The 50,537-nt window shown below is 66.5% G+C and carries 53 protein-coding genes and 1 tRNA gene (1 of these 54 only partly in view); 26 read left to right on the top strand and 28 right to left on the bottom strand.

Annotation, left to right across the window (positions count from 1 at the left end):
- Nucleotides 1-205: 205 nt before the first annotated feature.
- Complete coding sequence (locus tag LC092_RS17575; RefSeq protein WP_224808667.1) at nt 206-1,024, bottom strand: tetratricopeptide repeat protein; 819 nt, start codon at nt 1,022-1,024, stop codon at nt 206-208.
- Between the two features lie 179 nt (nt 1,025-1,203).
- On the opposite strand from LC092_RS17575, the gene LC092_RS17570 reads away from it, so the two are divergent.
- From LC092_RS17570 to LC092_RS17555, 4 genes are all read left to right on the top strand, one after another.
- Nucleotides 1,204-2,610, top strand: coding sequence for a leucyl aminopeptidase family protein (locus LC092_RS17570; protein WP_224808666.1), 1,407 nt, complete (start codon nt 1,204-1,206; stop codon nt 2,608-2,610).
- A 103-nt stretch (nt 2,611-2,713) separates the two neighbouring features.
- Nucleotides 2,714-3,064: a MarR family transcriptional regulator gene (locus LC092_RS17565; protein WP_224808665.1), complete on the top strand. Its 351-nt coding sequence runs from the start codon at nt 2,714-2,716 to the stop codon at nt 3,062-3,064.
- A gap of 23 nt (nt 3,065-3,087) precedes the next feature.
- Nucleotides 3,088-3,975 carry a C40 family peptidase gene (locus LC092_RS17560; protein ID WP_224808664.1) on the top strand — a complete coding sequence of 296 codons (888 nt, stop codon included), beginning with the start codon at nt 3,088-3,090 and terminating at the stop codon, nt 3,973-3,975.
- Between the two features lie 122 nt (nt 3,976-4,097).
- Nucleotides 4,098-4,556 carry a DUF1284 domain-containing protein gene (locus tag LC092_RS17555; protein WP_224808663.1) on the top strand — a complete coding sequence of 153 codons (459 nt, stop codon included), beginning with the start codon at nt 4,098-4,100 and terminating at the stop codon, nt 4,554-4,556.
- On the opposite strand, the gene LC092_RS17550 is transcribed toward LC092_RS17555, so the two are convergent.
- Genes LC092_RS17550 through LC092_RS17540 form a run of 3 tightly spaced genes read right to left on the bottom strand, consistent with a single transcriptional unit; the run spans nt 4,535 to nt 6,372 of the window.
- Nucleotides 4,535-5,128 carry an energy-coupling factor transporter transmembrane component T family protein gene (locus LC092_RS17550; protein WP_224808662.1) on the bottom strand — a complete coding sequence of 198 codons (594 nt, stop codon included), beginning with the start codon at nt 5,126-5,128 and terminating at the stop codon, nt 4,535-4,537. The genes LC092_RS17555 and LC092_RS17550 overlap by 22 nt on opposite strands.
- The gene (locus LC092_RS17545) at nt 5,122-5,790 is read right to left on the bottom strand and encodes an energy-coupling factor ABC transporter ATP-binding protein (RefSeq protein ID WP_224808660.1); all 669 of its coding nucleotides are present in this window, start codon (nt 5,788-5,790) and stop codon (nt 5,122-5,124) included. Before LC092_RS17545 ends, LC092_RS17550 begins: the two co-directional genes overlap by 7 nt.
- Before the next feature lie 15 nt (nt 5,791-5,805).
- Complete coding sequence (locus LC092_RS17540) at nt 5,806-6,372, bottom strand: biotin transporter BioY (RefSeq protein ID WP_224808658.1); 567 nt, start codon at nt 6,370-6,372, stop codon at nt 5,806-5,808.
- Between the two features lie 705 nt (nt 6,373-7,077).
- On the opposite strand from LC092_RS17540, the gene LC092_RS17535 reads away from it, so the two are divergent.
- Nucleotides 7,078-7,503: a hypothetical protein gene (locus tag LC092_RS17535; RefSeq protein ID WP_224808656.1), complete on the top strand. Its 426-nt coding sequence runs from the start codon at nt 7,078-7,080 to the stop codon at nt 7,501-7,503.
- Nucleotides 7,504-7,516: 13 nt separating this feature from the next.
- Here the strand turns inward: LC092_RS17535 and LC092_RS17530 are convergent, their stop codons facing one another.
- Both LC092_RS17530 and LC092_RS17525 read right to left on the bottom strand, forming a co-directional pair.
- Nucleotides 7,517-8,461: a 2-hydroxyacid dehydrogenase gene (locus LC092_RS17530; protein WP_224808654.1), complete on the bottom strand. Its 945-nt coding sequence runs from the start codon at nt 8,459-8,461 to the stop codon at nt 7,517-7,519.
- 51 nt (nt 8,462-8,512) lie between these two features.
- Entirely contained in the window at nt 8,513-9,745 is a 1,233-nt protein-coding gene (locus LC092_RS17525; protein ID WP_224808652.1) for a DNA recombination protein RmuC, read from the bottom strand.
- A gap of 105 nt (nt 9,746-9,850) precedes the next feature.
- On the opposite strand from LC092_RS17525, the gene def reads away from it, so the two are divergent.
- The 5 genes from def to truA are packed head-to-tail and all read left to right on the top strand — an operon-like array spanning nt 9,851 to nt 13,430.
- Entirely contained in the window at nt 9,851-10,369 is a 519-nt protein-coding gene (gene def / locus LC092_RS17520) for a peptide deformylase (RefSeq protein WP_224808650.1), read from the top strand.
- Nucleotides 10,370-10,418: 49 nt separating this feature from the next.
- Complete coding sequence (locus LC092_RS17515; protein WP_224808648.1) at nt 10,419-11,054, top strand: MarC family protein; 636 nt, start codon at nt 10,419-10,421, stop codon at nt 11,052-11,054.
- A 39-nt stretch (nt 11,055-11,093) separates the two neighbouring features.
- Nucleotides 11,094-12,035 carry a methionyl-tRNA formyltransferase gene (gene fmt / locus LC092_RS17510; RefSeq protein ID WP_224808669.1) on the top strand — a complete coding sequence of 314 codons (942 nt, stop codon included), beginning with the start codon at nt 11,094-11,096 and terminating at the stop codon, nt 12,033-12,035.
- A 33-nt stretch (nt 12,036-12,068) separates the two neighbouring features.
- Nucleotides 12,069-12,599 carry a GNAT family N-acetyltransferase gene (locus LC092_RS17505; protein ID WP_224808646.1) on the top strand — a complete coding sequence of 177 codons (531 nt, stop codon included), beginning with the start codon at nt 12,069-12,071 and terminating at the stop codon, nt 12,597-12,599.
- Between the two features lie 18 nt (nt 12,600-12,617).
- Nucleotides 12,618-13,430 (top strand): tRNA pseudouridine(38-40) synthase TruA, encoded by an 813-nt coding sequence (gene truA / locus LC092_RS17500; protein WP_224808644.1) that lies wholly within the window; start codon nt 12,618-12,620, stop codon nt 13,428-13,430.
- On the opposite strand, the gene LC092_RS17495 is transcribed toward truA, so the two are convergent.
- From LC092_RS17495 to LC092_RS17465, 7 genes are all read right to left on the bottom strand, one after another.
- Nucleotides 13,427-14,260: a DUF2189 domain-containing protein gene (locus LC092_RS17495; RefSeq protein ID WP_224808642.1), complete on the bottom strand. Its 834-nt coding sequence runs from the start codon at nt 14,258-14,260 to the stop codon at nt 13,427-13,429. The two genes, truA and LC092_RS17495, sit on opposite strands and share 4 nt — an antisense overlap.
- A gap of 92 nt (nt 14,261-14,352) precedes the next feature.
- Nucleotides 14,353-14,949: a hypothetical protein gene (locus tag LC092_RS17490; protein WP_224808640.1), complete on the bottom strand. Its 597-nt coding sequence runs from the start codon at nt 14,947-14,949 to the stop codon at nt 14,353-14,355.
- A 33-nt stretch (nt 14,950-14,982) separates the two neighbouring features.
- Nucleotides 14,983-16,155: a succinyl-diaminopimelate desuccinylase gene (gene dapE / locus LC092_RS17485; protein ID WP_224808638.1), complete on the bottom strand. Its 1,173-nt coding sequence runs from the start codon at nt 16,153-16,155 to the stop codon at nt 14,983-14,985.
- A 37-nt stretch (nt 16,156-16,192) separates the two neighbouring features.
- Nucleotides 16,193-16,621, bottom strand: coding sequence for a DUF805 domain-containing protein (locus LC092_RS17480; RefSeq protein WP_224808636.1), 429 nt, complete (start codon nt 16,619-16,621; stop codon nt 16,193-16,195).
- Nucleotides 16,622-16,740: 119 nt separating this feature from the next.
- The gene (gene dapD, locus LC092_RS17475) at nt 16,741-17,598 is read right to left on the bottom strand and encodes a 2,3,4,5-tetrahydropyridine-2,6-dicarboxylate N-succinyltransferase (RefSeq protein ID WP_224808635.1); all 858 of its coding nucleotides are present in this window, start codon (nt 17,596-17,598) and stop codon (nt 16,741-16,743) included.
- 146 nt (nt 17,599-17,744) lie between these two features.
- Nucleotides 17,745-18,302 (bottom strand): TetR/AcrR family transcriptional regulator, encoded by a 558-nt coding sequence (locus LC092_RS17470; protein WP_224808634.1) that lies wholly within the window; start codon nt 18,300-18,302, stop codon nt 17,745-17,747.
- A gap of 1 nt (nt 18,303) precedes the next feature.
- A complete protein-coding gene (locus LC092_RS17465) occupies nt 18,304-18,648 on the bottom strand; it encodes a DMT family transporter (protein WP_224808633.1) in 345 nt (114 codons plus the stop codon).
- A gap of 190 nt (nt 18,649-18,838) precedes the next feature.
- Between LC092_RS17465 and LC092_RS17460 the strand changes: the two genes are divergently transcribed.
- Nucleotides 18,839-19,744: a DMT family transporter gene (locus tag LC092_RS17460; RefSeq protein ID WP_224808632.1), complete on the top strand. Its 906-nt coding sequence runs from the start codon at nt 18,839-18,841 to the stop codon at nt 19,742-19,744.
- A 13-nt stretch (nt 19,745-19,757) separates the two neighbouring features.
- Here LC092_RS17460 and LC092_RS17455 read toward each other — a convergent pair whose 3' ends face one another.
- From LC092_RS17455 to rpmH, 10 genes are all read right to left on the bottom strand, one after another.
- A complete protein-coding gene (locus LC092_RS17455; protein ID WP_224808631.1) occupies nt 19,758-20,285 on the bottom strand; it encodes an alkylphosphonate utilization protein in 528 nt (175 codons plus the stop codon).
- Nucleotides 20,286-20,426: 141 nt separating this feature from the next.
- Complete coding sequence (locus tag LC092_RS17450; protein WP_224808630.1) at nt 20,427-21,308, bottom strand: DUF817 domain-containing protein; 882 nt, start codon at nt 21,306-21,308, stop codon at nt 20,427-20,429.
- Between the two features lie 24 nt (nt 21,309-21,332).
- Entirely contained in the window at nt 21,333-22,088 is a 756-nt protein-coding gene (locus LC092_RS17445; protein ID WP_224808629.1) for a pyrimidine 5'-nucleotidase, read from the bottom strand.
- Nucleotides 22,085-22,972, bottom strand: coding sequence for an acetylglutamate kinase (gene argB / locus LC092_RS17440; RefSeq protein WP_224808628.1), 888 nt, complete (start codon nt 22,970-22,972; stop codon nt 22,085-22,087). The genes LC092_RS17445 and argB overlap by 4 nt, the downstream gene beginning before the upstream one ends.
- 145 nt (nt 22,973-23,117) lie before the next feature.
- On the bottom strand, nt 23,118-25,361 hold the full coding sequence (locus LC092_RS17435) for a putative bifunctional diguanylate cyclase/phosphodiesterase (RefSeq protein WP_224808626.1): 2,244 nt from the start codon (nt 25,359-25,361) through the stop codon (nt 23,118-23,120).
- A 176-nt stretch (nt 25,362-25,537) separates the two neighbouring features.
- The gene (yihA, locus tag LC092_RS17430) at nt 25,538-26,218 is read right to left on the bottom strand and encodes a ribosome biogenesis GTP-binding protein YihA/YsxC (protein WP_224808624.1); all 681 of its coding nucleotides are present in this window, start codon (nt 26,216-26,218) and stop codon (nt 25,538-25,540) included.
- Nucleotides 26,219-26,282: 64 nt separating this feature from the next.
- Nucleotides 26,283-26,921: a CatB-related O-acetyltransferase gene (locus tag LC092_RS17425; RefSeq protein WP_224808622.1), complete on the bottom strand. Its 639-nt coding sequence runs from the start codon at nt 26,919-26,921 to the stop codon at nt 26,283-26,285.
- A 220-nt stretch (nt 26,922-27,141) separates the two neighbouring features.
- Complete coding sequence (yidC, locus tag LC092_RS17420; RefSeq protein WP_224808620.1) at nt 27,142-28,962, bottom strand: membrane protein insertase YidC; 1,821 nt, start codon at nt 28,960-28,962, stop codon at nt 27,142-27,144.
- Nucleotides 28,963-28,971: 9 nt separating this feature from the next.
- Nucleotides 28,972-29,388: a ribonuclease P protein component gene (gene rnpA, locus LC092_RS17415; protein WP_224808619.1), complete on the bottom strand. Its 417-nt coding sequence runs from the start codon at nt 29,386-29,388 to the stop codon at nt 28,972-28,974.
- A 36-nt stretch (nt 29,389-29,424) separates the two neighbouring features.
- Nucleotides 29,425-29,559, bottom strand: a complete 135-nt coding sequence (gene rpmH, locus LC092_RS17410; protein WP_029058372.1) for a 50S ribosomal protein L34 — start codon at nt 29,557-29,559, stop codon at nt 29,425-29,427.
- A gap of 374 nt (nt 29,560-29,933) precedes the next feature.
- On the opposite strand from rpmH, the gene LC092_RS17405 reads away from it, so the two are divergent.
- The 5 genes from LC092_RS17405 to LC092_RS17385 all read left to right on the top strand — a co-directional run bounded on the left by LC092_RS17405 (nt 29,934) and on the right by LC092_RS17385 (nt 35,012).
- Nucleotides 29,934-30,764: a DUF547 domain-containing protein gene (locus LC092_RS17405; RefSeq protein WP_224808617.1), complete on the top strand. Its 831-nt coding sequence runs from the start codon at nt 29,934-29,936 to the stop codon at nt 30,762-30,764.
- Between the two features lie 49 nt (nt 30,765-30,813).
- On the top strand, nt 30,814-31,608 hold the full coding sequence (locus tag LC092_RS17400; protein WP_224808616.1) for a TVP38/TMEM64 family protein: 795 nt from the start codon (nt 30,814-30,816) through the stop codon (nt 31,606-31,608).
- A gap of 52 nt (nt 31,609-31,660) precedes the next feature.
- Complete coding sequence (locus LC092_RS17395) at nt 31,661-33,091, top strand: dihydrolipoyl dehydrogenase family protein (protein ID WP_224808615.1); 1,431 nt, start codon at nt 31,661-31,663, stop codon at nt 33,089-33,091.
- Nucleotides 33,092-33,176: 85 nt separating this feature from the next.
- Nucleotides 33,177-34,727, top strand: a complete 1,551-nt coding sequence (locus LC092_RS21305) for a sensor histidine kinase (RefSeq protein ID WP_224808614.1) — start codon at nt 33,177-33,179, stop codon at nt 34,725-34,727.
- Nucleotides 34,728-34,935: 208 nt separating this feature from the next.
- Nucleotides 34,936-35,012: transfer RNA gene (locus LC092_RS17385), tRNA-Arg, on the top strand.
- Nucleotides 35,013-35,326: 314 nt separating this feature from the next.
- Here LC092_RS17385 and LC092_RS17380 read toward each other — a convergent pair.
- Nucleotides 35,327-35,644: a hypothetical protein gene (locus LC092_RS17380; protein WP_224808613.1), complete on the bottom strand. Its 318-nt coding sequence runs from the start codon at nt 35,642-35,644 to the stop codon at nt 35,327-35,329.
- A gap of 55 nt (nt 35,645-35,699) precedes the next feature.
- The gene (locus tag LC092_RS17375; protein WP_224808612.1) at nt 35,700-36,470 is read right to left on the bottom strand and encodes a DNA cytosine methyltransferase; all 771 of its coding nucleotides are present in this window, start codon (nt 36,468-36,470) and stop codon (nt 35,700-35,702) included.
- 135 nt (nt 36,471-36,605) lie between these two features.
- Here LC092_RS17375 and LC092_RS17370 point away from each other — a divergent pair, with 135 nt between their 5' ends.
- Nucleotides 36,606-37,064, top strand: coding sequence for an RNA polymerase sigma factor (locus LC092_RS17370; RefSeq protein ID WP_318245933.1), 459 nt, complete (start codon nt 36,606-36,608; stop codon nt 37,062-37,064).
- 194 nt (nt 37,065-37,258) lie between these two features.
- Here the strand turns inward: LC092_RS17370 and LC092_RS17365 are convergent, their stop codons facing one another.
- Nucleotides 37,259-38,314, bottom strand: coding sequence for a helix-turn-helix transcriptional regulator (locus tag LC092_RS17365; RefSeq protein ID WP_224808611.1), 1,056 nt, complete (start codon nt 38,312-38,314; stop codon nt 37,259-37,261).
- Between the two features lie 243 nt (nt 38,315-38,557).
- Between LC092_RS17365 and LC092_RS17360 the strand changes: the two genes are divergently transcribed.
- From LC092_RS17360 to LC092_RS17320, 9 genes are all read left to right on the top strand, one after another.
- Nucleotides 38,558-39,763, top strand: coding sequence for an acetyl-CoA C-acyltransferase (locus LC092_RS17360; RefSeq protein ID WP_224808610.1), 1,206 nt, complete (start codon nt 38,558-38,560; stop codon nt 39,761-39,763).
- Nucleotides 39,764-39,866: 103 nt separating this feature from the next.
- Nucleotides 39,867-40,607: a TetR/AcrR family transcriptional regulator gene (locus tag LC092_RS17355; protein ID WP_224808609.1), complete on the top strand. Its 741-nt coding sequence runs from the start codon at nt 39,867-39,869 to the stop codon at nt 40,605-40,607.
- 291 nt (nt 40,608-40,898) lie between these two features.
- On the top strand, nt 40,899-41,780 hold the full coding sequence (locus tag LC092_RS17350) for a branched-chain amino acid ABC transporter permease (RefSeq protein WP_224808608.1): 882 nt from the start codon (nt 40,899-40,901) through the stop codon (nt 41,778-41,780).
- Nucleotides 41,781-41,784: 4 nt separating this feature from the next.
- The gene (locus tag LC092_RS17345) at nt 41,785-43,599 is read left to right on the top strand and encodes an ABC transporter permease subunit (RefSeq protein ID WP_224808606.1); all 1,815 of its coding nucleotides are present in this window, start codon (nt 41,785-41,787) and stop codon (nt 43,597-43,599) included.
- A gap of 37 nt (nt 43,600-43,636) precedes the next feature.
- Complete coding sequence (locus LC092_RS17340) at nt 43,637-44,314, top strand: ABC transporter ATP-binding protein (RefSeq protein WP_224808604.1); 678 nt, start codon at nt 43,637-43,639, stop codon at nt 44,312-44,314.
- 101 nt (nt 44,315-44,415) lie between these two features.
- The gene (locus LC092_RS17335) at nt 44,416-45,300 is read left to right on the top strand and encodes an enoyl-CoA hydratase (RefSeq protein ID WP_224808602.1); all 885 of its coding nucleotides are present in this window, start codon (nt 44,416-44,418) and stop codon (nt 45,298-45,300) included.
- Between the two features lie 2 nt (nt 45,301-45,302).
- Nucleotides 45,303-46,466 carry an acyl-CoA dehydrogenase family protein gene (locus LC092_RS17330; protein ID WP_224808600.1) on the top strand — a complete coding sequence of 388 codons (1,164 nt, stop codon included), beginning with the start codon at nt 45,303-45,305 and terminating at the stop codon, nt 46,464-46,466.
- Between the two features lie 25 nt (nt 46,467-46,491).
- The gene (locus LC092_RS17325; RefSeq protein WP_224808598.1) at nt 46,492-47,598 is read left to right on the top strand and encodes an acyl-CoA dehydrogenase family protein; all 1,107 of its coding nucleotides are present in this window, start codon (nt 46,492-46,494) and stop codon (nt 47,596-47,598) included.
- Complete coding sequence (locus LC092_RS17320; protein ID WP_224808597.1) at nt 47,595-48,506, top strand: SDR family oxidoreductase; 912 nt, start codon at nt 47,595-47,597, stop codon at nt 48,504-48,506. The genes LC092_RS17325 and LC092_RS17320 overlap by 4 nt, the downstream gene beginning before the upstream one ends.
- A 296-nt stretch (nt 48,507-48,802) precedes the next feature.
- Here the strand turns inward: LC092_RS17320 and LC092_RS17315 are convergent, their stop codons facing one another.
- A complete protein-coding gene (locus LC092_RS17315) occupies nt 48,803-49,603 on the bottom strand; it encodes an SDR family oxidoreductase (RefSeq protein WP_224808596.1) in 801 nt (266 codons plus the stop codon).
- A 44-nt stretch (nt 49,604-49,647) separates the two neighbouring features.
- On the bottom strand, nt 49,648-50,537 hold the 3' portion of the coding sequence (locus tag LC092_RS17310) for an acetyl-CoA C-acetyltransferase (protein ID WP_224808595.1). Its footprint extends 262 nt past the window's final position; 890 of the gene's 1,152 nt are visible here — the last part of the coding sequence; its start codon lies beyond the right edge, outside the window; the stop codon is at nt 49,648-49,650.

Raw genomic sequence — 50,537 nt, 5'->3', positions numbered from 1 at the left:
GAACAAGCTGCTCAAGCGTCACCATCTCGAGCGCTGTCTGATCCGGGCCGGGCTTCTTCAACATAAAAACAATGAATCAAAAACCCCCGGCCAAAGCCAGGGGTTTGTCAGCAGTCTGAGGCCTCCGGGACGATCCCGGAGGCCTTTTTGATGTCTGCACTGCCGACCCGTGCCGGAGGGGGAAGAGAAGGGTGCCCCGGCGGGATCAGCCGCCACGCTTCTTCTTGTCGGCGGCGGAGATCTCCGCCCAGGAATTGCGCTGCGCCAGCATCGATTTCAGATAGGCGATATTCTGGTTGGCCTGTGCCGGGTCGATTTCCGAGCGCGCCACGCTTTCGGCCTCCTGGAAGCGTCCCTGCAATCCGATCGACAGGGCGAGGTTCTGCCGGATGCGGCTGTCGGCCTTGGGGCTCGCGGCGGCCTTCTGGAGGATTTCCTCGGCCTGTTTCACCTCTCCCGCCAGCAGATAGGACATGGCGAGATTGTTGAGCAGGCTCGGCTCGTCGGGCGCGATCTTCAGCGCCTGGCCGTAAAGCGAGCGGGCCTTGTTGGTGTTGCCCATCTGGTCCTCGATCGCCGCTTCCGCGGAGAGAAGACGCCAGTCCGGCCGTGTGGGGGTCTGGGCGCCCTTGATCACCTGAAGCGCTTCCGGCAGCTTTCCGCTCATTGCCAGCACCTTGCCATAGGCGGCGGCGATGTCGCGGTCGCTCTGCTTGTTGATCACCGCCTTGCGCAAGACGGCCTCGGCCTGCGGGATCTGGCCGTTGCGCCGGAGCGCGGCGGCGTAATTCAGGATGTTCTCGCGGTTGTCGGGCGACTTCTCGTAGGCCTGCCCCCAGTAGCCAACGGCCTGGCGCGCGGTGTCGGAGCCGGGCGCGGCGTAGCTTTGGGTGGCGCTCGCATGGGTGCCGACCGCCCGTTTGGACGAGGCGCATCCGCTTGCGGCGAGCGCTGCGGCCAGCGACAGGGCAAGGACGATATGGCTGGGGACGGAGCGTCCCCGGGAACGGCGCGTGGATGGCATGGTGCCAGGCTCCTCAACGCGAAAGACGGGTTTGCAAATTGCGCTCCCCCATCAATACGTCGTTAACCCTAATGCTTCGTTAAACGTCGCGGCCGCCTGCGTCCGCTCGTGCCGCCGTCGTGCGGATTGCGGCCCGGTGGGCCTTCATGCTTTAACGTCGGTTCCGTCCTGTTTCCAACATGAGGCTCAAGACCTTGCGCCAGTCCCTGCGTGCCTTCGATCCCGCCCTGAAGCCCGTTCCCCTTCACCTCGTCGACAAGGCCGGATGCACCGAGACGTTGCAGCGGCTGGGCCCGGGCGCCGGCGAATGGGCCGCCGCCAACGGGTTCGAGGGGGCGGCGGGTCAGCTTCTGCTGGTTCCGGGCGAGGGCGGCGCGGCGGCGGCTGCGCTTTATGGCGTGGCCGACCCGAAGGACCCGGGGTTCGCCGCGGGCGATCTCGCGCGCAAGCTTCCCGGCGGCGACTACGCGCTCAAGCTTGAGGGCAAGGCGCGTCGCGAAACGCTGCTTGCCTTCGCGCTCTCCTCCTACCGGTTCGACCGCTATCGCAAGCCGTCGAGCCAGCGCGCGCCGGTCATCGTCCTCGACGACAGCGACGACGCCGAGGCTCTGGGGATCGTGCTCGATGGCGTCGGGCTTGCCCGCGACCTGATCAACACCCCGGCGAACGACCTCGGTCCGGCGGAACTGGCGGCGGCCGCGCGCGAACTCTTCGCCCTGCACGGCGGTTCGACGCGGGTGGTCGAGGGCGAGACGCTGGTCGCCGACGGCTTCCCGATGATCCATGCGGTGGGACGGGCAAGCAGCCGCGCGCCGCGCCTGGTCGATGCGGTCTGGGGCGCGGAGGACGCGCCCAGGGTGACGCTGGTCGGCAAGGGCGTCGTCTTCGACACCGGCGGTCTCGACATCAAGCCGGCGAGCGGCATGGCCCTGATGAAGAAGGACATGGGCGGCGCGGCCAATGTTCTGGGCCTTGCCTCCATGATCATGGCGGCGAAACTGCCGGTGCGCCTGCGCGTTCTGATCCCGGCGGTGGAAAACGCCATTTCCGGATCCGCCTTCCGCCCCGGCGACATTCTCGACAGCCGCAAGGGGCTCCGGGTCGAAATCGGCAACACGGATGCGGAAGGCCGGCTTGTGCTCGGCGATGCGCTCACCCTTGCCGACGAGGAAAAGCCCGAGATCCTGATCGACATGGCGACGCTGACCGGGGCGGCCCGCGTCGCGCTCGGCCCCGAGCTGCCGCCGTATTTCACCGATGACGAGAGCTTTGCCGGCGACCTCGCCGCGAAGGCGGAGGAAACCCGCGATCCGCTGTGGCGCCTGCCGCTGTGGCGTCCCTACGAGAGCTATCTGGAAAGCCGCGTCGCGGACATCAACCACATCAACACGACCGGTGCCGGTTTCGCCGGCTCGATCACGGCGGCCCTGTTTCTCTCCCGTTTTGTCGAAAACGCCGCGACCTGGGTGCATCTCGACATCTACGGCTGGTCGCCGTCCGACCGTCCGGGGCGTCCCGCCGGCGGCGAGGTGCAGGGCATTCGCGCCCTCTTCGCGCTGCTCACGGAGCGCTTTTCGCGCGGGTAGGGGCGAAGCCTCCTCCATCGGCAGCGCATAACGGAACCGAAACGATTTCGCGCCATGATGCCTGAACCGTGCTGATCGGCACGGGCAAGCGGATGGGGACGAAATGGGTGTCGAGATACGGCCCTCGCAGGCGTTGCGCCTGTGGCACGACGTCACGATGGAGCTTGTCACCGACGGGGACAAGGACCTGACGGCGCGCCAGATGGCGATCCTGCTGACGGTCTATCTGGAGCCGCCGCCGCATACGGTGCGCGGCCTGGCGGCCCGGCTGAACGTGACGAAACCGGTGATCACCCGCGCGCTCGACACGCTGGGCGGCATGAAACTCCTGTCGCGCAAGCGCGACGAGGCCGACCGCCGCAACGTCGTGATCACGCGAACGGTTGCCGGCGCGCTCTATCTGGAAGAGATTGCCGATACGATTGTCGCCAAGGCGGCGACGATGCCCCGCTGACCGATCCGACGGACGCCGCCACCATGTCAGATGCTTCTCCCGCCTCCCTTGACCGCCGCCTGCATCCGGTGCGCCCGGATCTGGCCGCCGAGAGCTATCGCGGGCGGGTCGAGGCCGATGCCTTTGCACCCGGCGTCGCCATGCAGGTCGCGGCCGACAGCGTGGCCCTGCGCCCCGTGCCCGACCTTGCGCGCTCCATCGACACCGAGGCGCTGCACGGCGAGATCGTCACCGTCTACGAGACGCGCGGCGACGGCTGGGCCTGGGGGCAGCTGGAGACCGACGGCTACGTCGGTTATCTCCCGGCCGAGGCGCTTGGCGCTGTCGGCGAGGCGCCGACCCATCGCGTCGCGATCTTGCGCAGCTACCGCTATCCGGATGCGGAACTGAGATCCCCGCCGCTCGGTCTCCTGTCCATGGGCGCGCGGGTCCGCGTCATCGGCCATGCGACAACGCGCGGGCTGGAGTTCGCCCTGCTCGACGACGGCTCGGCCATGGTCGCGCGTCATCTCGTTCCGCTTAATCACCGCGAGGCGGACTGGGTCGGCGTTGCGGAAACCTTTCTCGGCACGCCCTATCTGTGGGGCGGACGCACGTCGCTCGGGCTCGACTGCTCGGCCATCGTCCAGCTTGCCGCCGCTGCCGCGGGTCTGGCTCTGCCGCGCGACACCGACATGCAGGAACGCGCGGCCGGCGAACCGCTCGACATCGCCGCCGGGCTGCCCGCGCTCATGCGCGGTGACCTCGTGTTCTGGAAGGGCCACGTCGGGATCATGCGCGACGGCGAGACGCTCTTGCACGCCAATGGCCACAGCATGTCGGTGGCGAGCGAACCGCTGGCGCCGGCGGTCGCACGCATTGCCCGCAACGAATGGGGCGCCGTGACGTCTGTGCGACGGATCGCGTGGTGACGCGTCGTCCGACGCTGGCGCCTTGTGCCGCTCCCAAGCGAATGAGGCATCAAATCCGGCCATTCGGTCCGCGCGCCGCGTGCGACAGGCCGTGCCTGACCCATGACGCCCGATGAAGACCCATGACGATTGAACTCCGCCCCCACCATCTCTTGTGCAGTCTCACCTATGCGGGAAAGGGCTATTCGGACGCCTTCACGCGCAGCTACGACCGGATTGTCGCGCGGTTGAATGCCGGTGAGACGGTCAGGATCGTCGAAGGCCCTGATGCCCTCTGCGCTCCGGTGGTCGCAGCCGAAGCCGAGCCGCATTGCTTTGGCGACAGCGTGACGCGGCGCGACAGGGATGCCTTGGAAAGCCTGGAGGGTCTGCTGCGCCGACGCATCGCCGTTGGAGACGACCTCGCGTTCGATGTCGCCACGACCGCCCGGCTGCGCGAGGCCTTCGCGAGCGGTGCCATTCGGCAGGCCTGCGACGGTTGCCAGTGGTCGCATCTGTGTTCGTCGATCGCCCGGCGCGGCTTCGTCGGCACCGCGCTGGTGGGGCAGGCGGTGCCCGGTCAGTCGAACGACCGGGCGTAGATTGCCTGGGACACCTCGTCGGCGGTCTTCAGGATGCGCACCACCAGCGGCACCAGGATCGCCTTGATGTTCCGGTCAAGCCCTCTGGCGCGCTGCGCCTCGCGAACGTCGTCAAGCGCCGTTCGGACGAGGGGCACGAACCGCAGGAACAGCGAGACCGCCAGGGCGATCTGTGCCTTCGGCACCCAAGCGGGCGCGAAGCGCAGCGCGGAGAGGATCCCGTCGACGAACTCGCTCGTTCTGGTCGTGAGCGTAACGAGAGCCGCCGCCAGGATGAGGACGACGAAGCGGGCGACGATGAACCCGGCGAAGACGACATCGGTCATATAGAGCTGGACCGCGAAGATCGCGGCGAGAATCCACAAGGCGGGGCGCACGGAGACGATGGCATGGCGCGGGCCAAGGCCGGCGAGTGCGAACCCCGTGAACACCAGAACCCCGGCAACCGTGACGGCGGTCCAGCCCTCGCAGACGAAGAGGCTCGTACACAGGACAACGAGCGCTGCGATCTTCACGACGGGGCGGGCGCGGTGAACGGGACTGTCCGCGAAGACGTAAAGGTCGGTCAGCATCGTGTGCTCGCGACATAGCCCGCCACCACCGTTGCGGGGTCGCCGTCGGCGACGATTGTCCCGTCCTCGATGTGAAGAACCCGGTCGAAATCCGCAAGCAGGTCGAGATCATGCGACACCAGCACGACATGCTCGTCCAACGCGTCGATGGCGGCCATGAACTTGCGCTTATTCCACAGATCGAGCAGCGTGGTCGGCTCGTCCATCACGATCATCCGCGGACGCATCACCAGAACGCCGGCAAGCGCGATCATCTGCTTTTCGCCGCCGCTCAGCTGGTGGGTGAAGCGGTCGCGCAGATGAGTCAGACCGAAGCGCTCCAGAACCGCCTCGATCCGCGCCTGTGTCTCGCGCGCCGACAATTTCAGGTTCTTGAGGCCGAAGGCCAGATCCTCCGAGACGATCGGATAGACGATCTGGTTGTCCGGATTCTGGAACACGAAGCCGACATGGCGCCGCAGCGCCTCGCGTTCGTGGGGGGCATCGAGCGCGACCCGTCCGCTCGTCGGTTTCTCGATGCCGTTGAACAGGCGCGCGAAGGTGCTCTTGCCGGAGCCGTTGCGGCCGATGATGCCGACACGCCTCTCCCTGAGGTGCAAGGTGATGCCGCCAAGGATGGCGACCCCGTTTTTCTCGACGGAAACATCGGTGAACGCAATCACGGCGGGTTTGGTCCGTCAGGTTTGTTTTTGGGCCCGGGCGCGGGGCGTGATGATCGGATAGGACCGTTTCACCGTCACGATGACGCCAGCCGCGACGAGGGCCTTGACGATGTCGCCGGGGATGAACGGCAGCGACCCGGTGAGCGCCATGCCGACCGGGATCTTGGCAACGGCGGCAATCCAGGGGACGCCGATCGCGTAGAGCAGGACCACGCCGCCGGCAACGCAGATCGCAAATGCGACGATGTAGTTCAGGCGGTTCCAGAAGAGCTCGGTCAGGAAACCGATGGCGAAGGCCGCCGCGATCCAGCCGACCAGGAATCCGCCGGAGGGGCCAAGAAAGACGCCGAAGCCGCCGCGCCCACCGGCGAGCAGCGGCAATCCGAGCGCGACCAGGGCAAGAAACAGGACAAGGGCAAGTCCGCCGCGCGCGGCGCCGAGAACGCCGCCGGCCAGCATGACGCCGAGCGATTGCGCCGTCACCGGAACCCCGACCACCGGGAGCGTGATCGGCGGAAAGACAGCCAGCGCCGCGACAATGGCGGCAAAGAGAGCGATAAAGACGACATCACGAGTGTCCATGGTGGTCCTCAAATCGGTGCGGCGGCGGCGCGCCGGAGCAGCCGGCGGTCGCGATCCCTGAAATCGCTGCCGCGCGAAAGTCTGGCGCCGTCCGGGGCGCCGATGTCGATGTGCGAGCGCGTGAAGGCCCTGTATCCAGATTTCCGGCCCGTGACGCGAGCCTCCGCGCCCCTTGCGGATCCTGGCAGGAACCCGCGTCGACGAACCGCATAGCGAATGCAGCGCGTTTCGGCAACGTTCCTTCGCCCGGCGTGACGCTTCGCTGAACCAGATAGTCGGTGTCGGGCGCGCGGCTGACGTGATGTTTCCCAAGCGACAGGGCCCGTTTCTGTCTCAGAGGAAGGCGTACCATGCAGTACGAGGATGCGCCTCTTGTCTTGGTGCGCGCAAGCAAGATGCAAGAAGGTGGGTTTGCGAGAAACATTCGATTGAAACTGATCTTGCGAATGATGGTTAGTTCCAGTTCGACGGTGAAATCTGATATGCGCCAAACGCATTTGTCATCAACGATGACATGGGGTACGCCTTGCGCATCTTCGGTGCCGCAAGGGGCGCTGCGCCGGGGATGACACGCGCACCGTGCCCTTGGCGTCGAGCCAAGCCGCGGTCCGCATCTTTTCGAGACAGGCACATTGCGGTCGTTCGGGTCTTGCGGGACACGGACGCATCCTTGCGTTTGCGCTTTGGACGGGACGATACCCACACATGATGCATGCGATACCCCATGCAGTCTTTCTGCACGTGGAAGCCGATTCACGCGATGCCGGCATCCTGAGCGATGCGCTGGCGCGGGTGACCCGCAACATCCGGATCCGCCGGGTGAGCGCGGCGGAAACGGCACTGGAGCTGATCTCCGAGAGCGGGGAGGGCGGACCGCCGTTCGACTGCGTGGTGACCTCGCTGTGCCTGCCCGGTCTCGACGGCGCGGGGCTTGCCCGCCGCCTGCGCCAGCGTTTCGATGCGGCGACGCTTCCCGTCTTCGGACTGACGCGCGACACCCCGGCCGCGACCCCCGAGAGCGACTGGTTCGATGCCGTGTTCCAGAAGGCCGGCGACGTGCGCGGGATCCTTCCCGCCGCCTCGGCCATCGTCGACCTGTGGTTTACCCAGGCACGCCGCTTCCACTGCTGAGGAAGACTGCCGCTCAGTAGCCGCGCGCCGGATCCACCCGGTTTTCAAGGGTGCCGTCGGCCTCGAAGCGCCGGATCTGCTCCGAGACATAATCGGAAATCGCCTCCGGGTCGCTGTCGGCGGCCACATGCGGCGTCAGGATGGCGTTTTCGCAGTCCCACAGCGGGCTGTCGGCTGCAAGCGGCTCCGTCTCGAAGACATCGAGGCTTGCCGCCTTGAGGGTTCCGTCCCGCAGGGCGACGACGAGATCCGCCTCCACATGGCTGCCGCCGCGCCCGGCGTTGATGAAGACCGGCCCGCCGAGCACGCCGTCGCGGGCGAGCCTTTCCAGCACGCTCCTGTTCACCAGGCCGCGCGTCTCCGCCGTCAGCGGTAAGAGGTTCACCAGCACGTCGGTGCGCGCCAGGAAGGCGTCGAACTCGGCGTCGCCCGCATAGCAGTCGATGCCGGAAAGCGCCTTTTTCGAGCGCGACCAGCCGGCCACATTGAAGCCCAGCCGTTTCAGCACATCCGCAGCATCCGCGCCGAGCACGCCGAGGCCGAGGATCCCGACCCTGAGATCGCGGGCGCTCGGCTGGGTCAGCTCGCGCCAGACCTTTTCCCGTTGCTGGGCGGCATAGGCGAGATGCTGGCGGTGGTGCAACAGCACCTGAAGCGCGATCCACTCGCTCATGCGCGCGGTCAGGTCCGGATCGACGACGCGCACGATGGGAACCTGCGGCAGGTTTTTCTGACCCAGCAGATGATCGACGCCGGCGCCGAGCGAAAACACGACCTCCAGGTTCGCACAGGCGTTGAGAGCCTCCGCCGGCGCCTTCCACGCCAGCGCATAGCGGATGTTGGCGGGATCGCCGACGGCGTCCGGCCAGCTGCGGATGTCGCGGTCGGGGAAGCGCGCCTTCAGCCGGGCGACCCAGGGCCCCGTGTCCCATCCGTTTACCGCGACAAGCAGCGCCATGTCCGACCTCCCGAAATTGCGTGACAAAACCCGTTTGCGATCAAGTCGCTGTCATAGCCCGTCGGGACGACCGGCGAAAGGGGAGGCAGTCCGCGCGCCGTTTTCCGGCGCGGTGGAGGGCGCGCCGGATGCGGCCGCGCCATTGGCGCGGGCCGGGGTTTCGGGCGCGAGGTCAAGCGCGCCGATCCCGCGCCCGCGCTTGCCGATCTTGTCGGTGGAAATCAGGATCTGGCCGATGTCGTCGTTTGCCTGCGAGAAGTGCTTCTGCAGTTTCTGGACGCGTTCTTCCAGCCGGTCGATGTCCTTGACCAGATGGCCGACCTCCGCCTGGATCAGATGGGCTTCCTCGCGCATGCGGGCGTCGCGCAGGAGCGACTGCACCACCTGCACGCAGAGCATCAAGAGCGACGGCGAGACGATGACGACGCGCAGCCGGTGCGCGCGCTGCACCAGATCGTCGAACTTTTCGTGGATCTCGGCGAAGACGCTTTCCGACGGCACGAACATGAAGGCGGTGTCCTGCGTCTCCCCCGGGATCAGGTAGCGCTCCTTGATGTCGGAAAGATGCTTGCCGATGTCGCGGCGAAAGCGGGCCCGCGCCTGCTTGAGCTGTTCGGCATCTTCGGCTCGGCGGATGTCGCTGTGGGCTTCCAGCGGAAACTTGGCGTCGATCACGAGCGGCGGCGCGCCGCCCGGCAGATGGATCAGGCAGTCGGGGCGCACGCCGCTCGCCAGCGTCGCCTGAAAGCTGTAGCTGCCCGGCGGCAGCGCGTCCTGGATCAGGGCTTCCATGCGACCCTGGCCGAAAGCGCCGCGGGTCTGCTTGTTGGACAAGACCGATTGCAGTGCGCCGACCTGGCCGCTCAGTTCGCGGATGGTGGTCTGTGCCCGGTCGATCACCGCGAGTCGCTCGTGCAGGTGACGCAATCCGTCGTGGGTCCGCTTGGTGCCGTCGGCCATCGACTGGCCGAGCTTGTGGCTCATGCCGTCGAGCCGCTCGTTCACCGCGCGCATCAGGTCACCCTGGCGGGTGCCGAACACCTCGGCCATGGTCTGCATCCGGCCGGTCATTTCCGATTGCACCTTGAGCAACTCGGAGATCCGCGCTTCCAGTTCGCGGGCCTGGTCCTCCGCCCGCCACTCCGCGTGGCGGCGCGCCCGCGACAGATGCATCAGCGCGAACAGCGCCAGCACCAGCAGCACGGCCACGCCGACGGCTGCAGCCGTCAGGGCTTCGACCACGGTGACGGGCCTTGCGCCCAGGGAAAACAGAATCGCATCCATGGAAACAAATATAGAACATCCGTGCGTCGCGGAAAACGCCCGCGTTCGAGCCCGTCAGGGCATCCGCGCGTTGACGCCGGCGCGCGCATCTCATATTTGAGCGGCATGACAAAGCGAGACATTCTCATCCTGCCGGAGGCGAAGCTGCGCCTCGTCAGCGATCCCGTGGAGCGGGTCGACGGTGCCGTGCGCCAGCTTGCCGACGACATGCTGGAAACCATGTATGCCGCACCCGGCATCGGGCTGGCCGCGATCCAGATCGGCGAGCCGACGCGCATGCTGGTGATGGATGTGGCGCGCGAGGACGAGGATCCCGACCCGATGGTGGTGATCAACCCCGAGATCGTGTGGGAATCCCCGGAGCTCTCCGTCTATCAGGAAGGCTGCCTGTCCATTCCCGAGTATTACGCCGACGTCGAGCGCCCGGCGCGCATCGGCCTGCGCTTTCTCGACCGCGAGGGCGCGGAGCGCGAGCTGGAGGCCGACGGGCTGCTCGCCACCTGCCTGCAGCATGAGATCGATCACCTGAACGGCGTGCTGTTCATCGATCATATCTCCAAGCTCAAGCGCGACCGGGTGATGAAGAAATTCCAGAAGCAGGCGCGACTGGCGGAGAAGTCTTGAGGATTGCGCCGGCCATGGGCCGGGCGGTGACGCGCGCGGGGGCGAGGTGATGGAAACAGCCTATTTCCTCAAGGTGTTCGCCGCGCTCTTCGCGATCATGAGCCCGATCGCCAACCTGCCGGTGTTCCTGTCGCTGACGGCCGACCGGACGCCGGGCGAGGCCCGCAAGGTGGCGGTCACCGTGATCGCCGGTCTGGTCGTCGGCGCGGCGCTGATTCTTTTGACCGGCGACCGGCTGCTCGGTGTCTTCGGCATCGGGCTGAACGATTTCCGCCTTGCCGGCGGCTTGCTCATCCTGCTGATCGCGCTCTCCATGCTGCATGGCGGGGAGAGTGCGGCCCATGCGGGCACGGCGCGCGAGAAGGATCATCACAAGGCGGTCGAGAATCCGGGCATCTATCCGCTGACGGTGCCGATCCTGCTCGGTCCGGGAACCATCTCGACGATCATCGTCTTCAAGCAGCAGGCAAATGGCGCGGCAGAACAGACGGCGGTGGTTGCCGCGATTGCGGCAAGCGTGACCCTCATCGGGGTGACCTTTCTGGCGGGTCCCGCGCTCGGGCGGCTGCTCGGACAGACGGCCATCAGCATCATGAGCCGGATCATGGGCATGATCCTGGCCGCGATCGCGATGGAAATGATGGTCTCGAGCCTCAGGGCGTTGTGGCCGGGCCTTGCCGGCTGACGGCGCACAGACGAGCGAAAGAAGGAAACGCGCATGAGCTTGCGGATCGTCTTCATGGGAACGCCGGAGTTTTCCGTGCCCACGCTGATGGAGATCGTCGGCCAAGGGCACGATGTCGTCGCCTGCTACACCCAGCCGCCGCGCAAGGCCGGGCGTGGTATGGAGGAGCGCAAGTCCGCCGTGCATCAGGCGGCCGAAACGCTCGGCATCGAGGTGCGCACGCCGGCCTCGCTGAAATCCGCCGAGGAACAGGCGCGTTTCGCCGAGCTCAACGCCGATGTCGCGGTGGTCGTCGCCTATGGGCTGCTGTTGCCGCAGGCCGTTCTCGACGCGCCGAAAAACGGCTGCCTCAATCTTCACGCCTCGCTGCTGCCGCGCTGGCGCGGGGCCGCGCCTATCAACCGCGCGATCATGGCCGGCGACCGGGAAACCGGCGTCGAGGTGATGCGCATGGAAGTCGGGCTCGACACCGGGCCGGTGTGCATGGCCGAACGCGTCGCCATCGACGACGCCATGATGGCGGGCGAGTTGCACGACCGGCTCTCCACGCTCGGCGGCGACCTGATGGTCCGGGCGCTGGCGGCGCTCGCCCGCGGCGGTCTGACCGAAACGCCGCAGGCGGAAGAGGGCGTTACCTACGCCCGCAAGCTCGCCAAGTCGGAGACCCGCATCGACTGGACGCAGGCAGCGCGTGCCGTGCACGATCACATTCGCGGCCTGTCGCCCTTTCCCGGCGCCTGGTGCGAGATGGAGATTGGCGGCGCGCGCGAGCGCGTGAAGATCCTGCGCAGCGCCCTCGCCGACGATACGCCGACCACGGGTCCCGGAACGCTGCTCGACGCGGAGGGCGACCGGCTGGTCGTTGCCTGCGGCGAGGGCGCGGTGCGCCTGCTCCAGCTACAGCGCGCCGGACGCAAGCCGATGGCGGCCGACGCCTTCCTGCGCGGCGCGCAGCTTCGCGTCGGCGACGAGATCGCCTAGGATCGGAAACGACGCCTCAACCGGACCCTGATCATGACCCGCCATCCCGTCCCAGAACCTGTCCTTCGCCCCGTTGCGGAGTCCGATTACGCGGACATCGCGATGCTGCTCGCCGCCGCCTTCGGCCAGGATGCGGAAGCGCGTCTGGTGACGGAACTCAGGGCCTGCGGCGCGCTGATTCTCGAGCGGGTCTCCGTCGATCCGGATGGCACGCTTGAGGGCTATGTCGCCTTTTCCCGGGTCACCGGCGCGGGTGCGGCGCACCGTCTCGCCATCTCCTGTCTGGCGCCGGTCGCGGTGCGGCCCGACCGGCAGCGCAGCGGCGTCGGCACGCAACTGATCGCGGCGGCACTTGAGGAATTGCGCAGCCAGGGCGAGGACCTCGTGCTGGTTCTCGGACCGCCGTCCTACTATCCGCGCTTCGGCTTCGATGCCGGGCTGGCGGCGAAGGTCGCCGCCCCCTTTGCCGGCACGGCCTTTCAGGCGCTCGCCCTGAGCGAGGACGCGCCCGCCGCCATGCCCATCGAGGTCGATTTCGCCACGCCCTTCCAGGCCTTCGACTGACCAGCGCACCGGGAAGCCATGCCCCGCTACAAGATTACGGTCGATTATGACGGCCGCCCCTTCGTCGGCTGGCAGCGCCAGGACAATGGCCCCTCGGTCCAGGCGGTCATCGAGCGCGCCATCCGCGCCTTTTCCGGCGAGACGGTCACCATCGGCGGTGCGGGACGCACCGATTCCGGCGTGCATGCGCTCGGCCAGGTGGCGCATCTCGATCTGGAAAAGGACTGGCCGGCGGCGACCGTGCTCGGCGCGCTGAACTTCCACTGCCAGCCCGACCCGGTGGCGCTGCTCGATTGCGAGAAGATGCATGACGGTTTCGACGCGCGGTTTTCCGCGATCCGCCGGCATTACCGCTACCGGATCGCCAACCGCGTGGCACCGCTCACCCACGACCGCGGGCTCGCCTGGCACGTGAAGAAGCCGCTCGACACCGACGCCATGCATGAGGCGGCGCAGGTCTTCGTCGGCCATCACGACTTCACCACCTTCCGCCACACCCGCTGTCAGGCGAAGAGCCCGTGGAAGACGCTGGAGGCGTTTCGCGTCTGGCGCGAGGGCGAGACGGTGATCGCGGAATGCAGCTCGCGCTCCTTCCTGCACAACCAGGTGCGCTCTATGGTCGGAACGCTCAGACTGGTCGGCGACGGCCGCTGGACGACCGAGGACGTGGCCGCGGCACTTGAGGCGCGCGACCGCGAGGCCTGCGGGCCGGTCGCACCGCCCGACGGGCTCTATCTCACCCGCGTCGACTATCGCTCGGCGGAAGAAGACCGCGCATCGCGCGCGGCCTGGCTGGCGGAGGCGGAGGCCGCGGAGACGTCTGGAGGCTAAGCCTCCGGTGCCGCCCCGCCCGGCTGCGGTTCGGGCACCAGCTTGCGATAGAGATGCCAAGTGGTGTGGCCGAGCACCGGCAGCGTGACGAGCAGGCCGGCGAAGACCGGCAGCATCGACAGGAGCATGGTCACGGTGATGATGAGCGCCCAGCCGATCATCGGCGCCGGGCTGGTGACGACCGCGCGCACGCTGGTGATCATCGCCGTGATGAAATCGACCTCCCGGTCGAGCAGCATCGGAAAGGAGACCACCGTCAGCGAGAACAGCACGATGGAGAGCGCCGCACCGACGATGTTGCCGATCAACAGGAACATCAGACCTTCCGGCGTGGTCACCACCACCTCGACGAAGGCGGAAAAGCTGGCGAAGGACTGGAAGCCCAGGAACAACGCCAGCAGCAGCCGCACCTGATACATCCACATGATCTGGACGAAGAGCACGACGAAGGCCATCCACGCCAGTTCGCGCCGGCGCTGCGCCCAGATCACGGCAAGCACGCCGTACCAGTCGAGCGGTTCGTCCTTTTCCAGCCGGCGGCTGACCTCATACAGGCCGACGGCCACAAACGGGCCGATCAGGCCGAAGGCGATGGCGAGCGGATAGCTCAGGTAGCTCATGTGGAAGGCCGAGGCGGTCAGAAGCACGAAGATGCCGCCAAGAGCATAGACGCCGCCGAAGAACAGGCCGAAGCGCGGCGCCTTGCGGAAATCGCGCATGCCTTCGCCAAGTGCATCGACGATGGCGTCGAAGCCGATGGCATTGACCCGTGTCGGGTCGGGTCGGCGTTCGAATGTGTCGTCCTGGGCCGCGCCGTCGCTGCTCGTCATGGGGTGTCCTCCGCAAACTGTTCTTGTGTCTGGCACTACAATGCCACCGCCGGGCGGCGCCGAACAGTCGGAGAGTTTCGGATGCGCTGTCGTCAGACCCCGATGCCGTAGAGCCGCGCGATGGCTTCGCCGATCACCATGCCGAGCACAAACTCCAGGGCCACGAGGCTCGCGGCCAGGCCGAAGGAGCACTCGAGTGCGGCCCGCGTGACGATGTAGCGATAGCGCAGGAAGACGAAGACGATCGTGAGAAGCCCGAGAAGGTGCAGGGACGAGCCGATCAGGCCGAAGTAGAACGCGGCGAAGAGCGGTGTCACGATCAGCGCCATCAGGAACTGCGACCAGTTGCGCAGAACGACGAAGGTCACATATCTGTCGGCGATGCCGAGCATCCCGGCGAAGGGCATCAGCACCAGCGGAAACAGGAACCAGTCGACGACAAGCGCGAGGTAGCCGGCGGTTGCGAAATCGGCGAACTCCGGAAGGGCTTGATGCGTCAGCTCGACCCTGGTGAGCTCATAGTCGGAAAACGTGACGATGACATAGAAAAGCATGATCGGCACGATCAGTTGGAAGGACCGCCAGAAGCCGGAGATCGAGACATCAAAGAAGGTGAGATCGAGCGGACGGTTGAGAAACAGATCCCAGGCGCCTTTCGATGAAAGGCGGATTTCTGCAAGGCTGAGCATGATGTCGTCCTGAAGGTGGCCTTGAGAAAAATCTCAGGCCGCTGAAAAATAGCTGTCCAGAAACCGGCGATAGATTGCGGACAGACGGTCGAGGTCGGCCGTGGCCACCCGTTCGTCGATCTTGTGCATGGTCTGTCCGACGAGACCGAACTCGACGACAGGGCAATAATTCTTGATGAAACGCGCGTCGGAGGTGCCGCCGCCGGTCGACAATTCCGGGCGGCGTCCGGTCTCCGCTTCCACCGCCTCGCTCAGCGCCTCGATCAGCGCCGCGTCATGGGTCAGGAAGCTGTCGCTGGAATCGGGGGCGAAGTCGAGGCTCCAGTCGCAGGAAAGCCCCGGCACATCCGACAGCGCCTGCCGCAGCTTGGCGCGCAGGCTCTCGACCGACCAAATGTCGTTGAAACGCACGTTGAAGCGCGCTTGCGCCTGGCGCGGGATCACATTGGTCGCCGAGTTGCCGATGTCGATGGTGGTGATTTCCAGGTTCGACGGCTGGAAGCGCTCGTTGCCTTCATCGAGCGTAAGGGCCTGAAGCGCACCGAGCAGGGAGAGCAGGTCCGGCACCGGGTTTTTCGCCAGATGCGGATAGGCGACATGGCCCTGCACGCCGGTGACCGTCACGGTGCCGGTGAGCGATCCGCGCCGGCCGACCTTGATGGCGTCGCCGAGCGCGTCCGGATTGGTCGGTTCGCCGACGATACAGGCATCGAAGACATGCCCCTGCGCCTTTGCCCAGTCGAGCAGTTTCACCGTGCCGTTGATCGCCGGGCCTTCCTCGTCGCCCGTTATCAGGAAGGAAAGCGTGCCGGGGATCCTGCCGTCATGAGCGGCGACGAAATCGAGCGCCGCAGCCGCAAAGGCTGCGATCCCGCCCTTCATGTCGACCGCGCCGCGCCCGTAGAGCACGCCGTCGACGATCTCGCCGGAAAACGGCGGATGCGCCCAGGCGTCCTGATCGCCGGCCGGCACGACGTCGGTGTGGCCGGCGAAGACGAAATGCGGTGCGCCGGAGCCGATGGTGGCGAAGAGGTTTTCCACGTCCGGCGTGTTGTTGTCGCGAAACACCATGCGCTCGACCGCGAAGCCGGCCGCCTCCAGACGCGCCTCCAGCAGCGCCAGCGCGCCGCCTTCCGCCGGTGTCACCGAGGGGCAGCGCAACAGGTCGCGGGCGAGGCTGACGGCGGGCGAAGGCGACTGGGTCATGGGCGGTCGGTCCGGATGCGGGGCGCGAGGGACGGGGTCAGGTCGGGCGTTTCCAGCGGCTGTTCGGTCCCGGCCCGTAGGCATTGGGTCCGTCCTGTCCGGGGATCAGGCCAAGGCCGACGATGAAGGCCAGATTGATGCCCGGCACGAAGACGAAGATGGCGAGAAATCCGGTCAGGCCGCGATCCTGCAGCCGCTTGATCACCAGCGCCAGTTCCACCCACTGAAAGACGATCAGCATGATCGGCATCAGCGGATTGGCTTCGATAAAGGAGGTCATCGCCTCCGGCAGCGGCGTGTCCGCCGTGATCTGCGCATCGCGCAGCCAGACGGTGATCGCGATGGCGAAAAACGTCCAGACCAGCGCGAAGGAGAGCCAGTAGGGCTCGCGCGAGATGCGGCCGATCGGATTGAAGAACAGCCAGACCAGGCTTTGAGGTCCGGGATGGGGAACGGGTGCGGACATGGGGTCCCTTGCGCAAGCGGGCGGATTGCCGGGGCGGGCGGCGGCCTTCCGGTCACCCCATCAGGTAGGCCGTCCACCGCCGGCAATCAAGCCGGCGGCGGAGATGGCGGATCAGCGCGTCAGGCGCGCAGCAGCTCGTTGATCGAGGTCTTGGAGCGGGTCTTCTCGTCGACGCGCTTGACGATCACGGCGCAGTAGAGGTTCGGGCCCGGCTCGCCGTTCGGCATCGGCTTGCCCGGCATGGTGCCGGCGACGACGACCGAATAGGGCGGTACTTCGCCGTAGAAGACCTCGCCGGTGGCGCGGTCGACGATCTTGGTCGACTGGCCGATGTAGACGCCCATGCCGAGCACGGAACCCTCGCGCACGATGCAGCCCTCGACGACTTCGGAGCGCGCGCCGATGAAGCAATTGTCCTCGATGATCACCGGGCCGGCCTGCAGCGGCTCCAGCACGCCGCCGATGCCGACGCCGCCCGACAGATGCACGCCCTTGCCGATCTGCGCGCAGGAGCCGACGGTCGCCCATGTGTCGACCATCGTGCCCTCGTCGACGAAGGCGCCGAGGTTGACGAAGGAGGGCATCAGCACGACGTCGCGGCCGATATGGGCGGAGCGGCGCACGATGCAGCCGGGAACCGCGCGGAAGCCGGCGGTCTCGAAGTCGACGCCACGCCAGCCGTCGAACTTCGACGGCACCTTGTCCCACCAGGTCGCGTCGCCCGGTCCGCCCTTGATCACTTCCATCGGGTTGAGTCGGAAGGAGAGCAGCACCGCTTTCTTCAGCCACTGGTTCACGACCCAGTCGCCGTCGCGCTTTTCGGCGACGCGCGCCTGACCGCGGTCGAGCAGGTCGAGCGCCGTGTTGACGGCATCGCGGATCTCGCCTGTCGTATGCGCGTCGATCTTGGCGCGATCCTCGAAGGCGGCATCGATGATGGCGGCCAGTTTCGACTGGTCGGTATGGGCTGTGTTCATGCGCGCGAAACTCCGGGCTGAATTCGTGGGATGAATGCGGGTTTTGAGCCAAATTCTGTCGGCGCGACCTAAGCCTTGCCGACCCGCGAAGTCAAGGCCGGGCAGGCGGTGGTGCGGCGCGCGCGGGTCGCGTGCGCAAGCCTCGATCAGCCGGCCCGGCGGGTCATGTCGAGCAGCAGGGAGCGCAGCTCCTCTCGCTCGGCAAGCGGTGCCCCGGTCAGATCGGCAAGCCAGATCCCGTCCGCCGCGGCCCGGACGGCGGCCAGTTGTACGCCCTCGTCGGTGGTCCGGTGCCGGTCGAGCCGCGCCTCGTACCAGCGCGCCCACAAGGCGCGCAGGTCCGCATCGGCCAGCATCGAGACATAGAGCGCGGCCCAGTGCCCGCCGCTCTGGGGCGGGGTCATGTCGAAAACGGACAGCAGATAGGCGCGGGTGAAGCTGCCATGCGGCTCGGCGTCGGCGGCGATGCGCGCGTCGAGATCGCGGTCGAGCGTTTCGAGAAGTTCCGCGAACACCGCATCGACGAGGGCCTGCTTGCTGGGAAAATGGTGCATGAAGCCGCCCTTGGTGACGCCGGCGGCCTCCGCCACGGCCTGCACGGTGACCGCCGCAAGTCCCTGCTCCACGGCCAGCCGCGCGGCTTCGTCGAGAAGCGCGCGGCGCACCTTTTCCGGTTCCTTCTTGCGGGTGTGGGCGTTCGTCATGTCAATGCGCCGCGCTTTTCGAAAAGACGTTGATGACGATGACGCCGGCCACGATCAGTCCCATCCCGACAAGAGCGGCCGCATCCAGCGCGAAGCGGAAGACCACGACGCCGATCAGCGCCGTCAGCACCACGCCGATGCCGGACCAGATGGCATAGGCGACGCCGAGCGGAATCGCCTTCAGCGCCTGCGACAGGAAGAACAGAGCGGCCAGGAAGCAGACCGCCATGCCGATGGTCGGGCCAAGCCGCGAGAACTGCTCGCTTTTCTGCAGCAGGGAGGATCCAGTGACCTCGAAGAGGATGGCGACGAGAAGCGACCCATAGGCAATCGTAAGCGGTGACATGACAAACACCCTGAACAAACACCCCGACCGGGAGGGAAAGGACTGGACACAAAAGATACCAAACGTTCGGTTTGTAAGCAAGGCTGTCGGTCCGGGCTTTGGTGCGATGCGCAACTCCGTCCTGCGGTGCGGCCGGCACGCGCGGATTCGCGCTACCGCCTGCACCGGCCATGCTGTATGTGCGGGTGCCATGGAACTCTGGATCCCGATCACCATCTTCGCGGCCTTTTGCCAGAACGCGCGCTCGGCGTTGCAAAAGCATCTGAAGGGCCGGCTCGGCACGACCGGTGCCACCTTCGTGCGCTTCGGCTACGGCTTTCCCTTCGCGCTCGCCTATCTGGCCGTGCTGCACGCCGGCTTTGGCTACGCGTTGCCCTCGCCGGGCGCGGAATTCTGGGCCATCGGGGCTGCGGGCGGGCTGGCGCAGATCGCCGCGACCTTCCTGCTGGTGCATCTGTTCAGCTACCGCAACTTCGTGGTCGGCACCGCCTATTCCAAGACCGAGCCGGTCCAGGCGGCGGTTTTCGGGCTGGTGTTCCTCGGTGAGACGGTGACCGCGATGGCCGCTTTCGCGATCGCCATCGGCGTCGCCGGCGTGGTGATGATCTCGCTCGCCGGCCAGCGCGTCGGGGTGAGGAGCGTTCTTGCCGCGCTCACCGGTCGCCCGGCGCTGATCGGTCTGGCCTCGGCGGCGCTCTTCGGGGTTTCGGCGGTCTGCGTGCGCGGGGCGTCGCTGTCGCTCGGCGGGCCGAATTTCCTGATGCAGGCCGGTTTCACGCTGGCCTATGTCACCGTGTTCCAGACCCTGGCGATGGCGCTCTGGATGATCTGGCGCGAGCCGGACCAACTGGCCGCGAGCCTTGCAAGCTGGCGCACCGCGGTCTGGGTCGGCCTGTCGGGGGTTGCCGGCTCCGCCGGCTGGTTCACGGCAATGACCCTTCAGCAGGTCGCCTATGTGCGCGCGCTCGCCCAGATCGAGCTGGTCTTCACCTTCCTCGTCTCCTGGCTCGTCTTCCATGAGCGCGTTCGCACGGCCGAGGCAGCGGGCGCGCTGCTGATCGTCGCCGGCATCGTCGTGCTGCTTTTGGGCGTGTAAGGCGTGGCCCGGATCAGGCCTTTTTCACATATTGCGTGAGGATGACGATCCGCTGGCCTTCGACGCGGCCCTCGATATGGGCGGCATTGTCGGGCACCAGCGAAATCTTGCGCACCGCCGTGCCGCGCTTGGCGGTAAAGCCGGCCCCTTTGACGGCAAGGTCCTTGATCAGCGTGACCGTATCGCCGGTGGCGAGCACCGCGCCGTTGCAGTCGACATGCACGACGGCATCTGCATCGGTGCCAGCACCGCTCATGCCCTCTTCGGCCCAGGCCAGGACGTCGGGTTCCAGATATGCGATCTCCAGGACCTCGCGCGCCCAGGGCGCTTCCGGCAGCGCTTTCAGGAGCCGCCAGGCAACGACCTGCACCGCCGCCTCCGTGCTCCAGATCGCCTCGTTGAGGCACTGCCAGTGCGGCGCGTCCACGGGTCCGTTCTCGACGCCTTCACGGCAGGTGGTGCAAAGCGGCAGGGTTTCGTCGCGCGGTGCGATCGCGACGTCGGTTGTGGTGTCGGCGGAACAAAGGGCGCAGGTCGCCATGGCATGTCCAATCGGTTGGGGGCGTTGCGCGCGGCATGATGCGGCGCGCGAGGAGAGGCGAGATCCGTGGCATAGGCCGCAGCACCGCGTCTGTCCATGTCGGGGCAAGCCCGGATGAGACAGCCAGGCGTCCGGGGCCGCTCACTCCTTGCGGGGCTTGTTGACCAGGGTCACCAGCACGAAAGAGATGATCATCAACAGCACCCAGGCGTTCAGCTTCGCGAGCGACACGAGGCGCCAGCCGTCGGCCTGGTCGGGATAGCGCCAGGCCTGGGCGAAAGTGCCGATGTTTTCCGCGAACCAGATGAACACTGCGACGAGGAAAAAGCCGAGCACCAGCGGCATGCGGTGCCGGTAGCGGTAAACCGAATAATGCACGAACGTGCGCCCGTAGAGCAGGAACAGCAGGGCGAACAGGCCGAGACGGATGTCCACCGTGTAGTGGTGGGTGAAGAAATTCACATAGATCGCGATGGCGAACGCCCATGTCGTCCACAGCGGCGGATAGTGGCTGTAGCGGAAATCGAAGATCCGCGAGATCCGGGCGAGATAGCTGCCGACCGCGGCATACATGAAGCCGGAAAAGAGCGGCACGCCGCCGATGCGGAAGAAACTCTCCTCCGGATAGATCCACGAGCCGGCGGCGGTCTTGAACACCTCCATCGCCGTGCCGACCACATGGAAGATCAGGATCACCTTGGCCTCGTCGAGCGTTTCCAGCCGTGCGGCGAGCAACCAGACCTGAAGCGCGAGGGCGGCGAGAAACAGGAAGTCGTAGCGGGCAAGCGCGGCATCGGCCGGATAGAGGAAGCGGGTGCCCAGGATCAGCGCCAGCAGCAGCGCGCCATAGAGGCAGGCGTAGGCCTGCTTGATGCCGAAGGCGAGGAACTCGGTCGCCGCGCGCGCGGCAACGCCCTTGCCGAGCCGCCGGTAGACATGCGGCAGCACAAGGTGCAGCACGCGTTCGGTTCGCGATGCAGCCGTCGCCGGCCGGCCCAGCCTTTGCACCAGATTGAGCCGCATGGCCTTGACCTTCCGCCGCTTGCGCTATCCGGTCCCGTGCGTCAATGCGCCGTTGACGGCCCTGAGAAAGCCGGCGAGATCGTCGGTGACGAAGTCGACATGCGGCGCATTGGCGCCTTCCAGCTCCCATTCCTCGCGAAACACCGCGCGCGTGCCGTCTGGCACCAGCAGCACGGAGCGCATGCCGAGCCGGTGCGGCACGACGAGGTTGCGGGCAAGGTCCTCGAACATCGCCGCGCGCGCCGGCGCGACCCCGGTGCGCTCCATGAACAGGTTGTAGGCTTCCAGGTTCGGCTTGGGCAAAAGGCCGGCGGCGACGATGTCGAAGATGTCGTCGAACTGGTCGGAGATGCCGAGCCGTTCGGCGGTGCGTTCGGCATGCGGCTTGTCGCCATTGGTGAAGATGAACTTCTTGCCCGGCAGGTTCGCGATCATCCGGCCCAGTTCCGGGTTCGGCTCGATCGGCGAATAGTCGATGTCATGCACATATTCCAGGAAGGCATCGGGCTCGATGTCATATTCGATCATCAGGCCGCGCAGCGTCGTGCCGTAGTCGCGGTAGAATTCCTTCTGCTTGATCCGTGCCTGGTCGCGCGGCATGTCGAGCACGCGCGCCACATAGTCGGAAATCCGCACGTCGATCTGCGAGAACAGGTCGCTGGACGCCGGATAAAGCGTGTTGTCGAGGTCGAACACCCAGGCTTCCACGCCCCTGAAGGCGCGCAGGTCGTGCTGGTGGGCGTGCCGGCCTTCGCCGTTGAGTGCGGGGGTGTCGTTCACGGGCGCAGCAGGGTCCCGGCGCCCTGGTCGGTGAAAAGTTCCAGCAGCACCGCATGCGGCACCTTGCCGTTGAGGATCACGACGCCCTCCACGCCACGCTCGATCGCCTCGATGCAGGTCTCGACCTTGGGGATCATGCCGCCGGAAATCGTGCCGTCCTCGATCAGCGCGCGCGCCTGGCCAACCGACAGCTCCTTGATCAGGTTGCCGTCGGCGTCGAGCACGCCGGGCACATCGGTGAGGAACAGGAGCCGCTTGGCGTCGAGGGCCCCGGCGATGGCGCCGGCGAATGTGTCGGCGTTGATATTGTAGGTCTCGCCGTCGCGACCCGGCGCCACCGGCGCCACGACCGGGATCAGTTCTTCCTTCATGACAAGCTTCAGCACGGTCGGATTGACCTCCGTCGGCTCGCCGACGAAGCCGAGGTCGATCACCTGCTCGATGGCGGAATTGGGATCGCGCACCCGGCGTTGCAGCTTCTGCGCGGTGACCAGGTTGCCGTCCTTGCCGCACAGGCCGATGGCCTTGCCGCCCTCTGAGTTGATCAGATGCACCACTTCCTTGTTGATCGCACCGGCCAGCACCATCTCGACCACCTCGACGGTCGCCTTGTCGGTGACGCGCAGGCCGTTCCTGAACTCGCTCTTGATGCCGAGCCGCTCCAGCATGGAGCCGATCTGCGGTCCGCCGCCATGCACCACCACCGGCAGCACGCCGGCAAGGCGCAGCAAGGTGATGTCGCGGGCAAAGGCATGGCCGAGCTCCGCGTCGCCCATCGCATGGCCGCCGTATTTCACCACGACGACCTTGTCATCGTAGCGCAGCATGTAGGGCAGGGCCTTGGAGATGACCTGTGCAGGGTTGATCGGGGCGGCATCGGACATGGCGGGGTTGGACTTTCGCAAGAACAGACGGGGCTTGTCGGCGTCATCGCCGGATCATGCGATGACGCGTGGCTCTATAGCGTTTTTCGCCGGAGGTCTCAATCTCGCGGGCGGCGAGCGCCGGCACCTGCGTCAGGCGGCGGCGTCAGGCGGCGCCCATGCGCAGGCCCGCAGCCGGCAGCCCGTCCTTCGACTGGCGGCGTGCGGCTTCGATATACTCGTATATCCGCTCGCTGCGCACGGGCCGCGAGAAGTGATAGCCCTGGACGTCGGTGCAGCCGATCTGCGAGAGAAACCGCTTCTGCTCCTCCGTCTCGATGCCCTCGGCCGTGACCTTGAGACCAAGATCGACCGCCAGTTTCACCACCGCGTGGGTCACTGTGTTGTAGTCGACATCGACGTTGAGCCCGTTGACGAAATGCCGGTCGACCTTGATGCGGTCGATGGAGAACTGCAGCAGGTGGTTGAGCGAGCCGAAGCCCGTGCCGAAGTCGTCGAGAACGATCTGGGCGCCCATCTGCTTCAGTGCGCGCAGCGTGTCGGCCAGATCCGCATTCGGCGTGATCAGGATGTTTTCCGTGATCTCGAGATCGAGATTGCGACCGTCGAAGCCGGTGCGCTCCAGGATCGCGCGCACCCGGTTGACGAGCCGGGGGTCGCGCAGTTGCCCGGCGAAAAGATTGACGGACAGGCGAAACCCGTGCGGTGCCTCGCGGGTCCAGGAAAGGGCGGCCCGGCAGGCGTCTTCCAGCACCTTGTAGCCGACATCGGCGGCGTAGCGGCTGGAATCGAGCGCGGAAATGAAGGCTCCGGGCGACAGCCGTCCGCGCTCCGGGTGGTCCCAGCGCAGCAGCGCTTCCGCGCCGATGATGCATTCGTCCTCCATGCGCACGATCGGCTGGAACACGAGGTCGAACTGGTCGTTGTCGAAGGCCTCGCACAGCTCCCGCGCCAGTGTGTTGCGGCAGTCCGCATCCCGGCGCATCGCGACGTCGAAGGTGATGAAGCGTCCGCGTCCGACCGCCTTGGCCTCGTAAAGGGCGAGATCGGCATTGCCCATAAGCTGGCTGAAATTGCCGCCGTGTTCGGGCAGAGCGGCGATGCCGATGCTGCTGCCGCATTCCATGACGAAGTTGCCGATGTCGGTCGGCTGGCAAATGGCGCGGGCGAGACCGGCGGCATATTCGGTCACGGCACCGTCGCGGTCGAGGCTGGGTTCGAGAATGGCGAATTCGTCGCCGCCGAGACGGGCGACGGTGGCGTCCGCCCCGACGCATGCGCTGAGCCGTTTTGCCACGGCGATCAGCAAGGTGTCGCCGGCCGAATGGCCATAGGTGTCGTTGACCTGCTTGAAATGGTCGATGTCGAGCAGGAAGAGGGTCGAGGCGCTGCCGTTTTCCTCCCAGCGGCGGAAGGCATCGGCGACGCGCTGCTCGAAGGCCGTCCGGTTGACCAGCCCGGTCAGCGGGTCGTGATGGGCCATGTATTCGACCTCGCGGCGGGCCAGTTCCTCGTCGGAGACGTCACGCGCCGAGCCGCGGTAGCCGAGGAAGGTGCCGTCCTGGGAGCTGACGGGCCGGCCGCTGATGGAATAGATCCGCTCGCGGCCCTCGTCGAACCAGCGAAAGCGCAGGTCGCGGAACGGTTCGTGGGCTTCGAGCGCGCGGCGGTGCTCCGCCCAGAACTGTGCGCTTTCGCCATTGCCGCAGGCTGCGTCCCAGCGCGACTTGCCCAGAAAATCCTGGATGCGGATGCCGTTGTCGGAGGCGCTGCGCGACAGATAGGTAAAGCGGAACTGGTCGTCCTGCTCCCAGATCCAGTCGGAGGCGATCCCCAGGTAGTCGCTCAGCCGCGCATCGCGCTGCCGCCCTTCCATGATGCGCACGGCCAGCGCCGTCAGCGACTGCATGCTCGCCAGTTGCGCGGTGTCCAGGGCCGTCTCGCGAACCTTGCGATCGATCACGCACAGGCTGCCGATCGACGTGCCGCAGGCAAGGCGCATGGGAAAGCCGGCATAGAAGCGGTTTCCATCCGCACGGGCGACATAGGGGTAATCTTTGAACCGGTTGTCCCTGGAGAGGTCCGGGACGATGAGCGGCGCGTCCTCGCGATAGGTCACGCCGCAAACGGAAAGGGCGGCAGGGGTCTGGCTGACGCTGCTGCCGACGGAGGCGATCACATGGAGCTGGTCGTTGTGGGCGAAGGTGATGAAAGCCTTCTCGCACTGGGTGATGCGGGCCGCGATGCGCACGATTTCGTCAAGCGCGGGATCCGGTCCGTCCTCGACCAGGCCAAAGCCGACCAGGTCGGTGCGCGAGATCGCGTCACCGTGGTCATTGCTGGAAAAACGGGCGTGCACACCCGGTCTCGCGCCTTGGCCCTCGTGCATGCGGCTTTTCACCCCTCAATCGCGCAAGAGTCGCATGAGTAAATTTACGCAACGTTAATCTGATGGGAGTCGCACTTTCTGTCGATAGCGCGACTCAAAAATTCTGTTTGCACCCGTCGAAACGACGATTGGCAGGATTCGCTTGCGACAGTGCCCCGCTCCGCAAGGCCCTGGCGCTACGTCAAGGTGAGTTTATGGATCTCGGCACGCAGTTCCGCAAGCCCCGTTGCCGTGTCGGATGAGGTTTCGATCACCACAGGGTGCGCGGCCGGCCGCTTCACGATGGCCTGCACGGTTTCCTCCTTCACCCGCTTCGCCTGCCCGGGCTTGATCTTGTCGATCTTGGTCAGCACCACCTGATAGTTGACGGCGGCCCGGTCGAGCAGGGTCATCACCTCCAGATCGTTGGGCTTCAGCCCGTGGCGGCTGTCGACGAGGACGAACACCCGCCGAAGCCGGGCCCGGCCCTGCAGGTAGGTGTAGACGAGCTTCGTCCAGGCATCGACAAGGTCCTTGGGCGCCTTGGCGTAGCCGTAGCCGGGCATGTCGACCAGCGCCACGTCGCTGCCCTCGGCACCGAAGAAATTGAGCATCTGCGTGCGTCCGGGCGTGTTGGACGTGCGCGCCAGGCCGTTGACGCCGGTCAGGGCGTTGATCAGGCTCGACTTTCCCACATTCGAGCGCCCGGCAAAGGCGACCTCGATCATCTCGTCGCCGGGCAACTGGTCGAGCCGCGCAACGCTGGTGATGAACGCCCACGGACGGCGGAACAGCAGACGGCCGGCCTCGATCTCGGCATCGCTGTAGCTTGCTGGGTCGTTCGGATCGTGCGGGGCGGCAGTGTCGGTCTCGGTCATCGCGTCAGGGTTCCGGTGCGGCCGCTGCTGCGGCACATGTAAGCAGATATGTCGGGGGCTCGGCTCAGCGCGCGGCCCTAAGCCGGTCGAGGTCCGCGCCACGGATGGCATCAAGGTTTCGCGCGATCTTTTCCGGCGTCCAGTGCCACCAGGCGATGTCCAGAAGCGTTTCGATCGTGTCGTCGCAAAACCGGTATCGCACAATGCGTGCGGGGTTTCCAGCAACGACGGCGTAGGGCGGCACCGGCGCGGCGACCACCGCCTTGGCGCCGACGATGGCGCCGTCGCCGATCGTGACGCCGGGCATCACGGTGGCCTCGCGGCCGATCCACACGTCGTTGCCGACGACCGTGTCGCCGCGCAGGCCGTCGGTCACGCTGGCAAGGTCGAAGCCGTCTTCCCAGCCGCCGCCGAAGATGTTGAACGGATAGGTCGAAAACCCGCCCATGGCATGGTTCGCGCCGTTCATGATGAAGCGCACGCCGGTCGCCAGCGCGCAGAACCGTCCGATCCTCAGCCGGTCGCCGATGAAATCGAAGTGATAGAGGACGTTGCGGTCCTCGAAGGCCTCCGGCCGGTCGGGGTCGTGATAATAGGTGAAGTCGCCGACCTCGATGGTCGCGCGGGTGATGACCGTGTTGAGAAAGACGGTGTGCGGCGCGCCGCCAAGCGGATGGCGGGTGCGGGGATCTGGGCCGTGCATGGGATGGTCTCCGGAGATATCGTGGCGTGCCGGTGCGTCGAACGCCCGGCGGAGGGGACGGTGCGGTGGCGCACCTCTCGTCACACGATCTTGTCCATCGACCCTTCTCCTTCGATCTGCTCGGTCTTGAATGCCTCTGTCCCTGCCGTCATGCAAGGGGGCGGCATGAAAAAACCCCGGGACAGGCCCGGGGCTTTCGATGTCTTGCGATGCGGCGCGATCAGCTCTCGTCGGGCTTCTTGCGCCGGAACGTCGACTTGATGTTGTCGAACAGCTCCACCTTCACGCCCTGGCGCCGCATGATCACATATTGCTGCGCGATGGAAAGCGAGTTGTTCCAGGCCCAGTAGATCACCAGTCCGGCCGGGAAGGAGGCCAGCATGAAGGTGAAGAGCACCGGCATCCAGGTGAAGATCATCTGCTGGGTCGGGTCGGGCGGCGCCGGGTTCATCTTCATCTGGACGAACATCGTGACGCCCATGATCAGCGGCCAGATGCCGAGCATCAGGAGCTGCGGCGGATCCCAGGGGATCAGGCCGAAGAGGTTGAACAGCGATGTCGGGTCCGGGGCCGAAAGGTCCTGGATCCAGCCGAAGAACGGCGCATGTCGCATTTCGATGGTGACGAAGAGCACCTTGTAGAGCGCGAAGAACACCGGGATCTGGATCAGCACCGGCAGACAGCCCGCCAGCGGATTGATCTTCTCCTTCTTGTACAGCTCCATCAGCGCCTGTTGCTGCTTCTGCTTGTCGTCCTTGTAGCGGTCGCGGATTTCCGTCATCTGCGGCTGGACGAGCTTCATCTTGCTCATCGAGACGTAGGACTTGTTGGCGAGCGGGAAGAACACCAGCTTGATCGCCACCGTCACCAGCAGGATCGCGACACCGAAGTTGCCGACCAGGCGGTACAGGTAGTCGATGATGTAGAACAGCGGCTTGGTCAGGAAGTAGAACCAGCCCCAGTCGATCAGCAGCTCGAAATTCTTGACGCCGAGGTCGTCCTGGTAGCTGTCGATATTGGCGGTTTCCTTGGCGCCGGCGAAGAGCCGCGAGCTCGCCGAAGCGGTCGCGCCCGGGGCCACCTGGATCGGATCGGCCAGGAAATCCGCCTGGAAGTTGTCGGTCTGCGCCGAATAGGAAAACTGCGGCTGGAAGGCGCTGCCCGGCGTCGGCACGAGGGCTGCCGCCCAGTATTTGTCGGTGATGCCGAGCCAGCCGTCATTGACCTTGGCCGGGCGCACGGGGCCGTCTTCCTGCAGCGTGTCGTAGTCGACTTCCTGCAGGCCTTCCTCGCCGAACACGCCGATCAGGCCTTCGTGCAGGATGTAGAAGCCGGTTGTCTCCGGCAGGCCGTTGCGGGCGATCAGGCCGTAGGGGTAGAGCTGCACGGCGGCGTCGGTCTCGTTGCGCACGCCCTGCTCGACGGTGAACATGTAGTTGTCGTCGATGGAAATGGTGCGCGTGAACACCAGGCCCGCGCCATTGTCCCAGGTGAGCGTTACCGGCGTCGTCGGCGTCAGCGTCGCGCCTGCGGGCGCGCTCCACTCGCTGGTCTGGTCGGGCAGCGCGATGCCGGCGCCCGGATCCGCGGTCAGGCCGAAGTCGGCGTAATAGGGCTTCGGGCTTCCCCGGGGCGAGAACAGCACGATGGTCGGGCTCGTGGGGTCCACCGTCTCGTGGTAATCCTTGAGCCGGAGGTCGTCGATGCGCCCGCCGGTCAGGTTGATCGACCCTTCGACCCGGTCGGTCTCGATGGTCACGCGCGGCGAGGCGCCGACGGCTGCTTCCCGGCTGAGACCCGGCGCTGCGCTCCCGGCGACCGGCGTTCCGGTGCCCGGCACATTGGCCGACCCGGCGACGCCCGGCGTCTGCGGCGCGGCCGAGCCCGAGGGGGTCGGCGTCTGCGACTGGGTTTCGGCGGCCTGCTGCTCGGCGAGCTGTCGCTGGCGCTCCATCTGCGGCTGGGCCACGAAATACTGCCAACCCAGCAGGACCACCAGGGACAAGACGATAGCCAGGATCGTATTACGGTTGTCAGCCATAGTCGGCGTTCACCCTTGCTTTTTCGGAACAGGCGTTGATTTGGAGCGGGCGCCGCGCTTGCCGTGGCGCGGTCCGGCGGAAGGCGCGGTCGATGCCCGCTGCAGACCGGCGCGAATATCGCCGGCGAGCTCTGAGAAATCCTGCGACAAGGCGCCGCGCCGGCCGATCAGCACGTAATCGACGTCGGCGCGCGCGGCATCGCTTGCGGCGCGCACGGCTTCGCGCAGACGACGGCGGATGCGGTTGCGTTCGACCGCGTTGCCGACCTTCTTCGTCACCGTGTAACCGATGCGCGGCGGGCCGGAACAGTCGGCCGCCTGAAGCACGAAAGCGCGCCGAGGCATCCGGCCGCCTTTGGCGACGGCCAGAAACTCGGCGCGTTTCTTGAGAGTTGGCAAGGTGTCGGGCGGCGCAGCTTGGATCACAAAGGTCTCCCTTGCCGCGGCCCGGCCAAATCCTGCTTAGGCGCTCAGCCGCTTGCGGCCCTTGGCGCGGCGGCGGAGAATGACCTGACGACCGTTTTTGGTTGCCATGCGGCTGCGAAAGCCGTGGCGACGCTTGCGGACGAGACGGCTCGGCTGGAAAGTGCGCTTCATTGTTTCTGCTTCCGCGCGCGAAGGGCGCGCGGCCCTGATTGTCGAATTGTCTGGTGATCCGAACCGCGTTCCCCCGTCTTTCGAGGAGACCGCGGCCGTCGTGGGCGCCGCAATAGTCAGCACGACCCGATTGCGCAGGCTTATACGGGCCAAGCCCGGTGAAGTCAACGACAAGCGCAATGCGTGCCGCCGCGTTCCGGCGCAGGATCGGCCTGCGCGATTGCCCGGATTTCGTTCACGCAGCGGTGACAGGCGGGCGGGGAGGGATCACTTCCGGGTGAGACCGGGGCAAATCGGGTTTTTCCTTGGCGGATTGAGGATAGAACGCAAGGGAAGGACGCCGCAAACGTCCGCCGGACACGAAGAGGAAAACCATGCTTGCGAAAACCGCGATCCACGGCGCTTTCCAAGACGCGAGCGCCGGTCCACCGGTCCGCTTCACCCGCCGGATGCTGATCGCCGGTGCCGGCGCGCTTGCGCTGGCCGGACCGCGTGTCGCCCAGGCCGCCCCCTCGCATGATGCCTTCACCGAGCTGCTGCAACGCTATGTCGTGGTGTCGCGGTCGGGTCTGAACCGTATCCGCTATGCCGCTTTCAAGGCCGGCGGGCGCGCGGCGCTCGATCGCTATGTGGAAAGCCTTGCCGCGACGCGGGTCTCGGCGCTCGGGGCGCCAGATGCCTTCGCCTATTGGGTCAACCTCTACAATGCGGTCACGCTCCAGGTGGTGCTGGAGCATTATCCGGTCGCCTCGATCCGCGACATCGATCTCGGTGGCGGCTTCTTTTCGCGCGGTCCCTGGAAAAAGGATCTCGTCACGGTCGAGGGCCGGGCGCTGTCGCTCGACGACATCGAGCACGGCATCCTGCGCAAGCGCTACAAGGATGCGCGGGTGCACTACGCGGTCAATTGCGCCTCGGTCGGCTGTCCCGATCTCGCCCCGCGCGCCTACACCGGCGGCGCGCTGGAGGCGATGCTGGAAGAGGGCGCGCGTGGCTATATCAACACGCCGCGGGGCGTGCGGGTCGAGGGTGCGGGGATCCGCGCCTCGAAGATCTACAGCTGGTTTTCGGAGGATTTCGGCTCGGAATCGCAGTTGCGCGCCCATTGGCGCCGGTATGCGCGGCCCGATCTGGCCGCGGCCATCGAGGGCGCGCGGCGAATCGCCGGCTATGACTATGATTGGAGCCTGAACGATGCGGGTTGAAACGCACGACGCATCACTTGGCCGTGCGGGCGGCGACGGGGGAGCGGACATGAACACGGGCGAAAGCGGGAAGGGCACGCCTGCGCCGGTCGCGCCGCAAAAGCCGGCATGGCGGCGGTGGGCACCGCTGATCGCCATCGCCGCGATCACCGCGCTTGGCTATGCCTTCGGCTGGACCGACTATCTCAGCCTTTCGGTTCTGATTCGCGAACGCGGCGCGCTGGCGGAGTTCGTTTCCGCCAATCTTCTCGTCGCCGCGCTCGCCTATGTCGCGCTCTATATTGCGGCGGTGGCGCTGTCGTTTCCCGGCGCGTCGCTGATCACCATCATCGGCGGCTTCCTGTTCGGCTGGGCGCTCGGCGGCGTGCTGACGGCCGTCGGCGCGACCGCGGGCGCGGCTCTGATCTTCCTCGCCGCGCGCACCTCCCTCGGCGCAACGCTCAAGGCGCAGGCCGGTCCGTTCGTGAACCGGCTCGCGGCCGGGTTTCGCGAGGACGCCTTCCACTACCTCCTGTTCCTGCGGCTTGCCCCGGTGTTTCCCTTCTGGCTGGTCAATATCGCGCCGGCGCTCTTCGACATGCGGCTCAGGCCCTATCTGGTCGCCACCTTCTTCGGCATTCTTCCCGGCACCTTCGCCTATGCCTTCATCGGCGCCGGGCTCGACAGCGTGATCGCCGCGCAGGAGGCCGCCGATCCCGGCTGCGCCGCCGCCGGCACCTGCTCCATCGAGCTCTCCGCCCTGATCACGCGCGAGATCGTGCTTGCCTTTGCGGCCCTCGGCCTTGCCGCCCTCATTCCGGTCGTCGTCAAGAAATGGCGCAAGCGCAAGCTGCCGCCGGCGTGACAGCTGCAACGCCCCCGGCGGCGTTTCACCGTTTTCCCTTGGAGGTTTCGCCATGACCCGAGTTCTGACACCTGACATTTGCGTCATCGGCGCGGGCTCCGGCGGACTGTCGGTCGCGGCCGCCGCCGCCGCCTTCGGCGTCGAGGTCGTCTTGATCGAAAAAGGCAAGATGGGCGGCGACTGCCTCAACTACGGCTGCGTCCCCTCCAAGGCGCTGATCGCTTCCGCCAAGGCCGCCCATCACGCGGCGCATTCCATGTCCCTTGGCGTTTCGGTTCCGTCCGTCGACGTCGATTTCCAGGCGGTGCACGACCATGTGCACGGCGTGATCGGCGCGATCGCGCCGCATGATTCGGTCGAGCGCTTCGAGGGGCTCGGCGTCGAGGTCGTCCAGGAGGTCGCCCGCTTCGTCGATCATCGCACGGTCAGGGCGGGCGACACCGATGTCCGCGCCCGCCGCTTCGTCGTCGCCACCGGCTCCTCGCCGGCCGTGCCGCCGATCCCGGGTCTCGACACGGTTCCCTTCCTCACCAATGAAACCGTCTTCGGCCTCACCGAATGCCCGCAGCATCTGATCGTCGTCGGCGGCGGCCCGATCGGGCTGGAACTGGCGCAGGCGTACAAGCGGCTCGGCGCCCGCGTCACGGTCGTCGAGGCGCAGACCGCGCTGGCCAAGGAAAGCCCGGACCTTGCCGCCATCGTGCTGGCGCGGCTGAGGGACGAGGGGCTGGAAATCCTGGAAGAGACCAGGGTTGCCGAGGTCTCCGGAGAGGTCGATGCCATCAGGGTCGCCGTCGAGGATGGCGACGGTCGCCGGGAAATCGCCGGCACGCATCTGCTGGTCGCGGCCGGACGCAAGCCCAACCTCGAGGGGCTGGGGCTGGAGGAGGCCGGCATCGCGCACACCCGCGCCGGGATCACGGTCGGCGCGGACCTGCGCACCTCCAACAAGAAGGTCTATGCCATCGGCGATATCGCCGGCGGGCTGCAGTTCACCCATGTCGCCGGCTATCACGCCGGTATCGTCATCCGCGCGATCCTGTTTCGCCTGCCGGCGAGGGAAAACCGCGCGATCATTCCTTGGGTCACCTTCACCGATCCCGAGATCGGCCATGTCGGCCTGACCGAGGCCGAAGCGCGCACCGAACATGGCCACCACACCGTGCGGATCCTCGACGCGCCGTTTTCCGGGAACGACCGCGCGCAGGCCGAACGGCGCACCGAGGGGCTTGTGCGCCTGATCGTCGGCAAGCGCGGCCGGGTGGTCGGAGCGGATGTGGTCGGACCGTCCGCGGGCGAGATCGTCAACCTCTTGTCGCTCGTCGTCTCCAAGGGCTTGAGCGTGCGCGATCTCGCCGGTTTCGTCTCTCCCTACCCGTCGCTGTCGGAAGCGGTTCGCCGCGCGGCGATTTCCTATTATGCTGACAGCGCGAAAAACCCCTGGGTTCGCCGCGTCGTGCGTCTGCTGGCCGCTTTCGGCTAGGCTGCCGGCGCCGGGCGGGCCTGCCGTGCCGTCCGGGACTGCCCGGTCTGCAGCCGATGCCCGAAAGCGAAAGAGCGACCGACGCGTGAGCCCGCAAGATCCAGAAACCGGGGATCGGCATTCCTCTTCCGGCACGGCCGCGACCGATCCCGGGCGCCGGCGCTGGGGCGGGCTGTCGGGCAAGCTTCTGCTCTTGACCGTCGTCTTCGTGATGCTGAGCGAGGTGCTGATCTTCGTTCCCTCGATCGCCAATTTCCGCAACACCTGGCTGATCGACAAGCTGACGATTTCCGGTGTCGCCGCCAGCATTCTGGTGGAAACCGACATGGTGGCGCCCGGCGTGCAGGCGGAGCTCTTGCGCACCACCGGCGCCGTCGCCATCGCGCTCGACGACGGCACCCGCCGCCGGCTGATCGCCATGTCCGGGCCGCCCGGCACCGTCGCGCGGACCGTTGACATGGGCGAAGCCGACCCGTTCACTTCCATCGTCGAGAGCTTCCAGATCCTGCTCAATGGCGGCGAGGGCAACCTGCGTGTCGTCGGCCCGTCGCAGATGGGCCTTGGCGGGCGCGTCGACATCGTCATGCCGCAAGCGCTGCTGCGCGACGCGATGCTGGCGTTTTCCGTGCGCATCCTGGCGCTTTCCGCCGTGATCTCGGCGATCACCGCGACGCTCGTCTATCTGTCGCTGCGCTGGCTGTTCGTGCGGCCGATGCAAAAGCTCACGCGCTCGATGGCCCGTTTTCAGGACAGTCCGGACGACCGCAGCCTGGTGATCGTGCCCTCGCGCCGCAACGACGAGATCGGCGACGCGCAAGTGCGTCTGGCCGACATGCAGACGACGCTGGCGGTGACCCTGCAGCAGCAGCGGCGGCTGGCGGACCTCGGGCTGGCGGTCTCCAAGATCAACCACGACCTGCGCAATATCCTGGCCTCCGCCCAGCTCTTCTCCGAGCGGCTGGAGCATGTCGCCGATCCCACCGTGCAGCGGCTGGTTCCAAAGATCATCGCGACGCTCGACCGCGCCGTCAGCTACACCCAGTCGGTCCTTGCCTATGGCAGTGCCCGCGAGGCACCGCTCAAGCGCCGGCTCGTGCGGCTCGACATGATCGTGGCCGACGTGGTCGATGTCTTCGGCCTCGCGGGGCAGGGCGGGGTGGAGTTCGAGACGCATGTGCCGGAAGGCGCGGAGATCGACGCCGACCCCGAACAGCTCTTCCGCGTGTTGATGAACCTGTGCCGCAACGCCGTGCAGGTGCTGGAGGCGAACGGCGATGCGGCACTGGTGCGCCGCGTCACGATCGAGGCCGATTGCGCGGCCGGGGGCGCCACCATCCGCGTGCGCGACACCGGGCCGGGCATTCCACCGGCGATCCGTGACAAGCTATTCACGCCGTTTCAGTCCGTCGCCAAGAGCGGCGGCACGGGCCTTGGCCTTGCGATTGCGGCCGAACTGGTGCGCGCCCATGGCGGCAGCATCCGGCTGGTGGAGGCGGAGGCGCCAGGCGCGGTCTTCGAGATCCGCCTGCCGGCAAGCGGCCGTGCGGGCGCGCGCGCGGCGCCGGCCAGCGGTCGCGCCGACAGCGCGACGGCGGCGCCCGGCAGCGGCCGGCAGGAGCGCGGCACGGCCAGCTGAAAAGCCTGTGCCACGGCGGCGAAACCCCCACGCGCCGGCGAGCTTATCAACAGCTTTGGCCGGGGGAGCGCGGCGCGGTCAAAAAAACGCGCGCCCTCGCTTGCAATCGGCGAATGACCGGAGTAGAGATGCGCCCTGTTCGAAGGGCGCAGGCGCTCTTCGCACCGCCCGCCGCGCTCCGCTCACCCGGACATCGCGGCCTTGGCAAGCACCGGTAGCTCAGCTGGATAGAGCACCAGACTACGAATCTGGGGGTCGGGAGTTCGAATCTTCCCCGGTGCGCCATTTCCCCTGAATGACCCTCATTTTCGCGTTTGAACCGGATCCGTTGCGCACGGCAGTCGCACCACTGCGCGCGCCGTCGGGGACGGGATGGAGCCAGAGGCCTTTGCTCCGGCCATGGCCGCGCACCTCCGCGCGGGCTTCTACAGGCGTCGCGCCCTCGCGATTTCCCCCGATCTTTTCTCCCGACCGGGCCGGGTTTTCGATTTTTCATGACCCCTTGTGTAGCGCGCAAAAACAAATGGCGCGGCGCGCAAGATCAAATGGCAACCGATTTCAGGTCGGGAAACGCCGTTTGAAGACCGCTCAAACCGCCATCAATCGATGATTCCTTCCGCCCTCATGATCCGCTCAGTAAGTCCGCAGTGAGAGCTGCCCGGTTGATGGCGGATGACCGATCCAGCGCGGACGAAGCGATCCACAGCGCCGAACACAACAGGATCGAGAGCACCTTGTCGCTCATAGTAGGCGCGAAGGCGCTCGGTCTCGATATCGATCTGGCAATGGTCCGCTGCGCCCAGATAGAACGCAACCGTTTCGAGCCGTTTCATGGTGTTGGCGTCGGGCATTGCAGTCGCGCCCGACGCGAAGAACGCTAAGCCGAAGATGGCACTGGTAATTGGCTTCAAATCCATGATCTCGACAGTCCATAACCGCGGCTTTATCGCCGCCTCCAATGGACCGAGTTTGTCATGGGCTGACGTCGGCTTTCAAGGATGAGACGAACTCAGACTTGAGAGTTCGCCACGCATGCGCTGCAGCGAGACTGGCCAACCCGTTACCGGCTGCATCGGATCGCTCCACCCGATTGGCAAGCCCATTATCCAGTCCGAAAAACTCGGGTTGAAGATCAGGTCTCCTGTCGAGGACCTGTGCCCAGACATCAAGCTCAAATGGAGCGGGCGCGAAGAGCGGAAGCTCGGTCGTCCTGTCGGTCGAGCATTCCATGCACGGGTGAGAAGCCAGATCTGCGTCCATTGTCGAGTGGAGTTCCTGAGCGCAATTTGAGAACCCGCCTGCGACGGATCGTTCCGAAGGCGCATGCCAGCCTCCGACAACTCGATCTCTGTGCGGTTGCAGTAGAGGGACTTTGTCGGCGTGGGCCAAAATGAAGAGCCGGCGCCGTAGGTGGGATGCGCCAACTTCAAGCGCCGAAAACAATCCCGCTTTGACTGAGTAGCCCATGCCTTGAAGGTCCTGGAAGACATCGGCGGCTCCCAGATCGAGGTGACCTTCGACGTTCTCGAAAAAGCACCATTCCGGTTCGATTTCCGCGACGATCCGGCGGATGTGCGGCCACAGGTGCCTCGGGTCGTCTTTTCCTCTGCGGTGCCCAGCACAACTGAATGGCTGGCATGGGTATCCGCCAGAGACGAGATGAACCTTGCCACGCCCTGGTGTGCCGTCGAAGGTGGCCACGTCGTCCCAGACAGGCGCTGGATCCAAGGCCGCGTCCGCCATCCGCGCCACGAGACAGGCCGGGCCGCGATCGCCCGCCTATTGCCATTTCCGACTGCCGCGTCTCCAGGCGGCAAGCTGATCGATCCGTGTCGAAGTGGCGTTCGGCCCGCCGTCGGCCGTGTCTCACGCTGATCCCTGGAGATCCGTCAATGTCTACATCCGTCCGCCCCTCCGGCGCGGCAAAAAACGGCGCATTCGTGCCTGATCAAGAACCGAAGCCTCTATGTCCGATATCTGCGCTGGCGTCTGAGCCGGCCAGAAGACGCGAAAGATGCCTATCAGAACTTCTGTCTGAAGGTGTTGCGTCAACGCGATGCGCCGGACGACGGCGCCCAGGCCGAGGCCTGGCTGCAGCGCGTTCTGCGCGCCACGCTGATCGATCACTACCGCCGACGTGCGAGCCGGCAACGCGGCGAGGAAGCTTATACGCGTGAACCGCGGGAGGACCGGAACGGCCCCGAGGCGGATGCCGTTCCGCTGTACCGTTGCGTGTGCCTGGCGCTTCAGCGACTCAAGGCCGACCATACCGAACTCATCCGCTGCATCGATCTGGAGGAGGCCCCCCGTGCCGGGTTGCCGCCGAGCAGGGTGTGACCGTCAACCATCTCGGTGTCCGGCTGCACAGGGCGCGGCGCGCCTTGAAGGCACAGATCGCCGAAGTCTGCCCGACCTGTGGCGACGGGCGTTTTGTGGAGTGCGATTGCTGAGCGCGCAGCCGGCCGTCGCTCGGCGGGACGGTCAACGCCGGGCGAAAGTCGAGCGGATGGCCGCAGTTCGCGCCGTCCGCTCTACTCGTCCTGGCTGGCGATCGGCGTCATGCCGAGCATTGCCGCGCTGCTCAGCATCAGGCGCATCAACTCGGTCTGCCGGCTGATGCCGCTCTTGGAGAAGATGGAGCGCAGATGCGTGCGGGCCGTGTTGCGGCTGATGTTCAGGGATTGCGCCGTTTCGTCCAGGGACAGGCCCGAGGTGAGGCTGCAGGCGACTTCCGCTTCCGCCGCCGTCATCGCGAAGAGGTTGCGCAGGATGGCGCGTTCCGGCTCGCCGCTGCTGTCCGGATCGCGGATCATCACGACAGCGGCGAAGCCGCCGGGCGCCTCCGGCGTACAGCTTAAACTGTGAACGATGAGTCCAAGCTCGCGCGCACCCGAGGGGCGCGAGACGACCAGCGTTTGCGGCCGCGGCCGGGGAACGGTCTCGCCGGGAGTGAGCCGGCTGCGAATGGCGCTCTGAAGAGCGCGGTTGTCGAGCGCATCCGCCGCCGCGAGGGTGCCGCGCGACAGTCGCAATCCGTCCTGACTGTCGATCAGGTCCCGCGCGACCCGCGTGGTGTGAATGACCCTGCCCTGAGCATCGAGGAAGATGGCGCCGACGGCCAGGCGGTCGAGCGTGCCGGAGTAGACGTTGCGCTCCTGCTCGGAGCGGTCGATGCGGGCGGCCAGCCGGTGGGCGCGGCGCAGATGCCGCAGGAGATCCTCGGCGAGAGGCCGAAGGTCCGGCGAGAACGGCGGGCCGTCGTGGCTCGGCGTCAGATGCAGGCGGTAATGGTCCTCCTGCGGATCGCCGCAATCGGCGGTGATCCGGGCGCCGGTCGTGGCGAACAGGCCCTGGCGATGGTCCGCGTCGCGCATTGCCGCGTCGCGGACCTCTGCGGCGCTTGAGGTCAGGCGACGGTGACGAACGCTCGCGTCCCGGTTCTCGATCTCGAGCGTCACCTCCATCGCCCCGGTGACGTCGCGGACCAGCTTGAGGCACTGACGCAACGTGCCGCCACCGGTGAGCGTGTCGTAGATGCTTTCGATGATGTCCGCAATTTCGGCGGTGTGCCGTCCCCTGTCGAGCATGTCGCTTCCTCCCGCGATGCGATGCCTGGCCGCCGGCGTCTCCCGATCCGTGCCAGCGCGTTCACCATCATGACGATTTATAGACTATGTGTCAATTAATCGTCGTGGTGTTGAATATTCGTCGAATGATTGGATGTGCTTCGCTCGTCTTATTGGACGATGCGCGCCGCGCCGGTCCCCTCGAAAAAGACCGGGACCATCCCGGGCGTGCGCACTGGCACCCCCGGCAAGCAGGGAGTTGTCATGCGCGAAGCAGTTATCGTCTCGGTGGCGAGAACGCCGATCGCGAAAGCCTACAAGGGGGCTTTCAACGATACGGAGGCCCCGGCGCTGTCCGGCCACGCCGCGCGCGCCGCGCTGGCCCGTGCGGGTGTCGAGGGCGGCGACGTCGACGACGTCGTCCTGGGGTGTTCGGCGCAACAGGGCACGCAGGGCTACAACATCGGGCGGTTGACCGCCGCCGCCGCCGGCCTGCCGGAGACGGTGCCGGGCATGACGGTCGACCGAATGTGTTCGTCCGGGCTGATGGCGCTGGCCATCGGCGGTCGGCAGATCGCGCAAGACGGCATGGAGATTGTGATCGCCGGCGGGGTTGAATCGATCAGCCTCACCCAGAATGGCCACAAGAACACCTATCGCAACCAGTCGCAGGCGGTGACGGCGCGGTGGCCGCATATGTATATGCCGATGATCGAGACGGCGGAAATCGTCGCCGAGCGCCATGGCATCGACCGCGCGGCGCAGGATGCGTTTTCCCTGCAAAGCCAGCGGCGCACGGCCGCTGCCCAAGCCGCTGGCCGGTTCGATGCGGAGCTTGCGCCGCTGACCACCACCAAGCTGGTGAAGGACCGGGAAACCGGTGAGATACGCCATGAAGAAGTGTGCCTTGAGCGGGACGAGGGCGTGCGGGCGGACACGACGCTGCAACGCTTGAACGGTCTGGCTCCTGTCTATTCCGGCGGCGCTCTGGTCGAAGTGGGGCGATGCGTGACGGCGGGCAACTCCTCGCAGCTGTCCGACGGCGCGGCGGCGCTGGTTCTGATGGAGGGGCGGCGGGCGGAGCGCCTGGGGCTCACACCGCTCGGAGCCTTGCGCGGGGTCACTGTGGCGGGCTGCGCGCCGGAGGAGATGGGGATTGGTCCCGTTCTCGCTGTACCGAAGCTTCTGGACCGGCATGGCCTGCAGGTGGACGACATCGATCTGTGGGAACTGAACGAAGCCTTCGCCAGCCAGGCGGTCTATTGCCGCAATCGCCTCTGTCTCGATCCGGACAAGGTCAATGTGAACGGCGGCGCGATTGCCGTTGGCCACCCCTTCGGCATGACAGGCGCGCGTCTGTCCGGGCATCTCCTGATCGAGGGGCGCCGTCGGGGGGCGCGTCACGGTGTGGTGACCATGTGCATCGGCGGCGGCATGGGTGCGGCTGGCTTGTTTGAGATTTTTTCCTGAAGTCGGGGGCGCGCGACGCACGGGTGGTTCCGCTTCGCGTGTCGCCGATGCTAGAAAGCCTGCAGCATGTTTCGAGGCGATGGATCGCCGGGGAGAGACGGAAATGGGGAACGGGGGCGAAAGCGCCGGCGAGCGAAGCGAGACGCGTCTGCAAAAAGCGGAGCGGCGCGAGACCAACCCGCGCAAGGAGCTTGTGCGCGAACAGCTTCTCGACATCGCCGCGCGCATGTTCGACGAGAAGGGCTATGATCGCTGCAGCATGGCGGCAATCGCTAGCGAGGTCGGTCTCGGGCGCTCCGCAATCTACCACTATTTCGGATCAAAGGACGAGATCCTGGCGGCGCTTATCGATACGGAGGCGCTGGAGCCGTTGAGCCGGTTGCGGGAACTGGCCGATGACACGACGCACAGTCCGGCCGAACGGTTGCGGGTGACCATTGTCGACGGGGTGGTACGGCGGCTCTCCAGCGGCGCGCGCTTCGTGCGTCTGGCGCGTCTGGAGGCTCAGATCCCCGACCATTTGCTCGCCGACTACAACAACTCGCGCCGGGCGATTTACGACTATTATGTCGATTGCATCGAGCAGGGCATTGCCGCCGGCGAGTTCCGGCAGGTGGACACGCACGTCGCCGCCTTCGCGGTGATCGGCATGGCCAATTGGACGTCGCGTTGGTATCGGCCCGACGGTCGCTTGAGCGCCGAGGAGATTGGCGAGGCGATGGCGGATCTCGCCTTGGCCGGGTTGCTGTCAAACGACCAGAACAAGCGTCGCCTGGAAGAGGCGCGCGCCCGGGTTCGGGGGCTGAGCGACGATGTCGCGGTCCTGAGACAACTTCTGGGATAGGCGCCGCGCGGGCCCTCTCGAACCGGCGAGGGTCTTCACCGGACCTGGTGCGTCGTCCGATTGCATGATGCCGATCCTGCACTTTCCGAGCATGCTCTGACGATACGCGTTCGGCGTGTGGCGCGCGCGGCATGGGTTGGTGCGCCGGTCGTTCGATCCGGGGCCGGGACTTCGAGCCGCGGCCGGGTCGTCGATGCAGGGAAGGGGCGAGTGCCGTGCGGCCGGATACAGGCCGGAGTGCTCAAAAAGAGTGCCGAAGGCCCTTGAGAGCCGGGAATGAGGGGGAGGAAAATGCTGAGTGAGATCGCCATCATCGTGGTGCGGGGCGTGGCCATTGGCTCGCTGTTCGCGATCATCGCGATGAGCTTCAACATCGTGCACAATGCCACGCGCATTCTGAATTTCGCGCAAGGAAATATTTTCATCCTCGGGGGGTTCGCAGCCTATTTTCTTGCCGACAACGCGGGCTTTCCGACCTGGCTCCTGATGCTTGTGGTCACGGGTCTGGTGATGGCCGTCTTGGTGGCAATGCAGGGCTGGCTGACGCTTCTGCCGCTGCGCGGAAACAGCGCCGAGCAGGACAGCTGGATGATCTCGACCGTCTCGGTCTCGGTGATCATCGCGGCGATCCTGATGCTGGTCTACGGGCCGTTCGCCTATTCTGTCGGTGGGGTGGTGCCGGCCTTCCGGATCTTTGGTGTCAAGACGCCCGGCGCCTTTCTCCTGGCGATTGCCGCGATGCTGGGCTGCTATTTTCTGCTGTCCTGGTTCCTACGCCATTCCTTCACCGGACTGGCGATCAGTGCTCTGTCGCAGGACTTCGACGCCGCCCGCGCGGCCGGACTCAACGTGCGCGGGTTGCAGCTCCTCGCCTTCGGGATCAGCGGCCTGATTGCCGGATCCGCCGGCTTCATGGTGGCGCCGATGATCTCCGTCAGCCCGGATGCGGGACTGCGCTATGTGCTGAACGGTTTCATCGCTGCGGTGATCGGCGGGATCGGCAACAACACCGGCGCACTGATCGGTGGTCCGCTGGTCGGGGTGATGGCGATGCTGATGGCTTACAAGGTCGGCGGTGCCTATCAGGATCTCGCCTCCTTGATCGTTCTCGTCGTGATCCTGATGTTCTGGCCGCAGGGCCTGTTCGGGCGCGCGACCGCGCGCAGGGTGTAACACGATGGCGAGCCAACACGACAGTCTCTCGGAGGCCACGGGGCCGCAGGTGTCCCTTCCCTTAGGACGCGGACGATTCCGCTCCGACGGGCTTCAACTCCGCATCGGCATCCTGCTGATCCTGCTGACCGGGATCGGGCCGAGCCTTCTGGGCAATTCCTATTGGGAGCACACGTTCCAGCTGGTGAACATCTTGATCGCGGTCGCCGTGCTGCAGAATTTCCTGTTCGTCGATGCCGGGCAGAAGAGCTTCGGTCAGGGTGCAATCCTCGGTCTGGGCGCTTATGGGCTGGCGATCGCCAGCGGGATTCACGGGGCGCCGCTAACCCTCGGCGTTCTTTCGGCGGTCGGCGCCGCCATGCTGGGCGGGCTGCTGTTCGCATTGCCCGCTCTCAGGGTTCAGGGATTTCATCTCGGCTTCGCGACCCTGAGCGCGGCTATCGTCTTTCCTCAGCTTTTGATCCAGTTCGACGACGTCACCCGGGGTATCAACGGGATCAGCCTTTCTGTTCCGGCTCTGACGAAGCCCCTGGTCTGGGGTCTGAGCGGCTTGACACTGCTGGTGACAGCGGTGCCGATCGCCGCCCTGTTGTTGCATTACGGCATTCGCACCGCGCGGTTGGGGCGGCGCATGCGCGTGGCTGCGGAAAGCGCCGAGGCGGCGCGTGCGCTCGGGGTACGCCCCGGCGCCATGCGGGCGCTGGCCTTCATGATCGTCTCGGCCGGCACGGGCCTGTGCGGGGCGCTCTATGTGCCGGCGGTCGGCTTCATCAGCCCGCAAGCGTTCATAATCGAATTGTCCTTCACCCTTTTCTTCGTGGTGGTCGTCGGAGGGCGCGGGCAACTGCTCGGACCGATCGTCGGCATCTGGGTGATCTACATCGTTCCCAATGTGCTGCTGGTGCAACTCGTCGAGTATCGGCTGCTGATCTACGGGTTCCTGACGCTGGCGGTGGTGATCGCATTTCCCGACGGCCTTGTGGGTACCGTCGAGATGTGGCGACGCAAGCGCTTCCAGCGCGGCGGCGGAGAGCAGGGTTTCCGCCTCGCTCCCTTCTCGGAAACGTTGGAGAAGGTCGCGCCGCGCCCGGCTCCCGCAGCGGCGGCGCCCCCCATCCTCGAGGTACGAGGCGCGGTCAAGCGCTTCGGGCAGGTCGTGGCGCTTGACCGTGTCGATCTGGAGGTGCGCCCCGGCGAGGTGCATGGCCTGGTCGGTGCCAACGGCTCCGGAAAAACCAGCCTGCTGAATGTCATTTCCGGATTCAGCCGGCTGGATGGCGGAAGCTACAGTTTTCGGGGCCGTGACGTGACCCGGTTGAATGCCACCGGTATCGCCCGTATGGGGCTGGGTCGAACGTTCCAGACCCCGCGTATCTTCACCGATGTGTCGGTATGGGATAACATTCAGCTTGGTCTCGATGCCCGCCCGACACCGCTTGACCCCGAGATGGCCCGGCTCGCCGAGCGCTTCCGCGAGGTCTATGGCGAGGACAATCCCGCTCTTCTGGCGCATGGCCAGCGGCGTCTCCTCGAAGTCATTCGGGTGGTCTTTGCCGATCCTGCCCTGGTGTTGTTCGACGAACCCGCGGCGGGGCTCGCGCCCGCCGAGAGGGCCGAATTCTCCCGTTTGCTGCGCCAGATCAGCACGCGGCTTGGCATGTCGGTGATCCTGGTGGAGCACGATCTCGACCTGGTCTGGGACATCGCCGACCGCATCACCGTGTTGGAAACCGGTCGGGTGGTGGCGTCCGGGCCGCCGCAGGTGCTCGCCCAGGATCCGGCGGTTCAGCATCTCTTCGTCGGAGGCGCCCATGCTTGACGTTCGGGACCTGGTCGCCGGCTACGGGGATATCCCCGTGCTGCGCGGTATCTCACTGCATGCCGAACCCGGCGAGATCCTGTTGATCGGCGGCGAGAATGGAGCCGGAAAATCGACGCTGATGCGGGCGATAGCCGGTTTCATCAAACCTTCGCAAGGCAGCGTTGTGCTGGACGGAAAGCCGCTCACCGGCCTTCCGCCGGAGAAGGTGGCGCGCTCGGGGTTGCGGTTGGTCCTGGATGGGCACCGCGTCTTTCCCGAACTCACCGTCTACGACAACCTGCGAATGGGGGTGGCCGCCCGCCCCGACGACCGGGCGGATCTGGCGCGGTCGCTGGAGGAGATCTATGAGGTCTTCCCCATTCTCAAAGAACGATCCCGGGCGCGGGCGTACGACTTGTCCGGCGGCCAGCAGCAAATCCTGGCGCTCGGACAAGCCTTTGTCGCCCGGCCGCGCGTGCTGTTGTGCGACGAGCCTTCGCTGGGGGTGGCGCAGGCGCTTTTGCCGCCGATCCTGGCGTTCCTGCGGCGCTGGGCGGAAAGCGGAACCGCGATCGTCATCGTCGACCAACATGTAAAGATCAGCCTTCCCTACGCGGATCGCGCGATGATCGTGCAGCGGGGCCAGGTCCTGCTGGAGTGCCCCGCTGGCGAACTCGACCGGCGGCTTTCAACCCTGCACGCGGCGCGCCAAAACGCCCATGCGGAGCGTTGAGCGCCGCCTCCCCCGTCCTGTCGTCCTATCGGACGATGAGGCGGGCGGGCGGGCGGGCTATCCCTGATGCCACCAGACAGCGAATCCACAAGGAGCGCGCCATGCCGGATCGGGACAGCCCGTCGCCCCAGTACGAAACCGACCAGCCCGTTTTGTACCGGGTCGACGGAGCGGTCGCCTGGATCACCATGAACAGGCCCGCCTACAACAACGCCCAGAACGCGCAGATGACCTATGCGCTCGACGATGCCTTCAGGCAGGCGGTCGATGACGATGCGGTGCGGGTGATCGTGCTGGGCGGTGAGGGCAAGCACTTTTCCGCCGGGCACGACATCGGCACACCGGGCCGCGACGTCGATTGCAGCTTCGACCGGCGTCTTCTCCTGCCCGATCATGTCGGGCGTTCGGGGGCGGAGTTTCTCTACACGCGCGAACACGAGGTGTATCTCGGGATGTGCCGGCGCTGGCGCGACTGCCCCAAGCCCACCATCGCCATGGTGCAGGGCGCCTGTGTCGCCGGCGGGCTGATGCTGGCCTGGGTTTGCGACCTGATCGTGGCGTCGGAGGAGGCCTTCTTTCAGGATCCGGTGGCGCGGATGGGCATTCCCGGCGTGGAATATTTCGCCCATGCGTTCGAACTGCCGCCGCGCGTCGCCAAGGAATTCCTGCTTCTGGGCGAGCGGATGAGCGCGGTGCGGGCCGAAGGCTTCGGCATGGTCAACCGGGTGGTGCTGCGGGAGAACCTCAGGGCCACGGTGCGCGAGATCGCTGTGAAGCTGGTGGAACGACCGCCGCTCGGCGCCTGGCTGATCAAGCAGGCGGTGAACCATGTGGAGGACCTGCGCGGCAAGCGCACCGGCATGGATGCGGTCTACCACATGCATCATTTCGCCCATGCCCAGAACGAGTTGGCGACCGGGCACCGTCTGGCCGGGCTCGACGGGGCCGCCATGTCGGCCGCGAATAAGTCGGAAAACGGAGGCTGACGGTGGACCTGCGCTACACGGATGAACAACAGGCCTTTCGTGCCGAGGTACGCGACTGGATGGCGGCCAATGTGCCGGGTGAACCGCTGCCCTCCTTCGATGGCGGACGGGCGGGGTTCGAGGCCCACCGCGACTGGGAAGCCCGGCTCAACGCGGGCCGCTGGGGCATGGTCACCTGGCCGGAAGCCTATGGCGGGCGTGGGCTCGATCTGATCCGCTGGCTGATCTTCGAGGAGGAGTATTACGCCGCCGGCGCGCCCTTGCGGGTCAATCAGAATGGTATTTTTCTGCTCGGCCCGACCCTGATGGAATACGGCTCGGAAGAGCAGAAGGCGCGGTTCCTGCCGCCGATGGCCACGGGCGAGGAGATCTGGGCGCAGGCCTGGTCCGAGCCGCAGGCAGGATCCGACCTTGCGGCGGTGCGGGCGAAGGCGGTGCGCGACGGCGACAGCTATCTCTTGTCGGGGCACAAGATCTGGTCGTCGCGGGCGGTGATGGCCGACTGGGCCTTCGGCCTGTTCCGCACCGATCCGGCTTCCGAGCGTCACAAGGGCCTGTCGCTGATCCTTTTCCCGCTCGATGCGGAGGGGGTGCGCCGGCAGGCGATTGCCCAGATCAACGGCGAGACCGGCTTTGCCGAACTGTTCCTGGACGAGGTGCGGGTGCCGGCCGGCAACCGGGTGGGGGCGGAAGGCGAGGGCTGGCGGATCTGCATGGCGACCGCCGGCTTCGAGCGTGGATTGATGCTGCGCAGCCCGGCCCGGTTCCAGATGACCGCGCGGCGTCTCGTGGAGCTTTACGAGGCAAACCGCGAGACCTGCGGCCCGGCGCAACGGGACGCGGTTGCAGAGGCATGGATGGCCGCCGAGGCCTATGCGCTGTCGGTCTACGCCACCGCGTCGCGGCTGATCGCCGGCGGCAGAATCGGCGCGGAGGCCAGCCTCAACAAGATCTTCTGGTCGGAGATGGACATAAAGATGCACGAAACGGCACTGGCGATCCTCGGAGCGCGGGCGGAATTGCTGCCGATCGCTTCCGCCGCCGGCGATGTCGGGCGCTGGCTCGATGGCTATCTCTTCTCGTTGGCCGGGCCGGTCTACGCCGGCACCAACGAGATCCAGCGCAACATCATCGCCGAGCGGTTGCTTGGCCTGCCGCGCGGCTAGGGCCTGACCCCAGGAAGGAAACGCCATGAATTTCGCCTTTAGCGAAGAGCAGACGATGATGGCGGATGTGGTCCGCGAGTTGCTGGCCCGCGAATGCGGCTCGGCGGCCTTGCGCGGGCAGATGAGCACCGCCTGCAGCTTCGACCGGGAGAGGTGGCGCAAGCTGCTGGAACTGGGGCTTTCCGGGGTGATGGTTCCCGAAGACGCCGGCGGTCTGGGGCTAGGCGGCGCGGATTTCGTGCAGATCGCCGAGGCCTGCGGTCATGCCTGCCTTCCCGAGCCGCTGGTGGATCATGCCGGGGTGGTGCTGCCGCTTCTGGCCGACTGCGAGGGGGAGGCCGCCAGGGCGGCGCTGACGCAGAGCCTAGAAACCGGCGCGGTGATCGCGCTCGCTCATTCGCAGACCCCGTGGATCGTTGCCGCCAATGCGGCCAGCGCCTTTGTGCTGCCCGGCCCGGACGGGTTGCGGCTGGTGCCGGGCGAGGAAGTCCGGCGCGTCCAGCAACCGGGCATCGACCCCTTGCGCCAGCTTTTCACGGTGAGCGCGGAGCCGGCAGCGGGAGCGGAAATCGCCGCGCCTGGGGCAATGGCGACGCTGCTGGCGCGGGCCGCCGAACGCGGCGCGGTGTTCGCGGCGGCGGAGCTGGTCGGCCTTGCCCAGGCCTGTGTCGATCTTGCCGTTGCCTATGCGGGAGAGCGCCGGCAGTTCGGCCGGCCGATCGGCGCCAATCAGGCGATCAAGCATCATCTCGCCAGCGCGCAGGTTAAGATCGCGTTCGCCCGCCCGGTGGTGCATGCGGCCGCTGCGCTCGTTCCCTCGGACCCGGGCGCCCTGCCGGACGACATCGAAGCGCGCGCGCGCATTTCCCATGCGCTGCTGGCGGCGGGGGAGGCGGCCACGCTGGCGGCGCGGACCGCGCTTCAGGTGCATGGTGCCATGGGCTACTCCTGGGAGGTGGACGTGCATCTTTACCTGAAGCGGGCGCTGTCGCTGACCCAGCGCTGGGGCGGTCCGGAGCATCACCGCCAGCGCATCGCGGAGCGGATCCTCTCCGCGCCGATCGGGCCCGACCGGCTGTTCCCGCAAGTCGCGGAGGAGACAGAGACGACGCCAATGAAAAGGACGGCATGATGGGAATTTGCAAGGATCGGGTGGTGATCGTCACCGGTGCGGGACGCGGGCTCGGCCGGGCCTATGCGCTCGAACTGGCGCGTCAGGGGGCGGCGGTCGTGGTCAATGATCTCGGTGTCGGCAATCATGGCGAGGCGGGCGAGGCCGGTCAGAGCCCGGCCGAGCAGGTCGTGGCGGAAATCACCGCGGCCGGCGGACGGGCCGTGGCCAATGGCGAGGATGTTGCCAATTGGGAGGCGGGCAAGCGCATTGTCGACACCGCGCTTCAGACCTTCGGCGCGCTGCATGCGGTGGTCAACAACGCGGGCTTCGTGCGCGACAGGATGTTCGTCTCGGCAACACCGGAGGAGTGGGACGCGATGATGCGGGTGCATCTGCGCGGCCATTTCTGCACCTCGCGCCATGCGGTCGATCATTGGCGCGCCGAGGTCAAGGCCGGGCGCGATGTCGATGCACGCATCGTCAACACCACCTCGGGCGCGGGCCTTCAGGGCTCCATCGGCCAGAGCGCCTATTCGGCCGCCAAGGGGGGGATTGCCAGCCTGACGCTGGTGCAGGCCGCCGAACTGGCGCGCTATGGCATCACCGCCAATGCGATCGCGCCGCAGGCCCGCACCCGCATGACCGAGGAGGCCTTCGGCGCGGCGATGTCGCGCAAGGACGGCGATTTCGACCTGTTCGCGCCGGAAAACACCGCGCCGGTGATTGCCTGGTTGTGTTCCGCTCACTCCGGAGACGTCACTGGCGAGGTGTTCGAACTGCTTGGCGGACGGCTGTCGCTGGCGCTGGGCTGGAACGACGGCCCGACCCGGGATCGGGGTGCACAATGGCCGGCGGAGGATGTCGGCGCGGCGGTCGCGGGCCTGCTGGCTGACCGGCCTGCGGCAAAGCCTGTTTACGGCCAGTAAGACTGTGAGGTGACGGGGTGATGACGGCGCGCATGAGCGCGCCCTGAGTGGGGCGGCAAAGCCCCATAGCTTCGGAAGGAGGCGGGGGCGTCTTCCCGGAGGCAGCGCAGCGGAGATCCGGGACCGGCGAGCCACGGCCTCTCGGTTCCAGCCAATTGAAATAGCACATTCTTCGGCTCCCCGATCCAGGGTCGCGCCAAGGCTTGCTCGGGATGACGCCGAGATGGGCCGTTTCCCGTTGTCAGCAGTCTGAGCGCGCGCGTGGCTGCGCTCTCTTCGTGTCGTGGGGGCGCAGCTCAGTCCCCGCCCAGCCGCTCGACCTGATCGAGGAACAGCGGCTTTTCCCCGCCGCCATGGATCTCCAGCGTTGCCCCGGAAATGTAGCGGGCCATCGGACTGCAAAGGAACAGCACGCCCTTGGCGATGTCCTCAGGTCGTCCCATGCGCCGCGCCGGCAGGGATGCGGCAATGGCGGCGCGCGCCGCCTCGGTACCATAGGGCTGCGCCTCGCCGCCGGTTTCCACCAGCCCGACGACGATGGCATTGACGCGGATGTCCGGCCCCCATTCGAAGGCAAGGCTGCGGGTCAGGCCGAGAACCCCCGCCTTGGCCGCGCCATAGACGGCGGTGCCCGGCGAGGGGCGGGTGGCCGAGACGCTGGCGATGTTGACGATGGAGCCGACCTCCGCGCCTCTGCGCATCCAGGACGCCACCGCCTGCGAAAGATGAATCGGCGCGGTCAGGTTGAGCGCGACAATGGCCTCGTGAAAACGCGGCGAGACGGTGGCCGCATCCACCGTCGGCGAGCCGCCGGCGTTGTTGACGAGAATGTCGATACGGCCGAGTTCCCGCCCGACCGTTTCGACGAAACCGGCCACCGCCTCATGGTTGCGCACGTCGCAGGGCCAGAAGCGGGCGGTACGCCCGCCGGCTTGCGGCAAGGCGTCGGGCGCGCTGCGGCCGCACACGGCGACCTCGGCGCCGGCGGCAAGCAGCTCTCGGGCGATCTCCGCGCCGATGCCACGGGTGCCGCCGGTGACGATGGCCACGCGCCCGTCGAGCCTGGTATCGGTATCTGGGAGGCCGGTTTCAGTCATGGGGTCGGGCTCCTTCGGTGAAACAGGTGCATGATGGGCATCGATCAAAGCCGCTCGATGATGGTCACGTTGGACTGGCCGCCGCCCTCGCACATGGTTTGCAGGGCATAGCGGCCCTTGCGGCGTTCAAGTTCGTGCAGCATCGTGGTCATCAGCCGCGCGCCGGTGGCGCCAAGCGGATGCCCAAGGGCGATGGCGCCGCCATTGACGTTGACCCGCTCATGCGGAATGTCGAGATCCTTCATCCAGGCCAGCGGGATCGAGGCGAAGGCCTCGTTGCACTCGAACAGGTCGAAGTCGGCGATTTTCATGCCTGTCTTTTCCAGCGCGTATCGGGTCGCCGGGATCGGGGCGGTCAGCATCCAGACCGGATCGTCGCCGCGCACGGACAGATGATGAATGCGCGCGCGCGGGGTCAGGCCATGGTCCTTGACCGCCTGTTCGGAGGCGATCAGCAGCGCGGCGGCGGCATCGCTGTTCTGGCTGGCGACGCCGGCATGGACGCGCCCGCCCTCGATCAGCGGTTCGAGTCCGGCCATTTTCTCCAGCGATGTATCGCGGCGCGGCGGCTCATCCACGGCAAAGTCATTGATCGGGGCAATTTCGTCGCGGAACAGGCCGGCATCAATCGCCGTGATGGCGCGCCGATGGCTCTCCAGTGAAAACGCCTCCATCTCCGCGCGTGAGGAGTTCCATTTCTCGGCGATCATCTCGGCGGCGCGGAACTGGCTGACCTCCTGGTCGCCATAGCGGGCAAGCCAGCCCGGCGAGGTGCGAAAAGGATCGGGATAGCCGAATTGTTCTCCGACCGTCATGGCCGCGCCGATGGGGATGGTGTTGAGGCTCTGTACGCCGCCGGCGACGACCAGATCCTGCGTGCCGCTCATCACCCCTTGGGCGGCGAAATGGATTGCCTGCTGCGAGGAGCCGCATT

It is taken from the genome of Stappia stellulata, assembly GCF_020176715.1.
Lineage (GTDB): Bacteria > Pseudomonadota > Alphaproteobacteria > Rhizobiales > Stappiaceae > Stappia.
Note: the sequence above shows the minus strand (reverse complement) of the source record. Positions and strands in the feature narration are given on the sequence as shown.

Excerpts from the sequence above, each read along its gene's own strand:
- LC092_RS17375 (WP_224808612.1), bottom strand. The coding sequence starts at position 36,470 with ATGGCGGACGCGGCCTTGGATCCAGCGCCTGTCTGGGACGACGTGGCC.
- yidC (WP_224808620.1), bottom strand. The coding sequence starts at position 28,962 with ATGGCTGACAACCGTAATACGATCCTGGCTATCGTCTTGTCCCTGGTG.
- LC092_RS17530 (WP_224808654.1), bottom strand. The coding sequence starts at position 8,461 with ATGGCGCTGCTTGTCGCGGTAAACGGATGGGACACGGGGCCCTGGGTC.
- LC092_RS17345 (WP_224808606.1), top strand. The coding sequence starts at position 41,785 with ATGGCGAGCCAACACGACAGTCTCTCGGAGGCCACGGGGCCGCAGGTG.
- LC092_RS17560 (WP_224808664.1), top strand. The coding sequence starts at position 3,088 with ATGTCAGATGCTTCTCCCGCCTCCCTTGACCGCCGCCTGCATCCGGTG.
- LC092_RS17400 (WP_224808616.1), top strand. The coding sequence starts at position 30,814 with ATGAACACGGGCGAAAGCGGGAAGGGCACGCCTGCGCCGGTCGCGCCG.
- LC092_RS17555 (WP_224808663.1), top strand. The coding sequence starts at position 4,098 with ATGACGATTGAACTCCGCCCCCACCATCTCTTGTGCAGTCTCACCTAT.
- dapD (WP_224808635.1), bottom strand. The coding sequence starts at position 17,598 with ATGAACACAGCCCATACCGACCAGTCGAAACTGGCCGCCATCATCGAT.
- LC092_RS17550 (WP_224808662.1), bottom strand. The coding sequence starts at position 5,128 with ATGCTGACCGACCTTTACGTCTTCGCGGACAGTCCCGTTCACCGCGCC.
- LC092_RS17335 (WP_224808602.1), top strand. The coding sequence starts at position 44,416 with ATGCCGGATCGGGACAGCCCGTCGCCCCAGTACGAAACCGACCAGCCC.
- LC092_RS17355 (WP_224808609.1), top strand. The coding sequence starts at position 39,867 with ATGGGGAACGGGGGCGAAAGCGCCGGCGAGCGAAGCGAGACGCGTCTG.
- LC092_RS17380 (WP_224808613.1), bottom strand. The coding sequence starts at position 35,644 with ATGGATTTGAAGCCAATTACCAGTGCCATCTTCGGCTTAGCGTTCTTC.
- LC092_RS17470 (WP_224808634.1), bottom strand. The coding sequence starts at position 18,302 with ATGACGAACGCCCACACCCGCAAGAAGGAACCGGAAAAGGTGCGCCGC.
- LC092_RS17505 (WP_224808646.1), top strand. The coding sequence starts at position 12,069 with ATGACCCGCCATCCCGTCCCAGAACCTGTCCTTCGCCCCGTTGCGGAG.
- LC092_RS17395 (WP_224808615.1), top strand. The coding sequence starts at position 31,661 with ATGACCCGAGTTCTGACACCTGACATTTGCGTCATCGGCGCGGGCTCC.
- def (WP_224808650.1), top strand. The coding sequence starts at position 9,851 with ATGACAAAGCGAGACATTCTCATCCTGCCGGAGGCGAAGCTGCGCCTC.
- LC092_RS17525 (WP_224808652.1), bottom strand. The coding sequence starts at position 9,745 with ATGGATGCGATTCTGTTTTCCCTGGGCGCAAGGCCCGTCACCGTGGTC.
- dapE (WP_224808638.1), bottom strand. The coding sequence starts at position 16,155 with ATGACCCAGTCGCCTTCGCCCGCCGTCAGCCTCGCCCGCGACCTGTTG.
- LC092_RS17315 (WP_224808596.1), bottom strand. The coding sequence starts at position 49,603 with ATGACTGAAACCGGCCTCCCAGATACCGATACCAGGCTCGACGGGCGC.
- LC092_RS17365 (WP_224808611.1), bottom strand. The coding sequence starts at position 38,314 with ATGCTCGACAGGGGACGGCACACCGCCGAAATTGCGGACATCATCGAA.
- LC092_RS17460 (WP_224808632.1), top strand. The coding sequence starts at position 18,839 with ATGGAACTCTGGATCCCGATCACCATCTTCGCGGCCTTTTGCCAGAAC.
- LC092_RS17435 (WP_224808626.1), bottom strand. The coding sequence starts at position 25,361 with ATGCACGAGGGCCAAGGCGCGAGACCGGGTGTGCACGCCCGTTTTTCC.
- LC092_RS17515 (WP_224808648.1), top strand. The coding sequence starts at position 10,419 with ATGGAAACAGCCTATTTCCTCAAGGTGTTCGCCGCGCTCTTCGCGATC.
- argB (WP_224808628.1), bottom strand. The coding sequence starts at position 22,972 with ATGTCCGATGCCGCCCCGATCAACCCTGCACAGGTCATCTCCAAGGCC.
- LC092_RS17565 (WP_224808665.1), top strand. The coding sequence starts at position 2,714 with ATGGGTGTCGAGATACGGCCCTCGCAGGCGTTGCGCCTGTGGCACGAC.
- LC092_RS17465 (WP_224808633.1), bottom strand. The coding sequence starts at position 18,648 with ATGTCACCGCTTACGATTGCCTATGGGTCGCTTCTCGTCGCCATCCTC.
- LC092_RS17350 (WP_224808608.1), top strand. The coding sequence starts at position 40,899 with ATGCTGAGTGAGATCGCCATCATCGTGGTGCGGGGCGTGGCCATTGGC.
- LC092_RS17325 (WP_224808598.1), top strand. The coding sequence starts at position 46,492 with ATGAATTTCGCCTTTAGCGAAGAGCAGACGATGATGGCGGATGTGGTC.
- LC092_RS17535 (WP_224808656.1), top strand. The coding sequence starts at position 7,078 with ATGATGCATGCGATACCCCATGCAGTCTTTCTGCACGTGGAAGCCGAT.
- truA (WP_224808644.1), top strand. The coding sequence starts at position 12,618 with ATGCCCCGCTACAAGATTACGGTCGATTATGACGGCCGCCCCTTCGTC.
- LC092_RS17405 (WP_224808617.1), top strand. The coding sequence starts at position 29,934 with ATGCTTGCGAAAACCGCGATCCACGGCGCTTTCCAAGACGCGAGCGCC.
- LC092_RS17570 (WP_224808666.1), top strand. The coding sequence starts at position 1,204 with ATGAGGCTCAAGACCTTGCGCCAGTCCCTGCGTGCCTTCGATCCCGCC.
- LC092_RS17450 (WP_224808630.1), bottom strand. The coding sequence starts at position 21,308 with ATGCGGCTCAATCTGGTGCAAAGGCTGGGCCGGCCGGCGACGGCTGCA.
- LC092_RS17495 (WP_224808642.1), bottom strand. The coding sequence starts at position 14,260 with ATGACGAGCAGCGACGGCGCGGCCCAGGACGACACATTCGAACGCCGA.
- LC092_RS17360 (WP_224808610.1), top strand. The coding sequence starts at position 38,558 with ATGCGCGAAGCAGTTATCGTCTCGGTGGCGAGAACGCCGATCGCGAAA.
- rpmH (WP_029058372.1), bottom strand. The coding sequence starts at position 29,559 with ATGAAGCGCACTTTCCAGCCGAGCCGTCTCGTCCGCAAGCGTCGCCAC.
- LC092_RS17320 (WP_224808597.1), top strand. The coding sequence starts at position 47,595 with ATGATGGGAATTTGCAAGGATCGGGTGGTGATCGTCACCGGTGCGGGA.
- LC092_RS17575 (WP_224808667.1), bottom strand. The coding sequence starts at position 1,024 with ATGCCATCCACGCGCCGTTCCCGGGGACGCTCCGTCCCCAGCCATATC.
- LC092_RS17425 (WP_224808622.1), bottom strand. The coding sequence starts at position 26,921 with ATGCACGGCCCAGATCCCCGCACCCGCCATCCGCTTGGCGGCGCGCCG.
- LC092_RS17480 (WP_224808636.1), bottom strand. The coding sequence starts at position 16,621 with ATGTCCGCACCCGTTCCCCATCCCGGACCTCAAAGCCTGGTCTGGCTG.
- LC092_RS17490 (WP_224808640.1), bottom strand. The coding sequence starts at position 14,949 with ATGCTCAGCCTTGCAGAAATCCGCCTTTCATCGAAAGGCGCCTGGGAT.
- LC092_RS17540 (WP_224808658.1), bottom strand. The coding sequence starts at position 6,372 with ATGGACACTCGTGATGTCGTCTTTATCGCTCTCTTTGCCGCCATTGTC.
- LC092_RS17455 (WP_224808631.1), bottom strand. The coding sequence starts at position 20,285 with ATGGCGACCTGCGCCCTTTGTTCCGCCGACACCACAACCGACGTCGCG.
- yihA (WP_224808624.1), bottom strand. The coding sequence starts at position 26,218 with ATGACCGAGACCGACACTGCCGCCCCGCACGATCCGAACGACCCAGCA.